The sequence below is a fragment of the Pseudomonas sp. Irchel 3E20 genome (assembly GCF_900187645.1).
GTDB lineage: Bacteria > Pseudomonadota > Gammaproteobacteria > Pseudomonadales > Pseudomonadaceae > Aquipseudomonas.
The window spans coordinates 56,058-111,896 of the sequence record NZ_FYEE01000013.1; the positions used below are offsets into that span (position 1 = coordinate 56,058).

At 62.9% G+C, this 55,839-nt stretch carries 60 protein-coding genes (2 of these 60 running past the window's edge); 14 read left to right on the top strand and 46 right to left on the bottom strand.

Translation table 11 applies throughout. The annotated features are described in order from the left end of the window. The 3 genes in view from sdhA to sdhC are tightly spaced (at most 3 nt apart) and all read right to left on the bottom strand, a layout consistent with a single transcriptional unit that may run on beyond the window. A protein-coding gene (gene sdhA / locus CKW13_RS20690; RefSeq protein WP_095110632.1) for a succinate dehydrogenase flavoprotein subunit crosses the window boundary here: on the bottom strand, positions 1–880 show its start. It extends 893 nt beyond the left edge of the window; 880 of the gene's 1,773 nt are visible here — the first part of the coding sequence; it begins with the start codon at positions 878–880; its stop codon lies beyond the left edge, outside the window. A gap of 3 nt (positions 881–883) precedes the next feature. Further along, positions 884–1,252, bottom strand: a complete 369-nt coding sequence (sdhD, locus tag CKW13_RS20695; protein ID WP_095110633.1) for a succinate dehydrogenase, hydrophobic membrane anchor protein — start codon at positions 1,250–1,252, stop codon at positions 884–886. Then, positions 1,246–1,620, bottom strand: a complete 375-nt coding sequence (sdhC, locus tag CKW13_RS20700; protein ID WP_095110634.1) for a succinate dehydrogenase, cytochrome b556 subunit — start codon at positions 1,618–1,620, stop codon at positions 1,246–1,248. Before sdhC ends, sdhD begins: the two co-directional genes overlap by 7 nt. Before the next feature lie 363 nt (positions 1,621–1,983). On the opposite strand from sdhC, the gene gltA reads away from it, so the two are divergent. Then, positions 1,984–3,273 (top strand): citrate synthase, encoded by a 1,290-nt coding sequence (gene gltA / locus CKW13_RS20705; RefSeq protein WP_095110635.1) that lies wholly within the window; start codon positions 1,984–1,986, stop codon positions 3,271–3,273. A gap of 331 nt (positions 3,274–3,604) precedes the next feature. On the opposite strand, the gene CKW13_RS20710 is transcribed toward gltA, so the two are convergent. The 3 genes from CKW13_RS20710 to CKW13_RS20720 form a co-directional block, all read right to left on the bottom strand. Beyond that, positions 3,605–5,263 carry a cation acetate symporter gene (locus CKW13_RS20710; protein WP_095110636.1) on the bottom strand — a complete coding sequence of 553 codons (1,659 nt, stop codon included), beginning with the start codon at positions 5,261–5,263 and terminating at the stop codon, positions 3,605–3,607. After that, positions 5,260–5,571, bottom strand: a complete 312-nt coding sequence (locus CKW13_RS20715) for a DUF485 domain-containing protein (RefSeq protein WP_095110637.1) — start codon at positions 5,569–5,571, stop codon at positions 5,260–5,262. The genes CKW13_RS20710 and CKW13_RS20715 overlap by 4 nt, the downstream gene beginning before the upstream one ends. Positions 5,572–5,932: 361 nt before the next feature. Next, entirely contained in the window at positions 5,933–6,781 is an 849-nt protein-coding gene (locus tag CKW13_RS20720) for a glycine betaine ABC transporter substrate-binding protein (RefSeq protein WP_095110638.1), read from the bottom strand. A gap of 334 nt (positions 6,782–7,115) precedes the next feature. On the opposite strand from CKW13_RS20720, the gene CKW13_RS20725 reads away from it, so the two are divergent. Beyond that, on the top strand, positions 7,116–8,414 hold the full coding sequence (locus tag CKW13_RS20725; RefSeq protein ID WP_095110639.1) for a serine/threonine protein kinase: 1,299 nt from the start codon (positions 7,116–7,118) through the stop codon (positions 8,412–8,414). Next, positions 8,407–9,195 (top strand): VacJ family lipoprotein, encoded by a 789-nt coding sequence (locus tag CKW13_RS20730; protein ID WP_095110640.1) that lies wholly within the window; start codon positions 8,407–8,409, stop codon positions 9,193–9,195. Before CKW13_RS20725 ends, CKW13_RS20730 begins: the two co-directional genes overlap by 8 nt. 35 nt (positions 9,196–9,230) lie before the next feature. Here the strand turns inward: CKW13_RS20730 and CKW13_RS20735 are convergent, their stop codons facing one another. Then, complete coding sequence (locus CKW13_RS20735) at positions 9,231–10,148, bottom strand: DUF808 domain-containing protein (protein ID WP_095110641.1); 918 nt, start codon at positions 10,146–10,148, stop codon at positions 9,231–9,233. A 133-nt stretch (positions 10,149–10,281) separates the two neighbouring features. Between CKW13_RS20735 and CKW13_RS20740 the strand changes: the two genes are divergently transcribed. Further along, positions 10,282–10,887: a TetR/AcrR family transcriptional regulator gene (locus tag CKW13_RS20740; protein ID WP_095110642.1), complete on the top strand. Its 606-nt coding sequence runs from the start codon at positions 10,282–10,284 to the stop codon at positions 10,885–10,887. Between the two features lie 117 nt (positions 10,888–11,004). Here the strand turns inward: CKW13_RS20740 and CKW13_RS20745 are convergent, their stop codons facing one another. Together CKW13_RS20745 and CKW13_RS20750 are read right to left on the bottom strand one after the other, a co-directional pair. Beyond that, positions 11,005–11,463, bottom strand: coding sequence for a transposase (locus CKW13_RS20745; RefSeq protein WP_095110643.1), 459 nt, complete (start codon positions 11,461–11,463; stop codon positions 11,005–11,007). Positions 11,464–11,643: 180 nt separating this feature from the next. Continuing rightward, positions 11,644–12,084, bottom strand: coding sequence for a heme-binding protein (locus tag CKW13_RS20750; protein WP_095110644.1), 441 nt, complete (start codon positions 12,082–12,084; stop codon positions 11,644–11,646). A 260-nt stretch (positions 12,085–12,344) separates the two neighbouring features. Between CKW13_RS20750 and gcl the strand changes: the two genes are divergently transcribed. The 8 genes from gcl (at position 12,345) to CKW13_RS20790 (ending at position 21,814) form a co-directional block, all read left to right on the top strand. After that, positions 12,345–14,120 carry a glyoxylate carboligase gene (gene gcl / locus CKW13_RS20755; protein ID WP_095110645.1) on the top strand — a complete coding sequence of 592 codons (1,776 nt, stop codon included), beginning with the start codon at positions 12,345–12,347 and terminating at the stop codon, positions 14,118–14,120. Between the two features lie 136 nt (positions 14,121–14,256). Next, on the top strand, positions 14,257–15,039 hold the full coding sequence (gene hyi / locus CKW13_RS20760; RefSeq protein WP_095110646.1) for a hydroxypyruvate isomerase: 783 nt from the start codon (positions 14,257–14,259) through the stop codon (positions 15,037–15,039). Positions 15,040–15,098: 59 nt separating this feature from the next. Next, on the top strand, positions 15,099–15,989 hold the full coding sequence (locus CKW13_RS20765; RefSeq protein WP_095110647.1) for a 2-hydroxy-3-oxopropionate reductase: 891 nt from the start codon (positions 15,099–15,101) through the stop codon (positions 15,987–15,989). Between the two features lie 153 nt (positions 15,990–16,142). Next, positions 16,143–17,423 carry a glycerate kinase gene (locus CKW13_RS20770; RefSeq protein ID WP_095110648.1) on the top strand — a complete coding sequence of 427 codons (1,281 nt, stop codon included), beginning with the start codon at positions 16,143–16,145 and terminating at the stop codon, positions 17,421–17,423. Next, on the top strand, positions 17,413–18,828 hold the full coding sequence (pyk, locus tag CKW13_RS20775) for a pyruvate kinase (protein ID WP_095110649.1): 1,416 nt from the start codon (positions 17,413–17,415) through the stop codon (positions 18,826–18,828). The genes CKW13_RS20770 and pyk overlap by 11 nt, the downstream gene beginning before the upstream one ends. A 120-nt stretch (positions 18,829–18,948) precedes the next feature. Beyond that, entirely contained in the window at positions 18,949–19,863 is a 915-nt protein-coding gene (locus tag CKW13_RS20780) for an urea transporter (protein ID WP_095110650.1), read from the top strand. 21 nt (positions 19,864–19,884) lie between these two features. Beyond that, positions 19,885–20,709: an ion transporter gene (locus CKW13_RS20785; protein ID WP_095110651.1), complete on the top strand. Its 825-nt coding sequence runs from the start codon at positions 19,885–19,887 to the stop codon at positions 20,707–20,709. A gap of 106 nt (positions 20,710–20,815) precedes the next feature. After that, on the top strand, positions 20,816–21,814 hold the full coding sequence (locus CKW13_RS20790; RefSeq protein WP_095110652.1) for a sulfate ABC transporter substrate-binding protein: 999 nt from the start codon (positions 20,816–20,818) through the stop codon (positions 21,812–21,814). Between the two features lie 148 nt (positions 21,815–21,962). On the opposite strand, the gene CKW13_RS20795 is transcribed toward CKW13_RS20790, so the two are convergent. The 10 genes from CKW13_RS20795 to ccmA all read right to left on the bottom strand — a co-directional run bounded on the left by CKW13_RS20795 (position 21,963) and on the right by ccmA (position 29,348). Next, a complete protein-coding gene (locus CKW13_RS20795; protein ID WP_095110653.1) occupies positions 21,963–22,370 on the bottom strand; it encodes a hypothetical protein in 408 nt (135 codons plus the stop codon). 14 nt (positions 22,371–22,384) lie between these two features. Then, positions 22,385–23,590: a c-type cytochrome biogenesis protein CcmI gene (gene ccmI, locus CKW13_RS20800; protein ID WP_095110654.1), complete on the bottom strand. Its 1,206-nt coding sequence runs from the start codon at positions 23,588–23,590 to the stop codon at positions 22,385–22,387. Continuing rightward, positions 23,583–24,056, bottom strand: a complete 474-nt coding sequence (locus CKW13_RS20805) for a cytochrome c-type biogenesis protein (protein ID WP_095110655.1) — start codon at positions 24,054–24,056, stop codon at positions 23,583–23,585. The genes ccmI and CKW13_RS20805 overlap by 8 nt, the downstream gene beginning before the upstream one ends. Further along, entirely contained in the window at positions 24,053–24,589 is a 537-nt protein-coding gene (locus tag CKW13_RS20810) for a DsbE family thiol:disulfide interchange protein (protein ID WP_095110656.1), read from the bottom strand. Before CKW13_RS20810 ends, CKW13_RS20805 begins: the two co-directional genes overlap by 4 nt. After that, entirely contained in the window at positions 24,586–26,574 is a 1,989-nt protein-coding gene (locus CKW13_RS20815; protein WP_095110657.1) for a heme lyase CcmF/NrfE family subunit, read from the bottom strand. The genes CKW13_RS20810 and CKW13_RS20815 overlap by 4 nt, the downstream gene beginning before the upstream one ends. Before the next feature lie 3 nt (positions 26,575–26,577). Next, entirely contained in the window at positions 26,578–27,036 is a 459-nt protein-coding gene (gene ccmE / locus CKW13_RS20820) for a cytochrome c maturation protein CcmE (protein WP_095110658.1), read from the bottom strand. Beyond that, the gene (gene ccmD / locus CKW13_RS20825) at positions 27,033–27,209 is read right to left on the bottom strand and encodes a heme exporter protein CcmD (RefSeq protein ID WP_095110659.1); all 177 of its coding nucleotides are present in this window, start codon (positions 27,207–27,209) and stop codon (positions 27,033–27,035) included. The genes ccmE and ccmD overlap by 4 nt, the downstream gene beginning before the upstream one ends. Beyond that, complete coding sequence (locus tag CKW13_RS20830) at positions 27,206–27,961, bottom strand: heme ABC transporter permease (protein ID WP_095110660.1); 756 nt, start codon at positions 27,959–27,961, stop codon at positions 27,206–27,208. The genes ccmD and CKW13_RS20830 overlap by 4 nt, the downstream gene beginning before the upstream one ends. 77 nt (positions 27,962–28,038) lie before the next feature. Next, on the bottom strand, positions 28,039–28,707 hold the full coding sequence (gene ccmB / locus CKW13_RS20835; RefSeq protein WP_095110661.1) for a heme exporter protein CcmB: 669 nt from the start codon (positions 28,705–28,707) through the stop codon (positions 28,039–28,041). Then, positions 28,704–29,348, bottom strand: a complete 645-nt coding sequence (gene ccmA / locus CKW13_RS20840) for a cytochrome c biogenesis heme-transporting ATPase CcmA (protein WP_095110662.1) — start codon at positions 29,346–29,348, stop codon at positions 28,704–28,706. The genes ccmB and ccmA overlap by 4 nt, the downstream gene beginning before the upstream one ends. Positions 29,349–29,542: 194 nt before the next feature. Here ccmA and CKW13_RS20845 point away from each other — a divergent pair, with 194 nt between their 5' ends. Both CKW13_RS20845 and CKW13_RS20850 read left to right on the top strand, forming a co-directional pair. Beyond that, the gene (locus CKW13_RS20845; RefSeq protein ID WP_095110663.1) at positions 29,543–31,114 is read left to right on the top strand and encodes a flagellar hook-length control protein FliK; all 1,572 of its coding nucleotides are present in this window, start codon (positions 29,543–29,545) and stop codon (positions 31,112–31,114) included. Then, entirely contained in the window at positions 31,111–31,440 is a 330-nt protein-coding gene (locus tag CKW13_RS20850; RefSeq protein WP_095110664.1) for an EscU/YscU/HrcU family type III secretion system export apparatus switch protein, read from the top strand. The genes CKW13_RS20845 and CKW13_RS20850 overlap by 4 nt, the downstream gene beginning before the upstream one ends. Before the next feature lie 18 nt (positions 31,441–31,458). On the opposite strand, the gene CKW13_RS20855 is transcribed toward CKW13_RS20850, so the two are convergent. The 27 genes from CKW13_RS20855 to fliJ all read right to left on the bottom strand — a co-directional run. Beyond that, a complete protein-coding gene (locus CKW13_RS20855) occupies positions 31,459–31,851 on the bottom strand; it encodes a DUF2802 domain-containing protein (protein ID WP_095110665.1) in 393 nt (130 codons plus the stop codon). Beyond that, positions 31,852–32,334: a chemotaxis protein CheW gene (locus CKW13_RS20860; RefSeq protein WP_095110666.1), complete on the bottom strand. Its 483-nt coding sequence runs from the start codon at positions 32,332–32,334 to the stop codon at positions 31,852–31,854. An 80-nt stretch (positions 32,335–32,414) separates the two neighbouring features. After that, positions 32,415–33,257 (bottom strand): CheW domain-containing protein, encoded by an 843-nt coding sequence (locus CKW13_RS20865; RefSeq protein ID WP_095110667.1) that lies wholly within the window; start codon positions 33,255–33,257, stop codon positions 32,415–32,417. Positions 33,258–33,350: 93 nt separating this feature from the next. Further along, a complete protein-coding gene (locus CKW13_RS20870; protein ID WP_095110668.1) occupies positions 33,351–34,139 on the bottom strand; it encodes a ParA family protein in 789 nt (262 codons plus the stop codon). A 48-nt stretch (positions 34,140–34,187) separates the two neighbouring features. Continuing rightward, complete coding sequence (motD, locus tag CKW13_RS20875) at positions 34,188–35,078, bottom strand: flagellar motor protein MotD (protein ID WP_095110669.1); 891 nt, start codon at positions 35,076–35,078, stop codon at positions 34,188–34,190. Positions 35,079–35,093: 15 nt separating this feature from the next. After that, positions 35,094–35,834 (bottom strand): flagellar motor protein, encoded by a 741-nt coding sequence (locus CKW13_RS20880; RefSeq protein WP_095110670.1) that lies wholly within the window; start codon positions 35,832–35,834, stop codon positions 35,094–35,096. Then, entirely contained in the window at positions 35,834–36,958 is a 1,125-nt protein-coding gene (locus CKW13_RS20885) for a chemotaxis response regulator protein-glutamate methylesterase (RefSeq protein ID WP_095110671.1), read from the bottom strand. The genes CKW13_RS20880 and CKW13_RS20885 overlap by 1 nt, the downstream gene beginning before the upstream one ends. A 47-nt stretch (positions 36,959–37,005) precedes the next feature. After that, on the bottom strand, positions 37,006–39,237 hold the full coding sequence (locus CKW13_RS20890; RefSeq protein WP_095110672.1) for a chemotaxis protein CheA: 2,232 nt from the start codon (positions 39,235–39,237) through the stop codon (positions 37,006–37,008). 14 nt (positions 39,238–39,251) lie between these two features. Further along, entirely contained in the window at positions 39,252–40,040 is a 789-nt protein-coding gene (locus CKW13_RS20895; RefSeq protein WP_095110673.1) for a protein phosphatase CheZ, read from the bottom strand. A 30-nt stretch (positions 40,041–40,070) separates the two neighbouring features. Next, the gene (locus CKW13_RS20900; protein ID WP_003183998.1) at positions 40,071–40,442 is read right to left on the bottom strand and encodes a chemotaxis response regulator CheY; all 372 of its coding nucleotides are present in this window, start codon (positions 40,440–40,442) and stop codon (positions 40,071–40,073) included. Positions 40,443–40,609: 167 nt separating this feature from the next. Next, positions 40,610–41,350 carry an RNA polymerase sigma factor FliA gene (gene fliA / locus CKW13_RS20905; protein WP_085716996.1) on the bottom strand — a complete coding sequence of 247 codons (741 nt, stop codon included), beginning with the start codon at positions 41,348–41,350 and terminating at the stop codon, positions 40,610–40,612. After that, entirely contained in the window at positions 41,347–42,177 is an 831-nt protein-coding gene (fleN, locus tag CKW13_RS20910) for a flagellar synthesis regulator FleN (protein WP_095110674.1), read from the bottom strand. The genes fliA and fleN overlap by 4 nt, the downstream gene beginning before the upstream one ends. Positions 42,178–42,295: 118 nt before the next feature. Further along, positions 42,296–43,615, bottom strand: coding sequence for a flagellar biosynthesis protein FlhF (gene flhF / locus CKW13_RS20915; protein ID WP_095110675.1), 1,320 nt, complete (start codon positions 43,613–43,615; stop codon positions 42,296–42,298). A gap of 11 nt (positions 43,616–43,626) precedes the next feature. Continuing rightward, positions 43,627–45,756 carry a flagellar biosynthesis protein FlhA gene (gene flhA, locus CKW13_RS20920; protein ID WP_095110676.1) on the bottom strand — a complete coding sequence of 710 codons (2,130 nt, stop codon included), beginning with the start codon at positions 45,754–45,756 and terminating at the stop codon, positions 43,627–43,629. A 189-nt stretch (positions 45,757–45,945) separates the two neighbouring features. Continuing rightward, positions 45,946–47,082, bottom strand: a complete 1,137-nt coding sequence (gene flhB, locus CKW13_RS20925) for a flagellar biosynthesis protein FlhB (RefSeq protein WP_095110677.1) — start codon at positions 47,080–47,082, stop codon at positions 45,946–45,948. Positions 47,083–47,085: 3 nt separating this feature from the next. Then, positions 47,086–47,868 (bottom strand): flagellar biosynthetic protein FliR, encoded by a 783-nt coding sequence (gene fliR / locus CKW13_RS20930; protein ID WP_095110678.1) that lies wholly within the window; start codon positions 47,866–47,868, stop codon positions 47,086–47,088. A gap of 3 nt (positions 47,869–47,871) precedes the next feature. Then, positions 47,872–48,141 (bottom strand): flagellar biosynthesis protein FliQ, encoded by a 270-nt coding sequence (fliQ, locus tag CKW13_RS20935; protein WP_095110679.1) that lies wholly within the window; start codon positions 48,139–48,141, stop codon positions 47,872–47,874. A 24-nt stretch (positions 48,142–48,165) separates the two neighbouring features. Next, positions 48,166–48,918, bottom strand: coding sequence for a flagellar type III secretion system pore protein FliP (gene fliP / locus CKW13_RS20940; RefSeq protein ID WP_095110680.1), 753 nt, complete (start codon positions 48,916–48,918; stop codon positions 48,166–48,168). After that, on the bottom strand, positions 48,918–49,343 hold the full coding sequence (gene fliO / locus CKW13_RS20945; protein ID WP_095110681.1) for a flagellar biosynthetic protein FliO: 426 nt from the start codon (positions 49,341–49,343) through the stop codon (positions 48,918–48,920). The genes fliP and fliO overlap by 1 nt, the downstream gene beginning before the upstream one ends. Continuing rightward, entirely contained in the window at positions 49,344–49,811 is a 468-nt protein-coding gene (gene fliN / locus CKW13_RS20950; protein WP_095110682.1) for a flagellar motor switch protein FliN, read from the bottom strand. A 57-nt stretch (positions 49,812–49,868) separates the two neighbouring features. Continuing rightward, entirely contained in the window at positions 49,869–50,837 is a 969-nt protein-coding gene (gene fliM / locus CKW13_RS20955) for a flagellar motor switch protein FliM (protein ID WP_095110683.1), read from the bottom strand. A gap of 9 nt (positions 50,838–50,846) precedes the next feature. Then, the gene (fliL, locus tag CKW13_RS20960) at positions 50,847–51,344 is read right to left on the bottom strand and encodes a flagellar basal body-associated protein FliL (protein ID WP_095110684.1); all 498 of its coding nucleotides are present in this window, start codon (positions 51,342–51,344) and stop codon (positions 50,847–50,849) included. Between the two features lie 223 nt (positions 51,345–51,567). Further along, positions 51,568–52,911: a flagellar hook-length control protein FliK gene (locus tag CKW13_RS20965; RefSeq protein ID WP_095110685.1), complete on the bottom strand. Its 1,344-nt coding sequence runs from the start codon at positions 52,909–52,911 to the stop codon at positions 51,568–51,570. Positions 52,912–53,018: 107 nt separating this feature from the next. After that, positions 53,019–53,363: an Hpt domain-containing protein gene (locus tag CKW13_RS20970; protein ID WP_095110686.1), complete on the bottom strand. Its 345-nt coding sequence runs from the start codon at positions 53,361–53,363 to the stop codon at positions 53,019–53,021. Between the two features lie 30 nt (positions 53,364–53,393). Then, the gene (locus CKW13_RS20975) at positions 53,394–55,109 is read right to left on the bottom strand and encodes a fused response regulator/phosphatase (RefSeq protein WP_095110687.1); all 1,716 of its coding nucleotides are present in this window, start codon (positions 55,107–55,109) and stop codon (positions 53,394–53,396) included. Then, entirely contained in the window at positions 55,106–55,411 is a 306-nt protein-coding gene (locus tag CKW13_RS20980) for an STAS domain-containing protein (RefSeq protein ID WP_095110688.1), read from the bottom strand. Before CKW13_RS20980 ends, CKW13_RS20975 begins: the two co-directional genes overlap by 4 nt. A gap of 96 nt (positions 55,412–55,507) precedes the next feature. Continuing rightward, positions 55,508–55,839 carry the 3' portion of a flagellar export protein FliJ gene (gene fliJ, locus CKW13_RS20985; protein ID WP_095110689.1) on the bottom strand. 118 nt of this gene lie beyond the right edge of the window, so only the last 332 of its 450 coding nucleotides appear in the window; its start codon lies beyond the right edge, outside the window; it ends in the stop codon at positions 55,508–55,510.

Here is a 55,839-nt window from a genome sequence, read left to right on the forward strand (position 1 = left end):
GAGCAACCACGTCACGACCGGCAAGGTCCTTCGCGTTCGGAGCATAACGCTCCATGAAACGCTCGCCGTGCTTGTTAATCAGGTAGCCACCTTCACCGCGGCAACCTTCGGTCACCAGTACACCGGCGCCGGCGATGCCGGTCGGGTGGAACTGCCACATTTCGATGTCCTGCACCGGCACGCCAGCACGCAAGGCCATGCCCACGCCGTCGCCGGTGTTAATCAGGGCGTTGGTGGTGGACGCATAGATGCGGCCCGCGCCGCCCGTGGCCAGCACGGTAGCCTTGGCACGGATGTAGGTGGTTTCGCCGGTTTCGATGCAGATTGCGATCACACCGACGAACGCGCCGTCCTGGTTCTTCACCAGGTCAACGGCGTAGTACTCGTTCAGGAACGTGGTACCCGCTTTCAGGTTGCCCTGATAAAGGGTGTGCAACAGCGCGTGACCGGTACGGTCGGAAGCGGCGCACGTACGAGCAGCCTGGCCGCCCTTGCCGTAGTCCTTGGACTGACCGCCGAACGGACGCTGGTAGATACGCCCCTGCTCGGTACGGGAGAACGGCAGACCCATGTGGTCCAGCTCGAAAACCGCGGCAGGGCCTTCCTGGCACATGTATTCGATAGCGTCCTGGTCACCGATGTAGTCGGAACCTTTGACGGTGTCGTACATGTGCCAGCGCCAGTCGTCATTCGGATCGGCGGAAGCGATGGCGCAGGTGATGCCGCCCTGGGCCGACACAGTGTGCGAACGGGTCGGGAACACCTTGGTGATAACGGCAGTCTTGTGACCACCTTGTGCCAGCTGCAGCGCTGCGCGCATGCCGGCGCCGCCGCCGCCAATGATGATGGCGTCGAAGGAAATGGTTGGAATGTTAGCCATGAATCAGATACCCCAAAGAATCTGCACACCCCAGACGAAGTACGCGAACATCGCAACGCCGCAGACTGCCTGGAAGAGGAAACGTACTGCGGTCGCGGACTTGCCCAGCGCCATCGGCGTCAGGTAGTCGGTCGCGATGGTCCACATGCCGACCCAGGCGTGAGCGCCCAGGGCCACCAGGGCCAGCAGACTGAAGATACGCATCCCGTTGTTTGCGAACAGGCCGTGCCATTGGGCGTAGCCAATGCCAGGGTTCGCAATGAGGTATCCGATCAGGAAAATGAAATAAGCCGCGAGAACGACCGCAGACACACGCTGCGCCATCCAGTCATAGAGGCCCGAACGCGAAAGGTTCGTAACGCTGGTTACCATATCCAAACTCCTGCCAGAACGATCAGCACCACGGAAATGGCGATGATGATTTTCGAGCCCAGGCGGCCGCCTTCCAGCGTCTCACCGATGCCCATGTCCATAATCAAGTGGCGCACACCGGCTACCAGGTGATAAAGCAGAGCGGACAGAAGGCCCCATGCTACGAACTTGGCCAGCGGACTGGTCAAGCAAGCCTTCACCTCGGCATAGCCTTCCTCGGAACCCAGGGATTTGCCCAATGCGTAAAGCATGATGCCAAGGCCCAGGAAGAGGATGATGCCGGATACACGGTGAAGAAATGACGTAACGCCGGTGATGGGGAGTTTGATGGTCCTTAGGTCTAGGTTTACAGGTCGTTGGCTATTCACGGCTTTTTTTTCACACTGAAGAGCCCCTAACAATCAGGGCAAAGTTGTTGGGGAGTGCACTGGTCAGGTAACCACCACCCAGGGATGCGACCCCCATCAAAACAGGCCCAAAAGCCCCTGGCGGTCGGAGGCCGAGTATAGACAGTTAGGCTACTAATGACAACGCGCTGTCCTCACCCTAATAGCGCATTGCGCAAGCCGTATAAAAGGCGTAAATGGCGGGTAATTTCGAGGAAAAAGTACGGTTAAAGCCTTCTGGGGCAAGACTTTAGGCAAATTGACATTCGAATTTATATCAATATAGTGGTGCGGGCCCTGCGTGGGGGGTCTGTCTGATGATTTGAAGCATAAATAGGAGGCCACATGGCTGACAAAAAAGCGCAGTTGATCATCGAGGGCGCAGCCCCCGTCGAGCTGCCCATTTTAACCGGCACCGTTGGTCCTGATGTAATCGACGTTCGGGGCTTGACGGCCACGGGCCGCTTCACCTTTGACCCAGGGTTCATGTCGACTGCCTCGTGCGAGTCGAAGATCACCTACATCGACGGCGACAACGGCATCCTGTTGCACCGCGGCTACCCGATCGAACAACTCGCCGAGAAGTCGGACTACCTGGAAACCTGCTACCTGCTGCTTAACGGCGAATTGCCGACCGCAGAACAGAAAGCCCAGTTCGTCAGCACCGTGAAGAACCACACCATGGTCCACGAGCAGTTGAAGACCTTCTTCAACGGCTTTCGCCGCGACGCCCACCCGATGGCCGTCATGTGCGGCGTAGTCGGCGCCCTGTCGGCCTTCTACCACGACTCCCTGGACATCAATAACCCGCAGCATCGCGAAATCTCCGCGATCCGCCTGGTTGCCAAGATGCCCACCCTGGCCGCGATGGTCTACAAGTACTCCATGGGCCAGCCCATGATGTACCCGCGCAACGACCTGACCTACGCCGAAAACTTCCTGCACATGATGTTCAACACCCCGTGCGAGATCAAACCGATCAGCCCGGTACTCGCCAAGGCCATGGACCGGATCTTCATCCTCCACGCCGACCACGAGCAGAACGCGTCGACCTCCACCGTGCGCCTGGCAGGCTCCTCGGGCGCCAACCCGTTCGCCTGCATCGCCGCCGGTATCGCCGCGCTCTGGGGCCCTGCCCACGGCGGTGCGAACGAAGCAGTATTGACCATGCTCGATGAAATCGGCGATGTCTCGAACATCGACAAGTTCATCGCCAAGGCCAAGGACAAGAACGATCCGTTCAAGTTGATGGGCTTCGGGCACCGCGTCTACAAGAACCGTGACCCGCGCGCCACCGTAATGAAGCAGACCTGCGACGAAGTCCTGCGCGAACTGGGGATCAACAACGATCCGCAACTCCAACTGGCCATGCGCCTGGAAGAGATCGCCCTGACCGACCCGTACTTCATCGAACGCTCGCTCTACCCTAACGTTGACTTCTACTCGGGGATCATCCTCAAGGCGATCGGCATTCCAACCAGCATGTTCACCGTGATCTTCGCCCTGGCGCGTACCGTCGGCTGGATCTCGCACTGGAAGGAAATGCTCTCCAGCCCGTACAAGATCGGCCGCCCGCGCCAGTTGTACACCGGCTATGAGTCGCGTGACATCACCAAGCTCGAAGATCGGCACTAACACCCAAGCAAATAGAAACGGCCTCTTGATGAGGCCGTTTTTTTTGCCTGGGGGTTAGGAGCAGCAAGCGGCAAGTCTCAAGCTGTAAGCCCCAAATAAAGGCGTCGGCCGTTGCGCAAGGGACACCTCGCTACACAACGCAGCCTTGAGCTGCAAGCTGAAAGCCTCAGCTAAGCACGCCAGCCTCTACGCAAGTGCACCTCACCCCACAACACCGCTTGCCGCTACAAGCTTTCAGCCACCCAAAAAAATACCCCTGCCTCTGAGCAGGGGTACTTCTTTACAACACCGCTTCTAGCTTGCCGCTTGAAGCTTCAAGCTCGCAGCTGCCTCAATGGCTGACCGCCCCGCTCGCCCCCAGGCCCGTCTGCGAACGCACGAACTGCGGGAAGAACAGTGCCCGCTCGTTATCCGCAGCCTTGGACTTGTCGGTGATGGAGAAGAACCAGATCCCGACGAAGGCAATAATCATCGAGAACAGCGCTGGGTACTCGTAAGGGAAGATCGCTTTTTCGTGGTGCAGGATCTGCACCCAGATGGTCGGGCCAAGCACCATCAGGCCTACCGCACTCACCAGGCCCAGCCAGCCGCCGATCATGGCGCCGCGGGTGGTCAGTTTCTTCCAGTACATCGAGAGCAGCAGTACCGGGAAGTTGCAGCTTGCCGCGATGGAGAACGCCAGGCCTACCATGAACGCGATGTTCTGGCTTTCAAAGAGGATGCCCAGGCCAATCGCCAGCACTGCGAGAGCAATGGTGGTGATTTTCGAGACACGGATTTCATCTTTGTCGTTGGCTTTACCCTTTTTGATGACGCTGGCGTACAGGTCATGGGACACCGCCGAGGCACCTGCCAGGGTCAAGCCGGCCACGACCGCCAGGATGGTGGCGAACGCAACGGCCGAGATGAAGCCCAGGAAGATACTGCCGCCCACAGCATTGGCCAGGTGCACCGCCGCCATGTTGTTGCCGCCGAGCAAGGCGCCCGCTGCATCCTTGAAGTCCGGGTTCGTGCTAACCAGCAGGATCGCGCCGAAACCGATGATAAAGGTCAGGATGTAGAAGTAGCCAATGAAGCCAGTGGCATACAGCACGCTCTTACGCGCTTCTTTCGCATCGCTCACGGTGAAGAAGCGCATCAGGATGTGCGGCAGGCCAGCAGTACCGAACATCAACGCCAGGCCCAGGGAGAAGGCCGAGATCGGGTCCTTCACCAAGCCGCCGGGGCTCATGATGGCCTCACCTTTAGGGTGTACCTTGATCGCCTCGGCAAACAGTGCGTTGAAGTCGAAGTTGACGTGCTTCATTACCATGATGGCCATGAAGCTGGCACCGGACAGCAGCAGCACTGCCTTGATGATCTGTACCCATGTGGTGGCCAGCATGCCGCCGAACAGCACATACAGGCACATCAGGATGCCGACCATAATGACCGCGACATGGTAGTCCAAGCCGAACAGCAGCTGGATCAGCTTGCCGGCACCGACCATTTGCGCGATCAGGTAGAACGCCACCACCACCAGCGAGCCACAGGCCGACAGGGTGCGGATCTGGGTTTGCCCCAAGCGATAGGACGCCACGTCGGCAAAGGTGTACTTGCCCAAGTTGCGCAGGCGCTCGGCGATCAGGAACAGAATGATCGGCCAGCCCACCAAAAAGCCGATCGAGTAGATCAGGCCATCGTAGCCGGAGGTGTACACCAGAGCGGAAATGCCCAGGAAAGACGCCGCCGACATGTAGTCACCGGCAATCGCCAGGCCGTTCTGAAAACCGGTGATCTTGCCGCCGGCCGCATAGTAGTCGGCTGCCGAGTTATTGCGCTTGGAAGCCCAGTAGGTGATGCACAGGGTAGCGCCGACGAACGCGACGAACATCAGGATGGCTGAAACGTTGAGCGGTTGTTTATGCACTTCGCCGGTCAGGGCATCGGCTGCCCAAAGCGCAGGAGCGAAGGCCGCAAGCCCGAGTGCCGCAAATAGACGCCGGATCATTGTGCAGCCTCCTTGAGAATGGCGTTGTTCAGGTCATCGAACTCGCCATTGGCGCGGCGAACGTAGATGCCTGTCAGGACAAAGGCCGAGAGAATCAGCCCGACACCGATGGGGATGCCCCAGGTAATCGATGATTCAGGACTGATCTTGGCTCCCAGTACCTGGGGTCCGTACGCAATCAACAGGATGAAGCCCGAGTAAAGCCCAAGCATGATCGCCGAGAGAATCCAGGCGAACCGCTCTCTTTTGCTCACCAGCTCCTTGAAACGCGGGCTGTTTTGAATCGAGAGGTAAATGCTGTCGTTCATTGTTTTTATCCTCGCAGCACAGATTATTGTTAGAACGTACCCACTCTATGCGGCTGTAGAACTGGTTCCAGACGACCTTAGTCTTAGAACCATCCGCCGAAGCAAGCAGGCTCCCCAGGCCAGAAGCTGTCGCCCACTGGCAATGGGCGCAAGAACGCCAACAGAGCATAGAAGAAACAGCCCTTGCCCACGGCAGAAGAGCCTTGGCAAGCAAGGGGCTGGGAGGAAGGTTTGGATCAGCCCTGGAGGGGCTATGGCAGGAAGGTTTCTGCTGGCTGGCAACACGGTGCCAGGAATGCACCTGCAACCGCAGCCCGGTGGCATCTAGGCACACCGGGGCGGTCAGGCGGAGACGGGCGGGTTACTTCAACCACTCGGCGACGCGTTCAGGGTGCTTGGCGACCCACGCCTTGGCCGCCACGTCCGGCTTGGTGCCTTCCTGGATGGCCAGCATGACTTCGCCGATTTCATCCTTGGACGCCCACTGGAACTTCTTCAGAAACGCCGCCACTTCCGGGGCTTTCTTCTCCAGGCCTTTACTGCCAATGCTGTTGACGGTTTCGGCGGCGCCGTAAACGCCTTTAGGATCTTCGAGAAAGCGCAGCTTCCACTTGGCGAACATCCAGTGGGGCACCCAACCGGTCACGGCGATGGACTCTTTCTTGTCCTCGGCGCGGGTCAGTTCGGCGATCATCGCCGCGCCGGAGCTGGCTTGCAGCTTGTACCCCAGGCCGTAATCCTTGATTGCCTGATCGGTCTTGAGCATCACGCCTGAGCCAGCGTCGATGCCGACGATCTTGTTCTTGAAGCTGGTGTCGTCCTTAAGGTCGGCAATCGACTTGGCCTTGACGTACTCGGGCACGATCAGGCCGATTTTCGCGTCTTTGAAGTTGGGGCCGTAGTCGACCACCTTGTCCTTGTTTTTGGTCCAGTATTCGCCGTGGGTCACCGGCAGCCAGGCCGAGAGCATGGCGTCGAGCTTACCGGTGGCCACGCCCTGCCACATGATCCCGGTCGCGACCGCTTGCAGCTTGACGTCATAGCCGAGTTTTTCCTTGATGACCTGCGCCGCCACATGGGTAGTGGCCACGCTGTCGGACCAGCCATCGACGTAGCCGATGCTCAGGGTATTGCCGTCCGCGCTGGCCAGGGTGGAGCTCATCGCAAGCGCCAGTGCGGCACCTGCGCTTAAGAGTCGTCGCATCTTCATCGTTGCTTCCCCGAAAGTTGCGCCCGACGGATGCCGGGCGGCGTGCTGCCCCTTGGATCATCAACCCAGTGCCGGGGCAGACCTGCTCTGGCAGCGACCCTGAGGCAGCGAGAAACGACATCACTACGCCAGTAACGACACCCGGAAACCACCTCCGACATGGCCAGGCGCCACGATTACAGATAATTACCACCCGCCACCCTTGCAACCTGTATCGTCCAGCTACTATTAGCCCCGATTGTGCCTGTTTAGCTGCCCTCATGGCACTTTGGCACAACTGCGGCGGTCATAGCCTGCGAACACCATTCGGTACTTTCCTCTAAGGGATCTCGTCATGCTCCGATGCTTGCGCTGCGCCGCCCTGTTTGGCGGCCTATTCTTGAGTGCGTCCGCACTGGCGGTGGACATTGATGCCGCTAGCTATGGCTACCCGCTGACCAACCCTTTTGAAGCCACCATTGCCACCACCCCGCCGGACCTGCGCCCGCAATTGCCGTTGGACGAAGACATCGACCAAGCCGACTACAGCCTGACCCTGCGCCCGGAACGTGAATTCATCCTGCCGGACAACTTCTGGGCAGTGAAGAAACTCACCTACCGCATGGCCAAGCAGGACCACGCCGCGCCGCTGATCTTCCTTATCGCCGGCACCGGCGCGCCGTACCACAGCAGCCTCAACGAGTACCTGAAAAAGCTCTACTACCAGGCCGGTTACCACGTGGTGCAGCTGTCCTCACCCACCAGTTTCGACTTCATCAGCGCCGCCTCGCGCTTCGCCACCCCCGGGGTGAGCAAGGAAGACGCCGAAGACCTCTACCGCGTGATGCAAGCGGTGCGCGCCCAGCACCCGAAACTGCCGGTTACCGACTACTACCTCACCGGCTACAGCCTCGGCGCGCTGAATGCGGCGTTCGTCGCCCACTTGGACGAAACCCGGCGCAGCTTCAACTTCAAGAAGGTTTTGCTGCTCAACCCGCCAGTCAATCTCTACACCTCCATCAGCAACCTAGACAAACTGGTGCAGACCGAGGTCAAGGGCATCAATAACAACACCACTTTCTATGAACTGGTGCTCAACAAGCTGACCCGCTATTTCCAGCAAAAAGGCTACATCGACCTCAACGATGCCCTGCTCTACGACTTCCAGCAGTCCAAGCAGCACCTGACCAACGAACAGATGGCCATGCTGATCGGCACCTCGTTCCGCTTTTCGGCGGCCGACATCGCCTTCACCTCCGACCTCATCAACCGCCGCGGCCTGATTACCCCGCCCAAATACCCCATCAGCGAAGGCACCAGCCTCACGCCGTTCCTCAAGCGCGCCCTGCAATGCGACTTCGACTGCTACCTGACCGAACAAGTGATCCCCATGTGGCGCGCCCGCACCGACGGCGGCAGCCTGCTGCAACTGATCGACCAGGTCAGCCTCTACGCCCTCAAGGATTACCTGCAAACCAGCCCGAAAATCGCCGTGATGCACAACGCCGATGACGTGATCCTGGGCCCGGGCGACCTGGGTTTTCTGCGCACCACATTCGGTGACCGCTTGACGGTCTACCCCCACGGCGGCCATTGCGGCAACCTGAACTATCGCGTCAACAGCGACGCCATGCTGGAGTTTTTCCGTGGCTAAACACTTCCTGCTTATTGCCGCTTTACTGAGCGCAGGCGTCGCCCAAGCCGACAACAGCAAGGCCAATGCGCCGACCGTGGTCGCCCCGGACGGTTTCACCGAGCCCTTGACCAAACTCAAGTTCAACCCGGGCCTGGACCAGCGCGAATTCGAGCGCTCCACCCTCAATGCCCTGAACGTGTATGACCCGCTGGAGTCGTGGAACCGGCGCGTCTACCACTTCAACTACCGTTTCGACCAGTGGGTGTTCCTGCCGGTGATCGACGGCTACCGCTACATCACCCCCAGCTTTTTGCGCAGCGGCGTGAGCAATTTCTTCAACAACCTGGGGGACGTGCCGAACCTGCTCAACAGCCTGTTGCAGTTCAAGGGCCAGCGCTCCATGGAAACCACCGCGCGGCTGCTGCTCAACACCACCCTCGGCGTCGCCGGCCTGTGGGACCCGGCCACCAAAATGGGCCTGCCGCGCCAAAGCGAAGACTTCGGCCAGACCCTAGGCTTCTACGGCGTACCGGGCGGCGCCTACGTGATCCTGCCGATCCTCGGCCCTTCCAACCTGCGCGACACCGGCGGGCTGGTGTTCGACTACAGCGCCGAATCCACGGTCAACTTCCTCAACGTCGCCGAAGTCAGCAGCAACCACCCAGAAGTCTGGGTTTTGCGCGGCGTAGACAAGCGCTACCAGACCAGCTTCCGCTACGGCCAACTGAACACACCGTTCGAGTACGAAAAAGTGCGCTACGTCTACACCGAAGCGCGCAAGCTGCAAATTGCGGAATAGATAGGAGCTGCAAGCCTCAAGCTTGCAGCTTGTAGCTAGCGACTGCTAAACGCCTTCCAAATCTTCGTCGCCGCCATCACGCCGGCCAGCACCACGGCGCCGGCCACGATCCCGGCCACGCCGTTGAGCAGGATCGGCACGATAAACCCCGCTCCGCCCGCCGCCGCGCCCACGCCTTCGATCCAGTGATGGATCGCCGGCACACCGTGGGTGAGGATGCCACCGCCCACCAGGAACATCGCCGCCGTACCGATCACCGACAGGCCCTTCATCATGTAAGGCGCCGCCCGCAGGATTGCCGCGCCGACACCTTGAGCGAGCTGCCCGCTTTTCTGCGTCAGCCACAGGCCCAGGTCGTCGAGTTTGACGATGCCCGCCACCAGGCCATACACCCCCACCGTCATCACCAGGGCGATGCCCGACAACACAATGACCTGCTGGGTCAGCGGCGCGTCGGCCACGGTGCCCAAGGTGATGGCGATGATTTCCGCCGAGAGAATGAAGTCGGTGCGGATCGCACCCTTGATCTTGCCGCGCTCGAACGCCACCAGGTCGGTGGCCGGGTCCGCCACTGCCTGCACGAGTTTGGCGTGCTCGGCCTGGTCCTCGGCGGGGCTGTGCAGGAACTTGTGGGCCAGTTTCTCAAAGCCCTCGAAACACAAGTACGCGCCGCCGACCATCAGCAGCGGCGTCACCAGCCAGGGCACGAACGCACTGATGGCCAGGGCCGAAGGCACCAGAATCAGCTTGTTCACGAACGACCCCTTGGCCACCGCCCACACCACCGGAATCTCCCGCTCGGCACGCACGCCGCTCACCTGCTGGGCGTTGAGCGCCAGGTCGTCGCCCAGCACCCCGGCGGTCTTCTTCGCCGCCATTTTGGTCATCAGCGCCACGTCATCGAGCACCGCGGCGATGTCATCGATCAATAACAACAAGCTGCTGCCAGCCATGGAAGGTCGTCCTGTCACAAGAAATGTGATGGAGCATAGCGCGGCAATAGGCCCTATGGGGCATTCTTGAGCCTCGCGCAAACGCGGTGCTACCATGCGCCACCGCCCGTACCGGCAAGGAATCACCTGGTTTATGAGCACCATCCGCGAGCGTAATAAAGAACTGATCCTGCGGGCCGCCAGCGAAGAGTTCGCCGACAAGGGCTTCGCCGCGACCAAGACCAGTGACATCGCCGCCAAGGCCGGGCTGCCCAAACCCAACGTCTACTACTACTTCAAATCCAAGGACAACCTCTACCGCGAGGTGCTCGAAAGCATCATCGAGCCGATCCTGCAAGCCTCCACCCCCTTCAACGCCGACGGCGTGCCGGGCGAAGTGCTGAGCGCGTACATCCGCTCGAAAATCCGCATCTCCCGTGACCTGCCCTTTGCCTCCAAGGTGTTCGCCAGCGAAATCATGCACGGCGCCCCCCACCTGAGCGCTGACCAGGTGCAGCAGCTCAACGCCCAGGCCAAGCACAACATCGACTGCATCCAGACCTGGATCGACCGCGGCCAGATCGCCCCCCTCGACCCCCACCACCTGATGTTCAGCATCTGGGCCGCGACCCAGACCTACGCCGACTTCGACTGGCAGATCTCGGTGGTCACCGGCAAAGCCAAACTCGACGAAACCGACTACGAAGCCGCCGCCCAGACCATTATCCGGTTGGTGCTCAAAGGGTGTGCGCCGGATTAAGGCACTGCGGCGCGGCTATCGCGAGCAGGCTCGCTCCCACAGGCGATTTGTTGGGGCCGATACCCAGCCCCCCTGTGGGAGCGAGCCTGCTCGCGATAAAGGCACCTCTCATTGCGCTCAAACCCAGATCGCATCCCACAGCGGATAGTCGCCCAGGCGCCCCACCAACCCCGCACGCAACGGATTGGCCACCACATAGCGGGCCAGCTTGACCAAATCCTCGTCCCGGCGCAGCGCACGATCATGAACCCCCGGCTGCCAGAGGCGCACTTGGCGGCCAACTGCTCGATTCACGGCTTTGCTCGCCAGCGATTTGGTCTTTTGCATCAACTCACCTAAATTTCCCTGCCGCAACTCGATCAGCCAGTGAAAGTGGTCAGGCATCACCACCCAAGCCAAAAAGCAAACGCAGCCGCGCTCCTGGGCGTAACGAAACTGCGCGACGACCAATCTACCCAAGGCAACGTCGCTGAAAACAGGCTCTCTGACTCGCGTGTTGGTGGTCAGCAGATAAATCCGCCCGGCCTCGCTAAAGCGTCCGAGCCTTAAGCGTTTTGATGCAGGGTTTGCAGGCATTCCATTGCCCCTGTGCAGAATGGGTTCTGCAAGGTTAGGGCTGCAGAAGGCTTGGGGCGGTGAATCTGCTTGGCAGGATGTTTCATGGAGGACCTCATCGCGAGCAGGCTGGCACACAGAAGGTCGTGCCCCCAACAGGAGCGAGCCTGCTCGCGATGGCGGTGTATCAGCCCACCACAGTCAAGCCCCCACCCCCGCATCCGCCCGCAAACCCTGGGCTTCTATCGCGCTGATGGCGCATTGCTCGTCAATGTCCGAGGTGTCGCCACTGATGCCGATGGCGCCGATGACGGTGCCTTGTGGGTCGCGGATCAGTACACCGCCAGGGGCAGGGACGACGCTGCCCTGGCCCAGGCTGTTGAGGGCGGCGATGAAGGCTGGGCGTTGCTGGGCGTCCAGGGCCAGCAAGCGTGAGCCCTTGCCCAGGGCAATCGCCCCCCAGGCCTTGCCGATGGCGATTTGCGGGCGCAACAGGCTGGCGCCGTCTTCGCGTTGCAGGCTCAACAGGTGCCCGCCCGCGTCCAGGACCGCGACGGTCAGGGGCGCAGCGGCGATCTGCCGCCCGGCATGGATGGCCTGGCCGGTCAGGCTGACTGCGACTTTCAAGGTTAAAGCGCTCATGGGTGCCGTCCTTATCTTGTTAGGGAAAAGCCTGGGGGCTTGATGAAAAACAGACACTACAAATAGAACACAATAGAATCTATTTTTGTATACAATAATTCTCGCAAATTACCCGAAGCGACGAAAAGTCACAGTGTTCAAAGCCCTCAACAATTGAAACAGGCGCTTGAGAAAAGGGATTGACCTTCTCAGCCGGCCATGAATACACTCGCCGCAAAAACCACTTGTATACAATTACAAAACGCAAGAGGCACAAAACCATGAGCAAAATGAGAGCAATCGAAGCCGCCGTTCTGGTGATGCGCCGTGAAGGTGTGGACACTGCCTTCGGTATCCCGGGCGCCGCCATCAACCCGCTGTACTCGGCCCTGCAAAAGGTCGGTGGCATCGATCACGTCCTTGCTCGCCACGTGGAAGGCGCCTCGCACATGGCCGAGGGTTACACCCGCACCAAGGCCGGCAATATCGGCGTGTGCATCGGCACGTCGGGCCCGGCCGGCACCGACATGGTCACCGGGCTCTACAGCGCCTGGGCCGACTCGATCCCGATCCTGTGCATCACCGGCCAGGCCCCGCGGGCGCGGATGCACAAGGAAGACTTCCAGGCCGTGGACATCACCAGCATCGTCAAACCCGTCACCAAGTGGGCGACCACCGTGCTGGAACCGGGCCAGGTGCCCTACGCCTTCCAGAAAGCCTTTTATGAAATGCGCTCCGGGCGCCCCGGCCCCGTGCTGATCGACCTGCCGTTCGACGTGCAAATGGCCGAAATCGAATTCGACATCGACGCCTACCAGCCCCTGCCCCTGGCCAAGCCTTCGGCCACCCGCCTCCAGGTGGAAAAAGCCCTGGCCCTGCTGGACCAGGCCGAACGCCCACTGCTCGTAGCCGGCGGCGGCATCATCAACGCCGACGCCAGCGAGCTGCTGGTGGAATTCACCGAGCTGACCGGCATCCCGGTCATTCCCACCCTGATGGGCTGGGGCACCATCCCCGACGATCACCCGCAAATGGTGGGCATGGTCGGCCTGCAAACCTCGCACCGCTACGGCAACGCGACGATGCTCAAATCCGACGCGGTGCTGGGCATCGGCAACCGCTGGGCCAACCGCCACACCGGTTCGGTGGAGGTCTACACCCAAGGGCGCACATTCATCCACGTTGACATCGAGCCCACGCAGATCGGCCGCGTATTCACCCCGGACCTGGGCATCGTCTCCGACGCCGCCTCGGCCCTGACCGTGTTCATCGAAGTGGCCCGTGAATGGCAAGCCGCCGGCAAGCTGAAAAACCGCAGCGCCTGGTTGCAGGACTGCCAGCAGCGCAAGGCCAGCCTGCACCGCAAGACCCACTTCGATAATGTGCCGGTCAAGCCCCAGCGCGTGTACGAAGAGATGAACCAGGTATTCGGCAAAGACACCTGCTACGTCAGCACCATTGGTTTGTCGCAGATTGCTGGCGCGCAATTCCTACACGTCTATAAGCCACGGCACTGGATCAACTGCGGCCAGGCCGGCCCGTTGGGCTGGACCATCCCCGCCGCCCTGGGCGTGGTCAAGGCTGACCCAAGCCGCAAAGTGGTGGCCTTGTCCGGCGACTACGACTTCCAGTTCATGATCGAAGAACTGGCCGTGGGCGCGCAGTTCAAGCTGCCGTACATACACGTAGTGGTGAACAATTCCTACCTGGGGTTGATCCGCCAGGCCCAGCGCGGGTTTGAAATGGACTACTGCGTGCAGTTGTCTTTCGACAACCTCAACGCCCCGGAACTCAACGGCTATGGCGTTGACCACGTGGCCGTCGCCGAAGGCCTGGGCTGCAAGGCGCTGCGGGTGTTCGAGCCGGCGCAGATCCAACCGGCCCTGCGCCGCGCCCAGGAAATGATCGAAGAATTCAAGGTGCCGGTGATCGTTGAGATTATTCTGGAGCGCGTGACCAACATTTCCATGGGCACCGAGATCAACGCCGTCAACGAATTCGAAGACCTGGCGCTGGTGGGCAACGATGCGCCCACGGCGATTTCGCTGCTCGATTAACCCTTGCTCGCCCCCCGGTGGGAGCGAGCCTGCTCGCGATAAGGCCGGCACATTCAGCGTTGTTGTTGACTGACCGACGGCTATCGCCAGCAGGCTGGCTCCCACACGGAACATGCACAACTTTCAGGAGACCACCATGCCGCGTTTTGCCGCCAACCTGTCCATGCTGTTTACCGAGCAGGACTTCCTCGCCCGCTTCGAAGCCGCCGCCAAGGCCGGTTTCAGTGGTGTTGAGTACCTGTTCCCCTACGACTTCAGCTCGGCCCAGATCAAGGCTCAGCTCGATGCCCACGGCCTGACCCAAGTGCTGTTCAACCTGCCGGCCGGCGACTGGGCCAAGGGTGAACGAGGCATCGCCTGCCACCCGGACCGGGTCGAGGAGTTCCGCGCCGGTGTCGATTTGGCCATCGCCTACGCCCAGGTGCTGGGCAACCGCCAGGTCAACTGCCTGGCCGGCATCCGCCCCCAGGGCCTGGACTGCGCCACGGTGCAGCAGACCTTCGTCGACAACCTCAAGTACGCCGCCGACAAGCTGCACGCGGCGGGCATCAAACTGGTGATGGAAGCGATCAACACCCGCGACATTCCGGGTTTCTACCTCAACACCACGGCCCAGGCCCTGGCGATCCGCGAGCAGGTGGGCAGTGCCAACCTGTACTTGCAATACGACATCTACCACATGCAAATCATGGAAGGTGACCTGGCCCGCACCATGGCCACGCATCTGGACGACATCAACCACATCCAACTGGCCGACAACCCCGGGCGCAACGAGCCGGGCACCGGCGAAATCAACTACCGCTTCCTGTTTGAACACCTGGACCGCATCGGTTACCAGGGCTGGGTCGGCTGCGAGTACAAGCCGCTGACCACCACTGAAGCGGGGCTGGGTTGGCTCAAGAGCCACAACGCGATCTGACTGCGCCCCTGCCCCCTGCGGGAAGCGCGCAAGACCTATAAAAACAAGAGGATTTCTCCATGGCTAAAATCGGATTCATCGGCACCGGCATCATGGGCCGCCCAATGGCGCAGAACCTGCAAAAGGCCGGCCACACGCTGCTCCTGTCCGAGCACCACGACAAAGCCCCGGCCGACCTGGTCGCCGCCGGCGCCATCGCCCTGGCCAACCCGAAAGAAGTGGCCCAGGAAGCTGAATTCATCATCGTCATGGTGCCCGATACGCCCCAGGTCGAAGACGTGCTGTTCAGTGCCAACGGCGTCGCCGAAGGCGTGGGCCCGGGCAAGGTTGTCATCGACATGAGTTCCATCTCGCCCACCGCGACCAAGGCCTTCGCCGCGCGGATCAACGAAAAAGGCGCGCAGTACCTGGACGCCCCGGTGTCCGGCGGCGAAGTTGGGGCCAAGGCCGCGACCCTGAGCATCATGGTCGGCGGCGACAACCAGGCCTTCGCCCGCGCCCTGCCGCTGTTGCAGAGCATGGGCAAGAACATCACCCTGGTCGGCGGCAACGGCGACGGGCAAACCGCGAAAGTGGCCAACCAGATCATCGTCGCCCTCAACATCCAAGCCGTGGCCGAGGCGCTGTTGTTCGCCGCCAAAAATGGCGCCGACCCGGCCAAGGTGCGTGAAGCGCTGATGGGGGGGTTCGCCTCCTCGAAGATCCTCGAAGTGCACGGCGAGCGCATGATTAAGGGCACCTTCGACCCGGGTTTCCGCATCAGCCTGCACCAGAAAGACCTCAACCTGGCCCTGGCCGGCGCCCGCGAACTGGGGATCAACCTGCCCAACACCGCCAACGCCCAGCAAGTGTTCAGCACCTGCAACGCCCTCGGCGGCGCCAACTGGGACCACTCGGCGCTTATCAAGGGCCTGGAGCACATGGCGAACTTCTCGATTCGGGAGAAGTAAGCAGCACACACCCCATGGGAGCGAGCCTGCTCGCGATGAGGCCGCTACAGTCAACCTTCGGCGGGCCTGACGAATCGCTATCGCGAGTAGGCTCGCGCCCACAGGGGCTGTCCATGCGTTCCAAGCCGAACCACAAAAAACCGGGAGCCCGCCATGTCGGTCGATCCACAACAATTGCTCCGTGAGCTGTTCGCCACAGCCATCGACGCCGCCCATCCCCGCCAGGTGCTGCAAGCTCATCTGCCCGCCGACCGTAGCGGGCGGGTGATTGTCATCGGCGCCGGCAAGGCCGCTGCCGCCATGGCCCAGGAGGTCGAGCGCTGCTGGCAGGGCGAAATCTCGGGCCTGGTGGTCACCCGCTACGGCCACGGTGCGCCGTGCAGCAAAATCGAAGTGGTCGAGGCCGCCCACCCGGTGCCCGACACCGCGGGCCTGGCGGTGGCTCGCCGGGTGCTGGAGTTGGTGAGCCACCTGAATGAAGACGACCGGGTGATTTTCCTCCTCTCCGGCGGCGGCTCGGCGTTGCTGGCCTTGCCCGCCGCCGGCATTACCCTGGCCGATAAACAGTCGATCAACAAAGCCCTGCTCAAGTCCGGCGCCACCATTGGCGAGATGAACTGCGTGCGCAAGCACCTCTCGGCCATCAAGGGCGGGCGCTTGGGCAAAGCCTGCTGGCCGGCGACGGTGTACACCTACGCGATTTCCGACGTGCCGGGCGACCTGGCCACCGTGATCGCCTCCGGCCCCACCGTGGCCGACCCGAGCACCTCGGCGCAGGCCCTGGCGATCCTCGCCCGCTATGGCATCGAGGTGCCCGCCAGCGTGCGCGCCTGGCTGCAAAACCCCGCGTCGGAGACGGTCAAACCCGGCGACCCGAGCCTGGCCCGCAGCCATTTCCAATTGATCGCCCGCCCGCAGCAATCCCTGGAAGCGGCGGCGGTCAAGGCGCGCCAGGCCGGGTTCAGCCCACTGATCCTCGGTGACCTGGAGGGCGAGTCGCGGGAGGTGGCCAAAGTCCACGCCGGCATCGCCCGCCAGATCGTGCTCCACGGCCAGCCGTTGGCGGCGCCCTGCGTGATCCTCTCGGGCGGCGAAACCACCGTCACCGTGCGCGGCAATGGCCGGGGCGGGCGCAACGCCGAGTTCCTCCTGAGCCTGACCGACAGCCTCAAGGGCCTGCCTGGGGTGTACGCCTTGGCCGGCGACACCGACGGCATCGACGGCTCCGAGGACAACGCCGGCGCCCTCATGACCCCCGCCAGCTACGCCCGCGCCGAAGCCCTGGGCCTGAGCGCCAGCGCGGAACTGGACAACAACAATGGCTACGGCTACTTCCAGGCGCTGGACGCCTTGATCGTCACCGAGCCGACGCGCACCAACGTCAATGACTTTCGCGCCATCCTGATCCTTGAGAGCCCCGCCCATGACGCCTGACAAGAAGGTCAAAATCCTCGCCACCCTGGGCCCCGCCACAGACGGCATCGACGATATCCGCGAACTGGTGGAGGCCGGGGTGAACATTTTTCGCCTCAACTTCAGCCACGGCGACCACGCCGACCACGCCCAGCGCTACCAGTGGATCCGCGAGGTGGAGCGCCAGCTCAACTACCCTTTGGGCATCCTGATGGACCTGCAAGGGCCGAAACTGCGGGTTGGCCGGTTCGCCGACGGCAAGGTGCAACTGCTGCGCGGCCAGGCCCTGCGCCTGGACCTGGACCCCACGCCGGGCGACCAGCGCCGGGTCAACCTGCCCCACCCCGAGATCATCGCGGCCCTGGAGCCGGGCATGGACCTGCTCCTCGACGACGGCAAACTGCGCCTGCGGGTGACCGCCAAACACGCCGACGCCATCGACACCACGGTGCTCAATGGCGGCGAACTGTCGGACCGCAAAGGCGTCAACGTACCCGAAGCGGTGCTGGACTTAAGCCCCCTGACCGCCAAGGACCGCCGCGACCTGAGTTTCGGCTTGGAGCTGGGGGTGGACTGGGTGGCGCTGTCGTTCGTGCAACGCCCGCAGGATATCCACGAAGCCCGCGCGTTGATCGGCGACAAGGCGTTCCTGATGGCCAAGATCGAGAAGCCGTCGGCCGTGGCCCAACTGTGGGAAATCGCCGAATTGAGCGACGCCATCATGGTCGCCCGCGGTGACCTGGGGGTGGAAGTGCCGGCCGAGAGCGTGCCGCAAATCCAGAAGGACATCATCCGCACCTGCCGCCAATTGGGTAAACCGGTGGTGGTGGCCACGCAGATGCTCGAATCCATGCGCTTCTCCCCGGCGCCCACCCGCGCCGAGGTCACCGATGTCGCCAACGCGGTGGCCGAAGGGGCGGACGCGGTGATGCTGTCGGCGGAAACCGCCTCGGGCGAGTACCCCCTCGAAGCGGTGCAGATGATGAGCAAGATCATCCGCCAGGTCGAAGGCGGCCCGGACTACCAGACCCAACTGGACGTGAGCCGGCCCAAGGCCGAAGCGACCACCTCGGACGCCATCAGCTGCGCGATCCGGCGCATCAGCAACATCCTGCCGGTGGCAGTGCTGGTCAACTACAGCGAATCCGGCGCATCCAGCCTGCGGGCGGCGCGGGAGCGGCCCGGGTTGCCGATCCTCAACCTCACGCCCAACCTCTCCACGGCCCGACGCCTGAGCGTGGCCTGGGGCGTGCATTCGGTGGTCAACGACCGTTTGCGCCAGGTCGATGAGGTGTGCTCCACGGCCCTGGAAATCGCCCAGGCCCAAGGCATGGCCCGGCGCGGCGACACCCTGCTGATAACCGCCGGCGTGCCGTTCGGGCGCCCCGGGTCGACCAACTCATTGCGTATCGAGACGTTGATCTAGCGTCGGTAGCGGCCCTATCGCGAGCAGGCTCGCTCCCACAAAAGGTGCGTATGGACCTGGGGCGAGCGAGCCTGCGCGCGATTAAGGCCACCTCGGTCCCCCTCTCTGTGCCCAACCCCCATGACCCCGAACTCCACCCACTGCCCCGACTGGGCCACCGCCCTGCTCCACGGTTTCAGCCAGATTTTCCTGCAACGCCATGCGCTGTGCGGCGTGCTCTGCCTGCTGGCAGTTCTGTGCAGCGCCCCGGCCCTGCTCGGCGGCGCGTTACTGGGCGGCGTCGCCGGGTTGCTCACCGCCCAGCGCCGCGGCTACCCCAAAGCCGAACGCGAGGCCGGGCTCTATAGCTACAACGGCGTGCTGCTCGGCCTGCTGCTGCCCCAGGTATTGCCCTGGTCGGTGCTACTGGTGCCGCTGATAATTGCCGGCGGCGGCCTCAGTGCGATGCTGGTGCGCCAGTGGCTCAAACGCGCGCCCAACCCCACTTGCCTGCCCGCCTACACGGCGCCGTTCATCGCCCTGGGCTGGCTGCTGCTAAGCACGGCCGAGCTGCCCGCCGCCGCGCCCCTGGCGGCCCTGCCCGCGAACGGGATGAGCCTGTTGCTGGCACTGTTCAAGGGCCTGGGCCAGGTCATGCTGCTGGAGGCGCCCTTGGCCGGCGTGCTGATCGGCGCGGGGCTGTTGCTCGCCAATCGCCACGCGGCAGCCTGGGCCTTGCTCGGCGCGGCACTGGGCCTGGGCGCCGGGTTGCTGCTCGACGCCCCCAACCAGGCCTTGCAGGGCCTGTACAGCTACAACCCGGCCCTGGCCGCCCTGGCGCTGAGCCAGCAACGGCGCCAGCCCTGGTTGCCCCTGCTGGGCATTGCCCTGGCGATCGTCCTCGCTCCGGGCTTTGCCGCCATCGGCCTGGCCGCCCTGACGGCGCCTTTCGTCCTCGCCTGCTGGCTGGTGCGCGCCGCCACCCGAGTGCTGCAACAGGCCGCCCGCGATTGCGCGCCTTGCGCAACCCCGGGCAATCCACCTAGGCTGCGTTGACCTTCGTTTCAGGCGTAACCCATGGACAGCAACAAGCACTGGCGTGAACGGCTCTACGTCATGATTTTCCAGACCGACACCCAGGCCGGGCGGCGCTTCGACCAGAGCTTGCTGCTTATCATCCTGGCCAGCTTGGTGGTGGTGATCCTCGACAGCATCGACAGCATCCACCAGCACTACGCCGGGCTGTTGCAGGCCATCGAGTGGGGCTTCACCCTGGTTTTTGCCATCGAGTACGGCCTGCGCCTGTACTGCTCGCCCAAGCCGCTGCGCTATGCGTTCAGTTTCTATGGCCTGGTGGACCTGCTGGCCATCGTCCCCGGCATCCTCGCGCTGTACTACAGCGACGCCCAATACCTGCTGATAATCCGCATCATCCGCATGCTGCGTATCTTTCGCGTGCTCAAGCTCAGCCCTTACCTCAAGCAGGCCAACTACCTGCTCTCGGCCCTGCGCGGCAGCAAGCAGAAAATCATCGTGTTCCTGCTCAGTGTGTGCACCCTGGTGACCGTGTTCGGCACACTGATGTACGTGATCGAAGGCCCCGAGCACGGTTTCACCAGCATCCCCACCGGCATCTACTGGGCCATCGTCACCCTCACCACCGTGGGCTTTGGCGATATCGTGCCCAAGACCACCCTGGGCCAGATTATTTCGTCCCTGGTGATGATTACCGGTTACTCGATCATCGCCGTGCCCACCGGCATCTTCACCGCCGAACTGGCCAACGCCATGCGCGGTGAACAGCTGCAACACGACTGCCCGGTGTGCAAAAAGAACAGCCACGAACACGGCGCCGCATTTTGCTCGCGCTGCGGCAATGCACTGTTTAAGAAAATCGAATAAGCAAAGTTCTTTTTAATCTTTAAAGAGATATACCGCGCCGGCTATAGTCGATGGCAAAAGGCCCTTACCCCACCTCGAACACCCTGAATACAACAAGGAATGCGCAGTGAAAAAACTCTTTGGCGCCTCACTTCTGGCCGCTGGCCTGGCCCTGGGCAGCGTCGCCCAGGCCGCCCCTACCCTGCTCAACGTGTCCTATGACGTCATGCGCGACTTCTACAAGGACTACAACGCCGCCTTCCAGAAACACTGGAAAGCCGAGCACAACGAGAACATCACCCTGCAAATGTCCTTCGGCGGCTCCAGCAAACAAGCGCGCTCGGTGATCGACGGCCTGCCCGCCGACGTCATCACCATGAACATGGCCACCGACATCAACGCCCTGGCCTACAACGGCAAACTGGTTCCGGACAACTGGGTCACGCGCCTGCCAGACAACAGCGCGCCGTTCACCTCGGCCACCGTGTTCATCGTGCGCAAAGGCAACCCCAAAGCCCTCAAAGACTGGCCCGACCTGCTCAAGGACGGCGTGCAGGTGATCGTGCCCAACCCGAAAACCTCGGGTAACGGCCGCTACACCTACCTGTCCGCGTGGGGCTACGTGCTGAAAAACGGCGGCGACGAAAACAAGGCCAAGGACTTCGTCGGCAAACTGTTCAAGCAAGCGCCCGTGCTGGACACCGGCGGCCGCGCGGCCACCACCACCTTCATGACCAACCAGATCGGCGACGTCCTGGTGACCTTCGAGAACGAAGCCGAGATGATCGCCCGCGAATTCGGCCGCGACCAATTCGAGGTCGTCTACCCGAGCGTCTCCGCCGAAGCCGAGCCACCGGTGTCGGTCGTCGATAAAGTCGTCGACAAAAAAGGCACCCGCGCCGCTGCCGAGGAGTACCTCAAGTACCTGTGGTCCCCCGAAGGCCAGGAAATCGCCGCCAACAACTACCTGCGCCCACGGGACCCGAAAGTGCTGGCCAAGTACACCGACCGCTTCCCGAAAGTGGACTTCCTCTCCGTGGAAAAAACCTTCGGCGACTGGCGCACCGTGCAAAAGACCCACTTCAATGACGGTGGCGTGTTCGACCAGATCTATAGCGGCCAGTAACGCCACAGGCACGTAGCAAACGGGCTCGCCCGCGCTGGAGTGCGAAGCGCTCCCAAAATCGTCATCCACTCAAACATACGGACGACGGCTTTGGGGGCGGCTACGCCTCCCAGCGCGGGCGAGCCCGCTTGCTACAGGGGTTTTGAACTTACTGCGGATGCAACCGCCCCAACCCCGAGGGCACGCCGTGGACGTCGGTTTCTTCCCATGGGCCGTTGGGGCTGATGGCGCGGCTCCAGCCGTTGTTCCAGCGGTAGTAGGTGCGCTGGCGGTAGTAGGTGCCGGGTTGGTTGTCGAGGGCATAGACGCCGAGTTTGGCGTCCCAGTGGCTGTTGCCGCCCGGTGGCGGGGCGAAGCTGGCGGAGGTGCGCGGCACGGGTTTGGCAGGCGGGATGGGGGTCACGGGTTTGCCGGGGACTTTGGCCGGGGGCACCGGTTGGGTCGTGGGGCCGGCGGGTGGGATCGGCGGCAAGGGGCCCGGCGTGGGCCGCTGGACCGCACATGCGCTTAACCCTAAAACCAGACTGAGCAGGGTGAGGCGAGCGATGGCGGTCATGGGCGGCTTCTCTGTTATTGGTCCGGGCTGTCGATAGTCAGGTGTTGCGGCGCGGTGGTGCTGCTGGCCAGGGGCTTGCTGCGACCGATCCATTCGCCGGCAGTCGGTTGGCCGGCGCGGGAGACGCGCGCAACCAGTTGGACTTCAGGGAAGTTCGACAGTTTCAATTGCGGCATCATGGCGTCCGCGTCGCCCAGTTCGACGGTAACCGGCAGGTCGGCCACGGTCACCCGTTTGGCCGCCAGGGGCGCCGGAGGGCCGGAAGCGGCACGGGCGAAGATGAACACGCTGTCGCCCGGTTGCACCTTGGCCTTGAGTGCCGGCGCCAGGTCGACGCGGACCTTGAGCAACGCCCCGCCTACCGCTGCCGCAGGCGCCTTGGCAACCGTGCCGCCGTTGGCCTGCAACTTCTCGGTGGCACGCTCGATACCGCCCTGCAATGCCGCGCGCGAAGCGTCTTCGGCCGGCAGTTGGGCTTGCAGGCGCGTCCAGTAGTCGATGGCGTCCTGATAGCGTTCTGCTTCAAACGCGGCGATACCCAACAGGCCCAGGCTGGTGACTTCCTTAGGGTCGGCCTTCAGGGCTTCGTCGGTCAGGGCTTGCACCTTGTCCGACCATTTCTTGTTGTCGGCAAAATACTGCGCCTGCGCCCACTGCCCGAGCAGTTCCGGTTGGCGCCCGGCCACGGCCACGGTGCGCTCGAAGATCTTCGCCGCGTCGGCGGGACGGTCCTGGGCCATGTAGGTACGACCGAGGAAGTACAGGCCTTCGGCCGAATCCGGTTGCGCCGCCACGGCACGCTCCAGGCGCTGGGTCATGTCTTCCATGGACTGCGGCGCCTGGGCGAACTCGCGGGTCAATTCGACCTTGTCGGCGGCACCGAAATGCAGATAGAGGCCCAGGCCCAGCACGGGCACGAGGATGGCGGCGATCAGCGGTGCGGTCTTGCCCAGGCGCGACACCCGCGCCGTGTCGGCGCCCTCGGTGTCGGCCAGCAACTCACGGGCCGCTTCGGCGCGGCCGCTGGCCATTTGCGCGACGTCGAGCACGCCTTCCTCTTGTTGGCTGTGCAGTTCAGCCACGCGCTCTTGGTAAAGCGCCACGTTCAGCGCGGTACGATCCTCTTCACGTTGGGCACGACGGCCGCGTAGAACCGGGATCAGCAGAAAACTCAGGGCTACCAGTAGGAGCAGACCCGCAGCCAGCCAGAAATCAATCATTCGTGGTTTTATCCAAGAGGTGGTCGAGGCGCTTGCGCTCATCAGGGGAAAGGGTTTCGGGGGCACCGGGGCCCGCGCCGCGGCGGCGGCGCACGATCACGCCGATAATCACCAGCCCGCCCAGCAGCAACGCGGCGGGGCCGAACCAGAGCAGCGCGGTCTTGCCGGTCAACGGCGGGCGATAGCGCACGAAATCACCGTAGCGATCGACCATGAAGTCGATGATCTGCTGGTTGTCCTTGCCCTCGCCGAGCATGCGGAAAATTTCTTTGCGCAGGTCGGCGGCAATCGGCGCGTTGGAGTCGGCGATGTCCTGGTTCTGACACTTGGGGCAACGCAACTCCTTGGTCAGCTGGTGGAAGCGCTCACGCTCGCCGTCGTTGGCGAACTCGTAGGTGTCGATGGCGGCATGGGCGACGCTGGCGATGCCCAGGGCCAGCACGGCGGCGGTTAACCACGACTTCATGGCTTGGCCTCATCGACCAGGGCCTGGTACTTGGCGGCCAGTTGCTCACGCCAGATCACTTCGTCGATCACCCCCACGAACTTGTCGCGGATGATGCCCTTGGCGTCGATGAAGAAGGTTTCCGGTGCGCCGTAGACGCCCAGGTTCAGGCCCAGGTTGCCGTCTTCGTCGCGGATGTCCAGTTGGTAGGGGTTGTGGAATTCCTTGAGCCACTTCAAGGCGTCGGCGTTGACGTCCTTGTAGTTGACGCCGTAGATCACCACGCCCTGTTCGGCCAGTTTGTTCAGCACCGGGTGCTCGACCCGGCAGGAAATGCACCAGGTCGCCCAGACGTTGACCAGCGCCGGCTTGCCCTTGAGGTCGGCCTCGGTCAATTGGCGGTCACCCTGCACGTTGGGCAGGTTGAACGCCGGGAACGGCTTGCCGATCATGGCCGAGGGCAGCTCGGCCGGGTTCAAGTACAGGCCGCGGTAGAGGAACACTGCCACCACCAGGAACACTGCCAGGGGCAGCACCATCATCCAACGTCTCATGCCGCCGCTCCCGTCATGCCCAGGGCTTCGCGCACCTGGCTTTTGACCTTGACCCGATAACGCCGGTCCAGCGCCGCCAATACACCGCCCAGGCCGGTGAGCAGGCCACCGAACCAGATCCAGCGCACGAATGGTTTGACGTGGACCCGCACGGCCCAAGCGCCCTCGCCCAGGGGTTCACCGAGGGCGACGTAGATGTCGCGAGTGAAGCCTGCGTCGATGCCGGCCTCGGTCATGACCGAGTTCTGCACGGTGTACAGGCGTTTTTCCGGGTGCAGCACGGCAATTTCCTTACCGTTGCGCACCACGCGTACGGTGCCTTTGTCGGAGGTGAAATTCGGCCCTTCGTAGTGCTTGGCGCCGTCGAAAATGAAGTGATAACCGGCCAGGTCCATGGACTCGCCCGGCTCCAGGCGCAGGTCGCGCTCGGCGCTGTTCTGGCTCGACAACACCACGCCTAGGGCGCACACGGCGATGCCGATGTGGGCGATCTGCATGCCCCAGTAGCTGCGGGTCAGGCTCGGCAGGCCTTTGATAAGGCCTTTGTGGCGGGTCTTGTCGACAATATCGCGCACCCCGGCCAGCAGCACCCAGGCGGCGAGCATGAAGGTGGCCAGCACGGCCCAGTTGAAGTCGCCATAAGCCACGCCCGCCACCACCGCCAGCGCGGCGCTGCCCAGCAGCACCGGGGCGAGCATGCGCAGCAACCACTTGAGCGGAGTGTCTTTCCAACGCACCAGCACACCCACGGCCATGACCACCATCAGCAGGGCCATCAGCGGGATGAACAGCGCGTTGAAGTACGGCGGACCGACGGACATCTTGGCCCCGGTCAAAGCATCGAGCACCAGCGGGTACAGGGTGCCCAGCAGGATCATCGAAGCCGCCACCACGAGCACCAGGTTATTGCCCAGCAACAGCGTCTCGCGGGACCACAGGTTGAAGCCCACGTGGCTCTTGACCACGGGCGCGCGCAGGGCGAACAGGGTCAGCGAACCGCCGACCACAAACAGCAGGAACATCAGGATGAACACGCCCCGCTCCGGGTCGGAGGCAAAGGCATGCACCGAGGTCAGCACGCCGGAGCGCACCAGGAAGGTACCCAGCAGGCTCAGGGAGAACGCGGCGATGGCCAGCAACACGGTCCAGCTCTTGAACACACCACGTTTTTCGGTGACGGCCAGGGAATGGATCAGCGCCGTGCCCACCAGCCATGGCATGAAGGAGGCGTTTTCCACCGGGTCCCAGAACCACCAGCCGCCCCAGCCGAGTTCGTAGTAGGCCCACCACGAACCCAGGGTGATGCCGACGCCGAGGAAAGCCCAGGCCACGATCGTCCACGGCCGCGACCAACGGGCCCACGCCGCGTCCAGGCGCCCACCGAGCAAGGCGGCGATGGCGAAGGCGAAGGCCACGGAAAAGCCCACGTAGCCCATGTACAGCATCGGCGGGTGAACGATCAGGCCGATGTCCTGCAACAGTGGGTTGAGATCGCGGCCGTTGGCGGGGATCTGCGGCAGGATGCGCGCAAAGGGGTTGGAGGTGAGGATCAGGAAGCTGAGGAACCCGGTGCTAATCATCCCCATCACTGCCAGCACCCGAGCCAGCATCACCTGCGGCAACTGCCGGGAGAACACCGAGACCGCGAAAGTCCAGCCGCCGAGGATCAACGCCCACAGCAGCAGCGAGCCTTCGTGGGCGCCCCACACGGCGCTGAACTTGTAGTACCAGGGCAATGCGGTGTTGGAGTTACTGGCGACATACGCGACGGAAAAGTCGTCGGCCATGAAGGCATAGGTCAGGCAGCCAAACGAGAACGCCAGGAACGCGAACTGGCCCCACGCCGCCGGTTGGGCCAGGCCCATCCACATGCGGTCGCCGCGCCAGGCGCCGAGCAGCGGCACGATGGCCTGGACGATGGAAAAACACAGGGCCAGGATCATCGCCAAATGGCCCAGCTCAGGGATGTAGAGTGACGGGGTCATGGGTTAACCCTCCTTCTTCGCGGGAGCCGGTGCCGACTGGCCGCTGTCGTTGAGGGCCTTGGTGACTTCCGGGGGCATGTACTTCTCGTCGTGCTTGGCCAGCACTTCGTCGGCCACCACCACGCCTTGGGCGTTGAGCTTGCCCAGGGCGACGATGCCCTGGCCTTCGCGGAACAGGTCGGGGAGGATGCCGCGGTAGGTGATGGTCACGGATTTATTGAAGTCGGTGACGACAAAGCGCACGTCCAGCGAGTCGCCGGAGCGTTGCAGCGAACCTTCCTGCACCATGCCGCCGGCGCGGATGCGGGTGTCCTGCGGCGCTTCGCCATTGGCGATCTGGGTCGGGGTGTAGAACAGGTTGATGTTCTGTTGCAGGGCGCTCAAGGCCAGGCCGACGGCAGCGCCAACGCCCACCAGGATTGCGAGGATTATCAACAGACGCTTTTTACGCAGCGGATTCACTTACCGTTCTCCCGGCGCAGACGACGCGCCTCTTGTTGCAGATAACGCTTGCGGGCCAGGATCGGCGCCGCGACGTTGAGAGCCAGCACGGCAAAACAGATGCCGTAGGCCGACCAGACATACAGGCCGTGATGGCCCATGGCGAGAAAATCAGCGAAGGATGCAAAGTTCATCGCGCGCCCCCCAGGGTATCGAGCACATGGGCCTTGACCCAACTGGCGCGGGCTTCGCGCTTGAGCACTTCCAGGCGCATGCGCAGCAACAGCACGGCCCCGAAGAAGCAATAGAAACCCAGCACGGTCAACAGCAGCGGCGCCCACATTTCCACGGGCATGGCCGGTTTTTCGGTGAGGCTGAAGGTGGCGCCCTGGTGCAGGGTGTTCCACCACTCCACCGAGTACTTGATGATCGGGATGTTGATGACCCCGACAATCGCCAGCACCGCGCAGGCCTTGGCCGCGCTGTCACGATTGCTGATGGCGTTGCCCAGGGCAATCAGACCGAAGTACAGAAACAGCAGAATCAGCATGGACGTTAGTCGCGCATCCCACACCCACCACGAGCCCCAGGTCGGCTTGCCCCAGATGGCACCGGTGACCAGCGCCACGGCGGTCATCCACGCGCCGATGGGCGCGGCGCTTTGCAGGGCCACGTCCGCCAGCTTCATCTTCCACACCAGGCCGACAATGCCGCACACGGCGAGCATCACGTAGCAGGACTGGGCCAGCAAGGCGGCGGGCACATGGATGTAGATGATGCGAAAGCTGTTGCCCTGCTGGTAGTCCTGGGGCGCGAACGCCAGGCCCCAGACCGCACCAGCGCCAATCAGCAGCACCGCGGCCACGCTCAGCCAAGGCAGCATTTTGCCGCTGATGCCATAAAACCACTTGGGCGAGCCGAGCTTATGAAACCAAGTCCAGTTCATTACTGTTTCCATCACGGGTGCTCTTCGTCAGAGCGAGGAGCCAGGGTCTTTACTGGTCAAAAACTGACCAGACCTCATTATTCGCCGACACTGATCTTCAGGCCAGCGGCTATTGCAAAGGGTGTCAGGGTTACCGCCAGGGCGGTCAGGCTGCCAAGCCACAGCAGGTAACCCGTGGCCGGCATGCCTTGCAACGCCGCCTGCAAGGCGCCGCTGCCCAGGATCAACACCGGGATGTACAACGGCAGGATCAACAGCGCCAGCAGCAAGCCGCCGCGCTTCAAACCCACCGTCAGCGCCGCCCCCACCGCGCCGAGCAGGCTCAGCACCGGGGTGCCCAGCAGCAACGACAACAACAGGACCGGCAGGCACGCGGTCGGTAAACCGAGCATCAAGGCCAGCAAGGGCGCGAGCAAAACCAGTGCCAACCCGGAAAACGCCCAGTGTGCCAGTACCTTGGCTAAAACCAGAAGAGGTAGGGGGTGCGACGAAAGGACCCACTGTTCAAGGGAACCATCCTCGAAATCACTGCGAAAAAGCCCGTCCAGCGAGAGCAGGACGGACAAAAGGGCCGCTACCCAGACCAGCCCCGGAGACAAGGTTTGCAACAATTGAGTCTCGGGGCCGACCGCCAATGGGAACAGCGCCACCACAATGGCGAAAAACACCAGGGGGTTGGCCAGGTCCGCCGGGCGACGGAACAGCAACTGCGCTTCACGGGCCAACAACAGGCCAAAGACACTCATGGCCGACCTCCCAGGTAAACGCCCAGGTCGAGGTCGCGGTAACCCCGGGGCATGCGGCTGAGCGTGTGGTGGGTGGTGAGGATAACCATGCCACCCTGCTCGCAATGGCCGGCCAGGTGTTCTTCGAGCTGGGCCACGCCTTGCTTGTCGAGGGCGGTGAAGGGTTCGTCGAGAATCCACAACGGCGGGCCGTCCAGGTACAGCCGCGCCAGAGCCACGCGGCGCTTCTGCCCGGCGGACAGGGTGTGGCACGGCACATCCTCGAACCCACGCAGGCCCACCGCCGCCAACGCCTGCCAGATCGCCTCGCGGCCAACCGGTTGGTGCAGGGCACAGAGCCAACTGAGGTTTTCTTCGGCGCTGAGCAAGTCCTTGATGCCGGCGGCGTGGCCGATCCACAACAGGTTCTGCGCCAGTTCCGTGCGCTGGGCATTGAGGGGCTGGCCGTTGAGCAGGATCTGCCCGGCGGTAGGCTGCATCAACCCGGCCAGCAGGCGCAGCAGGCTGGTCTTGCCGCTGCCGTTGGGGCCGCTGATCTGCAACATATCGCCGCTGGCCAGACGCAGTTCGAGCTGTTCGAACAACATCCGCAAGTCGCGCTCACAGGCGAGCGCTACGGCTTCAAGGAAAGGGCTGGTCAAGAGATCACGGGCCTTTACGGTTCAAGTCGGCAGGGGAGCGGCCGTTAAAGTGCTACAGGATAAATGCAACGGCGGGCTGTTCTAGAGAGCTGCGTCAAAGTTTTGCGATGTTTTCGCCATGCCCTCCAAGACGGCCGGCATTATACATGCAGCGCCCTACACTAAAGAGGGCTATTTCCACAGGTTGCGACCCGATGACAGGCGACATGAACATCCTCCCGCTGCCCGCACCCGCCCCGGCCACCCCCCGGCCGGCGCTGATAAGTGGCGAATTGCTCAAGCTGTTGCAGCCGCTCGAAGGGCTGATTGCCCCCGGGCAGACCGCCAAGGCCGAGGTGCTGTCCCTCAAGCCGACCGACCAGAACTTCCAGTTGCTGCTCAAGGTCACCCTCGACGGCGGCCGCCAAACCACCGTACAAGCCACCAGCACCCAGCCGTTACCCCAAGGCACCCGCCTGGCGGTAAGCCAGCCGTCGGCGGGCAACCTGGCCATCACCGTGCAACAGGTGCAAGCGGCCAACGTTGCCACCCTCACCCGCCTCGACACCGCCCAACTGCCGGTGGGCACCCTGCTGCAAGGCAAGGTGCTGACCACCCAAGCACTGCCCCAGGCAGCGGGGCAACCGGCGGTGTTCCGCTCCATGGTCAGCCTGCTCAACAGTGCCCTGAGCGGCAGCACCCTGAGCATCGACAGCCCGCAGCCGCTACGCATCGGCAGCTTGCTCAGCGCACTGGTCCAGGGCAGCCAGACGCTGAGCTTCGTGCCCACCGCCGGGCGCCAGGAACAAATGGCCGTGGCCCAGCAGTTGCAAACCCAATTCAGCCGCCAGGCGTCCCTTGAAGGTGTGCTCACGGCACTGAAGAACCTGCCCGCCACCGCCACCGCTTCGGCCGAACTGCGCAGCGCCGCGCAAACCCTGCTGGCCGGCCTGCCCGACATCCAGCAACTGAGCAGCCCCAAAGGCCTGGCCCTGGCCCTGGCCAACAGCGGCGTGTTCCTGGAAGCCAAGCTGCTGGGCGGGCAAACCCCGGGCCTGGCCCCCGACCTCAAGGCCAACCTGCTGCGCCTGATCGGCCAGGCCCTGCCGCAACTGCCGGCCAGCACCAATTTCAACGCGATCATTGCTGGCAACACCCTGGCCCTGGCCTTGCCGAGCATGATCCGCGGGGCCCTAGGCACCCTCGGCCAGGTCAGCGCCAAGCCCCAGCCCAGCGGCTTCCCGCTGCCGTCGCGGCTGCTCGGTGGCGGTGAAGGCGAGGAAGACCTGGAACAACTGCTGCGCCTGGCCGCCGCCGCCGTCTCGCGCCTGCAAAGCCATCAACTGGCCAGCCTGGAACAGAGCCGCACCCTTCCCGACGGCACCGTGCTCAGCACCTGGCAACTGGAAATCCCCATGCGCACCTTGCAAGACATCGTGCCGCTACAGGTCAAGTTCCAGCGCGAAGACACCCCGGAAAAAGCCCCCGACGAGCACCGCCGCGAAGCCGAGCCCAAGCAACTGTTGTGGCGGGTGGACCTGGCTTTCGACATGGAGCCTCTAGGCCCGCTGCAAGTGCAGGCGCAGTTGAGCCAGGGCCGTTTGTCCAGCCAGTTGTGGGCCGAGCGGCCCTACACAGCGCAGCTGATTGAAAGCCACTTGGGCGGTTTGCGGGAGAAACTGCTGGCATCGGGGCTTAACGTCGGCGATCTGGATTGCCACCTCGGTGTGCCGCCCCAAGGCGCGCAAACCCGTCTCGAACAACGCTGGGTCGATGAAACCGCATGAGCCATCCCACTGAACCGCGCCAGGCCATCGCCCTCAAGTACGACGGCCAGCAAGCCCCGACCCTGACCGCCAAGGGCGACGACGCCTTGGCCGAAGCCATCATCAAGCTCGCCCAAGACTGCAACGTGCCGATCTATGAAAACGCCGAATTGGTGAAATTGCTCGCCCGCATGGAGTTAGGCGACAGCATCCCGGAGGAGCTGTACCGCACCATCGCCGAGATCATCGCCTTCGCCTGGGCCCTCAAAGGCAAGTTCCCGGCCGGCTACGACCCCGACGCCCCGCCCGTGGAGCGGGACGTGACAGCCCGAGGCGAGGACTACTGACGCTTGCTACAGCAGGCATCAGCTTTTGTGCAATTTGCTCATCAGCTCGGCCTCGGCCTGGGTCAAACCGCAGGACTGGGTGAGTTCATCGACGCTGGCGCCCATGCCCACCAGGCGCGCGGCCTGGGCAAAAGACAGGCTGGACGGGTCGCGCTGCTCCAGTTGGGTCAGCTTGTCGGGCAGCGGTGCCACTACCGCCCGCAACTCGTGCAGTGCCTCGCCCATGCGCACACTACCGTTCTGATAGTCGTCGACACGCTTGGCCAACTCCTTGATGCGCTGGTCGCGCAGCGCATCGCCCTGGGCCTGTTGCGCGGCGATGCCACGCTGGCTGCGGATGTACGCCACAAACATCGCCAGCGTGCCTGCCCAAAAGAGGAACAGGACAATCACAGCCACCTCAAGAATCAATCAGATGTTCTCCAGTTCCGACCATTCTTCTTCGCTCATCATTTTGTCCAGCTCAACCAGGATCAGCAGTTCGTTGTTCTTGTTGCACACGCCCTGAATGAACTTGGCCGACTCTTCGTTACCGACATTGGGTGCGGTCTCGATTTCCGACTGCCGCAGGTAAACCACTTCAGCCACGCTATCGACCATGATCCCGACCACTTGCTTGTCGGCTTCGATAATCACGATGCGCGTGTTGTCGCTGATCTCGGCGTTCATCAGGCCAAAGCGCTGGCGGGTGTCGATTACCGTGACCACGTTACCGCGCAGGTTGATGATGCCCAGCACATAGCTGGGCGCGCCCGGCACCGGGGCGATCTCGGTGTAACGCAGCACTTCTTGCACGCGCATCACGTTGATGCCGTACGTTTCGTTGTCCAGCTTGAAGGTCACCCATTGCAGGATCGGATCTTCGGAACTCTGTAGAGACGACGACTTATTCATACCCCTGACCCCTTAAAAAACCGTTGGTAACGGTGTGTGTTCTGTGCGGCCGCACCGGGGCGCGGCCTATTGTTTGTCGGTTATTTCGATTTGACGACCTGCATGTGCCTAGCCCCGCCGCTGGCGATCAACTCTGCCAGTTCGGCGACGTCGAGCAACGCGCACATGTGTTCGATCACGGTGCCCGCCAGCCACGGCCGTTGGCCACGGTGGGTGCGCCACTTGATTTCATTAGGGTTCAAGCGCAGCGAACGGCTGACCTGATGCACCGCCAGCCCCCATTCATAGCCCTGAACCGAGATCACGTATTGCAGGCCCTGGCGAAAGTCGTCGCGATAGCGATCAGGCATCACCCAGCGCGCGGTGTCCAGCACCTTCAGATTGCCGGCCTGGCTGGGCAGGATGCCGAGGAACCATTCCGGCTGGCCGAACAGCGGTGTCAGCTCTTGCCCGGCCAGGGAGTAGATCGAACCCAGGCACACCAACGGCACCGCCAGGGTCAGCCCGGCCACGTCAAACAGCAGGCACTCGAACGGCTCGGCGGCCCACGCCGGGCGCCCGTCGCCTTCCGTCGGCGGCGGGGTCTGGCTGGGCGGCAGGTGCACTTCGGCCACCGGCACCACCAGGTTCTGCAACAGCGGCGCCACCGGCGATACCGAGGCCAACACCGGCGCGGGCGCTTCCCGTACGGCCACGGCCACCGGCGCCGCAACGGCTGGCGCGCGGGCCTTTTCGGCGTCGCGGGCCTGTTCTTCGAGCACGGCGGCCTGGAACTCATCCAGAGCGGCCTCGACCTCGACGACGGTTTCCAGCACCACGGCCGCCGGCGTCAGTTCTTCCTCGGTGGCGTCTTGCAGCAACGCGTCCAGGTAGGATTGCAGCGCCAGTTGCGGGCGGGTCTTGAGCTCGACAGGACGATTCATGTGTATGCCCATGGGCCAAGCCTGTCACTGATAGATGTAAAGGTTATCGGCCGGATAGCGCTGGGGCTTGAATGGACGGCTGCGTGCTTCATCTCACGCCACCTGCGCCACAAGTTGTTGGGCCAGCAAATGCTTGAGCAGCGCCCGGTAGGCCAGCACGCCACGGCTTTTGCCGTCGAATTGCGAAGGCGTGACCCCGGCCCGGCTAGCGTCGCGCAGGCGCGTGTCCACCGGGATGTAGCCTTGCCAGATATCGTCGGGGTACAGGTCGCGCAACACCCGCAATGTACCCAGGGATGCCTGGGTGCGGCGGTCGAACAAGGTTGGCACGATGCTGAACGGCAACGCTTGTTTGCGCGAGCGGTTAATCATCGCCAGGGTGTTGACCATGCGCTCCAGGCCCTTGACCGCCAGGTGTTCGGTTTGCACCGGGATCACCAGTTGCTGGCTTGCCGCCAGGGCGTTGACCATCAGCACCCCGAGCAACGGCGGGCTGTCGATGATCGCGTAATCGAAATCCTGCCACAGCTGCGCCAGGCTCTTGGCGATCACCAGGCCCAGGCCGCTCTGCCCCGGCGATTGGCGCTCAAGGGTGGCCAGCGCCGTGCTGGAGGGCAACAGCGAGATGCGCTCGTCGCTGGTGGACAGCAGCAACTGCCCCGGCAAGCCGTCGGGCACACTGCCTTTGTGCAGGAACAGGTCGTAGCAACTGTGCTCCAACTGGTCGGGGTCGTAACCGAAGTAACTGGTCATCGACCCGTGGGGGTCGAGATCGACCACGACCACGCGCTTGCCGGCTTCGGCCAGCAACCCGGCCAAGGCGATGGAACTGGTGGTTTTACCAACACCACCCTTTTGATTGGCGACTGCCCAGACTCTCATTCAGATGGTTCCTCCCGGTCGAATAGGCTCAACCGAGACATAGCGCATTTATAGGGCGGGTGACGGAGAATTGACGGCGCTCTCGCGTCCCGGCGACTTAACAGGCGGCGGTGCAGTTTGTGTGCCAGCACGCTTGAGCGCGGCGTCCGGTTGCGCCTTGGCGGTTCCGGTGCCGGTCAGGCTGCGGCGTACATCCAGGTTGCGCGACACCACCAGCACCGCGCGGCGGTTGCGGGCGCGGCCTTCGGCGGTGGCGTTGTTGGCCACGGGCTGGAACTCGCCATAGCCCACCGACGCCATGCGCCCGGGGTTTACACCCTGCATGGCGAGCATGCGCACGATGCTCGACGAGCGGGCCGAGGACAGTTCCCAGTTGGAGGGATAGAGCGCGGTGTGGATCGGCTGGTCATCGGTGAAGCCTTCGACGTGGATCGGGTTATCGAAGGGTTTGAGGATGGCCGCCACCTTGTCGATGATGGTGAACGCCACATCGCTGGGCATGGCGTCGCCGCTGCCGAACAACAGGCTGGAACTCAATTCGATTTCTACCCACAACTCGTTGCCGCGCACCGTCATCTGGTTGCTACTAATCAGGTCGCCAAACGCGGCGCTGATGTCATCGGCAATGGACTTGAGCGGATCGTTGCTGCCCTGGCCGATGCCGGCGTCGAGCTGGTCGCTGTCTTTGACCAGGGGCTGGGCCGGGGTCACGGTCTTGGCCCGTTCGTCGCCGATCTGGATCGGCCGCAGGGCACGGTCCGAGTCGGTGAACACCCCCACCAGCGCTTCGGAAATGACCTTGTACTTGCCTTCGTTGATCGACGAAATGGAGTACATCACCACGAAAAACGCGAACAGCAAGGTGATGAAGTCCGCGTAGGACACCAGCCAGCGTTCGTGGTTGACGTGTTCTTCAGGTTGGCGGCGACGACGGCTCACGGTGCATTCCCCCCATCAGTCCATGAAGCCTTGCAGCTTCAGCTCAATGGAGCGCGGGTTCTCGCCCTCGGCAATCGAGAGGATGCCTTCGAGCAGCATTTCCCGGTAACGGGACTGGCGCAGGGCTATCGACTTGAGCTTGCTGGCGATCGGCAGTAGCACCAGGTTGGCACTGGCCACGCCGTAGATGGTGGCGACGAAGGCCACGGCAATACCGCTGCCCAGTTGGGTCGGGTCGGCCAGGTTGCCCATCACGTGGATCAGGCCCATCACCGCGCCGATGATGCCGATGGTCGGCGCGTAGCCGCCCATGCTTTCAAAGAACCGCGCCGCTTCGATGTCGCGGCTTTCCTGGGTGTAGAAATCCACTTCCAAAATGCTGCGGATGGCCTCTGGCTCGGCGCCGTCGACCAGCAGTTGCAGGCCTTTGCGCGAGTAGTCATCGGGTTCGGCGTCGGCCACCCCTTCAAGCCCCAGCAAACCTTCCTTGCGCGCGGTCAGGCTCCAGTTGACGACACGGTCGATGCCGCCGGCCAGGTCAACCCGCGGCGGAAAGAGGATCCAGCCGACAATCTGCATGGCGCGCTTGAACGCGCTCATGGGCGATTGCAGCAACGCCGCGCCAATGGTCCCGCCCAGCACGATCAGCGCCGCCGGGCCGTTGGCCAACGCACTCAGGTGGCCACCTTCGAGGTAGTTGCCACCGATGATGGCGATAAACGCCATGATGATCCCGATTAGGCTCAGTACATCCATCAGATACACGCCTCGACCAGATGCCTGCCGATGTCGTCCAGGCCATACACCGCGTCAGCCAGGTCCGCTTTGACGATGGCCATCGGCATGCCGTAGATCACACAACTGGCCTCGTCCTGGGCCCAGACCGAACTGCCGCCCTGCTTGAGCAGGCGCGCGCCTTCGCGGCCGTCCGCGCCCATGCCGGTGAGCACCACCGCCAGAACTTTGTCGCCGTAGGACTTGGCCGCCGAACCAAAGGTGATATCCACGCACGGCTTGTAGTTCAAGCGCTCGTCACCCGGCAGGATTTTCACCGTGCCACGGCCATCGACCATCATCTGCTTGCCGCCCGGGGCCAGCAGCGCCAGGCCCGGACGCAGGATGTCGCCATCCTCGGCTTCCTTGACGCTGATGCGGCACAGCTTGTCCAGGCGCTCGGCGAAAGCCTTGGTGAAGGCCGCCGGCATGTGCTGGATCAGCACGATGGGCGCCGGGAAGTTGCCCGGCAGTTGGGTCAACACCCGCTGCAAGGCAACCGGCCCGCCGGTGGAGGTACCAATGGCCACCAACTTGTAGGCTTTGCGCTTGGGCGCCGGCGAACTCGGCGCGGCGGCCGGCGCAACACGGGCCGGCACGGGTGCCGGGGCGCTGCGCACGGGCGCGCTGGCGCCGTAGCTGCTGGGCGCGGGGGCCGCAGCGGCAACTGGCTGGGGCGCGGGTGCGCTGTAAGCGCTAAAACGGCGGTTACTGCGCGAGATGGTATGGACCTTCTCGCACAGCATCTGCTTGACCTTCTCGGGGTTGCGCGAGATGTCTTCGAAATTTTTGGGCAGGAAGTCCACCGCGCCGGCATCCAGCGCATCCAGGGTCACCCGGGCGCCTTCGTGGGTCAGCGAGGAAAACATCAAGACCGGTGTAGGGCAGCGCTGCATGATGTGCCGCACTGCGGTGATGCCATCCATCATCGGCATCTCGTAGTCCATGGTGATGACGTCTGGCTTGAGGGCCAGCGCCTGATCGATCGCCTCTTTGCCGTTGGTCGCCGTGCCGACGACCTGGATATTGGAATCCGCTGAAAGAATTTCCGAGACGCGGCGGCGGAAGAAACCCGAATCATCCACCACCAGGACCTTGACTACCATAAACACTCCGTTAGGCGGGGCGAGGCAATCGCCCGGCCCCACCAGAATCAAATACGCCGTGCGGCGTAACGCTTGAGCATGCTCGGAACATCGAGAATCAGGGCGATGCGGCCGTCACCGGTAATGGTGGCGCCGGACATGCCCGGGGTGCCCTGGAGCATCTTGCCCAAAGGCTTGATGACCACTTCTTCCTGGCCCACCAATTGATCGACCACAAAGCCGATGCGCTGGGTGCCCACCGACAGGATCACCACGTGGCCCTCGCGCTGCTCTTCATGGGCGGCGGACGCCACCAACCAGCGCTTGAGGTAGAACAGCGGCAACGCCTTGTCGCGCACGATCACCACTTCCTGGCCATCGACCACGTTGGTGCGCGACAGGTCCAGGTGGAAGATCTCGTTGACGTTGACCAGAGGGAAGGCGAATGCCTGGTTGCCCAGCATGACCATCAGGGTCGGCATGATCGCCAGGGTCAACGGCACCTTGATGACGATCTTCGAGCCCTGGCCCTTGGTCGAGTAGATGTTGATGGAGCCGTTGAGCTGGGAAATCTTGGTTTTCACCACATCCATGCCCACGCCACGGCCCGACACGTCGGAAATCTCGGTCTTGGTCGAGAAGCCCGGAGCGAAGATCAGGTTGTAGCACTCGGTATCGCTCAGGCGATCGGCTGCGTCCTTGTCCATCACCCCCCGCTTGACCGCGATGCCCCGCAGGATGTTCGCGTCCATGCCTTTGCCGTCATCGGAAATCGACAGCAGGATATGGTCGCCTTCCTGTTCGGCGGCCAGGATCACCCGGCCCAGGCGTGCCTTGCCCGACTCTTCGCGCTCCTGGGGCGACTCGATACCGTGGTCGACCGCGTTGCGCACCAAGTGGACCAGCGGGTCGGCCAGGGCTTCGACGAGGTTTTTGTCCAGGTCGGTTTCTTCGCCCACCAGCTCCAGGCTGATCTCTTTCTTGAGCTGGCGCGCCAGGTCACGAACCAGGCGCGGGAAGCGCCCGAAGACCTTCTTGATCGGCTGCATGCGGGTTTTCATCACCGCGGTCTGCAGGTCGGCGGTCACCACGTCCAGGTTGGAAACGGCCTTGGACATGGCTTCGTCGCCGCTGTTCAGGCCCAGGCGCACCAGGCGGTTACGCACCAACACCAGTTCGCCCACCATGTTCATGATTTCGTCCAGGCGCGCGGTATCGACGCGCACCGTGGTTTCCGCTTCGCTGGCCTGTTTTTCCGCCGGCGCGGCAGCGGCGGCACGGGCCGGCGCGGGGGCTGCAGCCCTGGCCGCCGGGGCTGGGGCTGGCGCCGCTGCTGCTGCAGGTGCGGGCGCCGGGGCGGCCTTGGCCACGGGGGCCGCGACAGCCGCCGCAACCGCTGGGGTCTCGGCGCTGAACTTGCCTTTGCCGTGCAGCTCGTCGAGCAGGGATTCGAATTCGTGATCGGAAATCAGATCGCCGCCCACCGCAGCGGCCGTCGCCGCAGGCGCAGGTTTGGCGTCGGCGATAGCACTTTCCAGGGCATCGACGGCAAAGTTGCCCTTGCCATGCAACTGGTCGAGCAGTGCTTCGAACTCGTCGTCGGTGATGTCGGTGCTGGCCGCCGCTGGTGCAGCGGCGGCAGGTTCGGCGGCGGGCGCCACGGCGTCCACGGCGAACTGGCCCTTGCCATGCAGTTGGTCAAGCAGGGACTCGAACTCGGCATCGGTAATGTCATCGCTGCCACCCGCCGCCACGGCGGCGGGCGCCGGCGCTTCGGCCTGGGCCTTGACCGCATTGAGCGAGTCCAGCAGTTGCTCGAATTCGTTGTCGGTAATGTCGCCGCCGGCGCTTTCAGGCTCGGCCGCAGCCGGGGCCGGGGCCGGTTCAGCCGCAGGCGCAGGCTGGTCGGTGGCTGGCAGCGCCAGGCGTGCCAGGGCTGCCAGCAGTTCCGGCGTAGCAGCGGTGATCGCAGAGCGCTCACGCACTTGGCTGAACATGCCGTTGACCGCGTCCAGGGCTTCGAGAACCACGTCCATCAGTTCCGAGTCGACGCGCCGTTCACCCTTGCGCAGGATGTCGAACACGTTCTCGGCGATGTGACAGCACTCCACCAGCTCATTGAGCTGGAGGAAGCCGGCGCCCCCTTTTACAGTGTGAAAACCGCGAAAAATTGCATTGAGCAAGTCCGCATCATCCGGTCGGCTTTCCAGCTCGACCAGTTGTTCGGACAGCAACTCAAGAATCTCGCCGGCCTCAACCAGGAAATCCTGAAGGATCTCTTCATCGGCGCCGAAGCTCATTTTTGTGGGTGCTCCTAGAATCCAAGACTGGAAAGCAAATCGTCTACATCGTCCTGACCGGACATAACGTCTTCACGTTTATCGGCATGAATCTGCGGACCTTCACCCTGCGCCAGGTGTTTTTGTGGATCTTTTTGCGCCAGGATCTCGTCGCGGTCATGCTCGATGCCCGCAAACCGGTCGACCTGGCTGGCCATCAGCACCAGCTTGAGCAAGTTGCTTTCGACTTCCGTGACCAGTTGTGTCACCCGCTTGATGACCTGGCCGGTGAGGTCCTGGTAATCCTGGGCCAGCAGAATGTCGTTGAGGTTGCCCGACACCACGCGTGTTTCTTTCTCGCTGCGGGCCAAAAAAACCTCGACCCGGCGCGCCAGATCGCGAAACTCTTCGGCACCCACTTCGCGGCGCATGAAACGTGCCCAGTCCGCGCTCAGGGCCTGGGCGTCGTGGCCCAAGCCGTTGACCAGCGGCGTGCTGTTTTCCACCAGGTCCATGGTGCGATTGGCCGCAGCCTCGGTCAGCCTGACAACATAACCCAGGCGTTCAGTGGCATCCGTGATCTGGGACACTTCTTCGGCTTGCGGCATGTGCGGGTCGATCTGGAAGTTGACGATGGCGCTGTGCAATTCGCGCGTCAGCTTGCCGACTTCCTGGTACAGGCCGCGGTCACGGGTCTGGTTGAGCTCATGGATCAGTTGCACCGCGTCGCCGAACTTGCCTTTTTCAAGGCTTTCGACCAATTCGTGGGCATGTTTTTTCAGAGTCGATTCAAAATCGCCCTGCGATGATTCGTTATGCTCCATAGCGCCCCCGTGGCGGACTGGCTTCGCGCATCAACCGATGCGTTCGAAGATTTTTTCAATCTTTTCTTTCAACGCCTGGGCCGTGAAGGGTTTGACTACATAGCCGTTCACCCCGGCCTGGGCTGCTTCGATGATCTGTTCGCGCTTGGCTTCAGCGGTGACCATCAACACCGGCAGGTGCTTGAGTTTTTCGTCGGCGCGCACATGGCGCAGCAAGTCGATACCGGTCATGCCAGGCATGTTCCAGTCCGTCACCAGAAAGTCGATGCTGCCGCTGTTGAGCACAGGGATGGCGGTAGTGCCGTCGTCTGCCTCGACCGTGTTGGTGAACCCAAGGTCACGCAACAGGTTTTTTATGATCCGCCGCATCGTTGAGAAGTCATCAACGATGAGGATTTTCATGTTCTTGTCCAATTCGACCTCCAAGCAGTCTTAAACGCATCCAGCACCTGGACACGCCATTTCATCAATCAGGCTGGGCACTCACCGGCGACATGGAGCAAAACGAGCCGAGACCGGTACGGCGCTACGCCGTACCGGCCCCGTTCGCAGAGCCCCCACACTGCCTGTCAGCGCGCTCGCCACTCCCCCAAACGCCCCCGCAAGCGGGCCGCGCACTGGCTGTGTAACTGGCTGACCCGCGATTCGCTGACCCCCAGGACCTCACCGATTTCCTTGAGGTTCAGCTCTTCGTCGTAGTACAGCGCCAAGACCAGTCGCTCACGCTCCGGCAAATTGGCAATCGCGTCCGCCAGCGCAGCCTGGAAGCGCTCGTCTTCCAGGTCGCGCGACGGCTCCAGATGAGCACTCGCGCCATCCTCGTGCAGCCCTTCATGCTCGCCGTCCTGCAAGAGGTCGTCGAAGCTGAACAGGCGACTGCCCAAGGTGTCGTTCAAAATCCCGTAATAATCATCGAGGCTCAATTGGAGTTCGGCCGCAACCTCGTGATCTTTAGCGTCACGACCGGTTTTAGCTTCAATTGAGCGAATGGCATCACTGACCATCCGGGTGTTGCGGTGTACCGAACGGGGGGCCCAGTCGCCTTTACGCACCTCATCGAGCATCGCGCCGCGGATACGAATCCCCGCGTAGGTCTCGAAGCTGGCGCCCTTGCTGGCGTCGTACTTGGTCGAGACTTCAAGCAAACCGATCATCCCGGCCTGGATCAGGTCTTCGACCTGGACGCTGGCGGGCAGGCGTGCCAGCAGGTGGTAAGCAATGCGCTTGACCAAGGGCGCGTAGCGCTCGATCAATTCGTATTGGCTGTCACGCGCCGACTTCTTGTAAAGGTTGTAGCCGCTGGCTGTCATAGCACAGGTCCCGCCGTTTGATGCACAAGCCGCTCGACAAAAAACTCCAGATGCCCGCGCGGGTTAGCGGGCAGTGGCCAGGTATCGACCTTCTGGGCGATGGCTTTGAACGCCAGTGCGCACTTGGAACGAGGGAACGCTTCGTAGACTGCACGCTGCTTTTGCACAGCCTTGCGTACGCACTCGTCGTAGGGAACCGCACCGACGTATTGTAAGGCGACGTCCAGGAAGCGATCAGTGACCTTGGTCAACTTAGCGAACAGGTTGCGCCCTTCCTGCGGGCTCTGGGCCATGTTGGCCAGTACGCGGAAGCGGTTCATGCCGTAGTCGCGGTTGAGCAGTTTGATAAGGGCGTAGGCGTCGGTGATGGAGGTGGGTTCGTCGCACACCACCAGCAGCACTTCCTGGGCCGCGCGCACGAAACTGACCACCGACTCGCCGATCCCGGCGGCCGTGTCGATCACCAGCACGTCGAGGTTGTCGCCGATGTCGCTGAACGCCTGGATCAGGCCGGCATGCTGGGCCGGGCTCAGGTGCACCATGCTCTGGGTGCCCGAGGCGGCCGGCACGATGCGGATCCCGCCGGGGCCCTGGAGCAGCACGTCGCGCAGCTCACAGCGCCCCTCGATCACATCGGCCAGGGTGTGTTTGGGGGTCAGCCCCAGTAGAACGTCGACGTTCGCCAGGCCCAGGTCGGCGTCCAGCAGCATGACGCGTCGGCCAAGCTCCGCCAGAGCCAGGGACAAGTTCACTGACACGTTAGTCTTCCCGACGCCACCTTTGCCGCCGGTCACCGCGATCACCTGTACGGGATGCATGCTGCCCATGTTCTTTCTATACCTTGTCTTACTTAGACGGAGGCCACATAACTGGCTGCGCGTTCACCGTTGGAACAATGCGTGGCAGGCCATCGATGTAGGTTCACTGCAATCTATTCATTAAACCTCAGCCGACCTGCTTGGCCGGGCTGTGGTAAAGGTCAGCGAACATGTCAGCCATGGCTTCTTCGCTGGGTTCTTCCTGCATTTGCACACTTACGGCACGGCTGACCAATTGGTGGCGGCGCGGCAAGTGCAAGTCATCGGGAATACGCGGCCCATCGGTCAGATAGGCCACCGGTAATTCATGGCTGATAGCCAGGCTCAACACCTCGCCCAGGCTCGCCGTCTCGTCCAGCTTAGTCAGAATGCAGCCAGCCAGCCCGCAACGCTTGTAACTGTGGTACGCGGCGGTCAGCACTTGCTTCTGGCTGGTGGTGGCCAGCACCAGGTAGTTCTTGGAGCGGATGCCGCGCCCGGCCAGGCTTTCCAACTGCATGCGCAGGGCCGGGTCGCTGGCCTGCAGGCCGGCGGTGTCGATCAGCACCACGCGCTTGCGCAGCAGCGGGTCGAGGGCTTGCGCCAGGGACTGGCCCGGATCGACATGGGTCACCGAGACGTTGAGGATGCGGCCCAAAGTCTTGAGCTGCTCCTGGGCGCCGATGCGGTAGCTGTCCATGCTCACCAGGGCGATGTTCTGCGCGCCGTACTTGAGCACGTAACGGGCCGCCAATTTGGCCAGGGTGGTGGTCTTGCCCATGCCGGCGGGGCCGACCATAGCAATCACCCCCCCCTCTTCCAGGGGTTCGATTTCCGGCGTGGCGATCATGCGCGCCAAGTGCGCCAACAGCATGCGCCAGGCCTGGCGAGGTTCGTCGAATTCGGTAATCAGGGCCAGCAAGTCACGCGACAGCGGCCCGGACAAGCCGATGCGCTGCAGGCGCCGCCACAGGTTGGCCTGCTGCGGGCGGCTGCCTTGCAACTGGTTCCAGGCCAGGGAGCCGAGCTGCACTTCCAGCAGTTCGCGCAGGCCATTGAGTTCAAAGCGCATGGAGTCGAACGCGCGCTGGTCCACCGACTGCGAGGCCGGGGCCACCGGCGCCGGGCGTGGCGGCTCGACGAAGGTCGGTTCGATCAGCGGTTCGGCGGCAGTCAGCGGCAGGCCGGCGAACAACTGGCGATTGGTGCTCGGGTCGCCGTCGCCACGCAGGCTCAATTCGGCCTGGGCGGTCACGATGCGCGACTGGGTCTTGCGCAGTTCGTCTTCGAGCTCGATGTTCGGCACGCGCGGGGCCAGGGCCGACAGTTTGTAATCCAGGGCAGCCGTCAGCTCGACACCGCCAGCGATCCGCCGGTTGCCGATGATGGCCGCATCCGCGCCCAGCTCATCACGCACCAGTTTCATGGCCTGACGCATATCGGCGGCGAAAAAACGCTTCACTTGCATAACCCACTACCTCAGCCGTTGGGCCCTACTGTCGCAACGATGGTCACTTGCTTGTTGTCAGGAATTTCCTGATACGCCAACACGTGCAAACCCGGGACCGCCAGGCGTCCGAACCGCGAGAGCATCGCGCGAACGGGGCCGGCTACCAGCAGAATCACCGGTTGACCTTGCATTTCCTGGCGCTGAGCGGCGTCGATCAACGAACGCTGCAGCTTCTCGGCCATGCTTGGCTCCAGCAGAACGCCTTCATCGGCGCCTTGCCCTGCCTTCTGCAGACTATTGAGCAATATTTGTTCCAACCTTGGTTCCAAGGTGATGACAGGCAGCTCAGACTCAGTGCCTACAATGCTTTGCACGATAGCGCGGGACAATCCGACGCGCACCGCGGCAACCAAAGCGGCAGTATCTTGACTCTTGGCTGCATTATTGGCGATGGCTTCGGCAATGCTACGAATGTCGCGTACCGGCACCTGTTCGGCGAGCAAGGCTTGCAGCACTTTGAGCAACTGCGACAGCGACAGCACCCCCGGCACCAGCTCTTCAGCTAGCTTCGGCGAGCCCTTGGCCAGCAATTGCATCAGTTGCTGGACCTCTTCGTGGCCCAGCAGTTCGCTGGAGTGCTTGTAGAGAATCTGGTTCAAGTGGGTCGCCACCACTGTGCTGGCGTCCACCACCGTGTAGCCCAGCGATTGCGCCTGGGAACGCTGACTGATTTCGATCCACACCGCGTCCAGGCCGAAGGCCGGGTCTTTGGCGGTGATGCCGTTGAGGGTGCCGAACACTTGGCCGGGGTTGATTGCCAGTTCGCGGTCCGGGTAGATCTCCGCTTCGGCCAGGATCACGCCCATCAGGGTCAGGCGATAGGCGCTGGGCGCCAGGTCGAGGTTGTCGCGGATATGCACCGTGGGCATGAGAAAGCCCAGGTCCTGGGACAGCTTCTTGCGCACGCCCTTGATCCGCGCCAGCAACTGACCACCCTGGTTGCGATCCACCAGCGGGATCAAGCGGTAGCCCACTTCCAGGCCGATCATGTCGATGGGGGTCACGTCGTCCCAGCCCAACTCCTTGGTTTCCTGGGCGCGGGCCGGCGACGGCAGCAGCTCCTGCTGGCGCTGCACCTCTTCCAGGGCCTGGACCTTGACGGTGTTCTGTTTTTTCCAGAACAGGTACGCGGCGCCACCGGCCACCGCTGCCATGCTCAGGAACGAGAAGTGCGGCATGCCCGGCACCAGGCCCATCACCGCCATCAGCCCGGCGGACACCGCCAGGGCCTTGGGCGAAGCGAACATCTGCCGGTTGATCTGCTTGCCCATGTCTTCGGAACCCGAAGCCCGGGTCACCATGATCGCGGCAGCGGTGGACAACAGCAGTGATGGCAATTGCGCCACCAAACCGTCACCGATGGTCAGCAAGGCGTACACCTTGCCCGCATCGCCGAAGGTCATGCCGTGCTGGAAGATACCCACGGCCATGCCGCCGATCAGGTTGATGAACAGAATCAGCAGGCCGGCGATGGCATCGCCGCGCACGAATTTGCTGGCACCGTCCATGGAGCCGTAGAACTCGGCTTCCTGGGCCACTTCCGTGCGGCGCATCTTGGCTTGGTTCTGATCGATCAGGCCGGCGTTGAGGTCGGCGTCGATGGCCATTTGTTTGCCGGGCATGGCGTCGAGGGTAAAGCGGGCGCTGACCTCGGAAATCCGCCCGGCACCCTTGGTTACCACGACGAAGTTGATAATCATCAAAATCGCGAACACCACGATACCGACTACGTAGTTACCGCCGATCACCACCTCACCGAAGGCCTGGATCACCTTGCCCGCAGCGGCGTGGCCGTCCTGGCCGTGGAGCATTACCACCCGTGTGGACGCCACGTTGAGCGCCAGGCGCAGCAGCGTCGCCACCAGCAAAATGGTGGGGAACACGGCGAAATCCAGTGGGCGCAAGGCGTACACGCACACCAGCAGGACCACGATGGACAGGGCAATGTTGAAGGTAAAGAACACGTCCAGCAGGAACGGTGGGATCGGCAACATCATCATTGCCAGCATGACCAACAGCAACAACGGCACGCCCAGATTGCCCCGCGACAGGTCAGTCAGGTTGTTGCGCGCCGTGCTGAGTAAGTTAGAGCGATCCACCGGAAATTCACCGTTCCTTTTAAAGCAATCTTTTGACGCCAGAGGCAGGCGCAGGGCGGCTACTGCAAGAAGCCTTCCAACTTTTGCACAGGGGGATGCGGGCGGGCGTTTTAGGTGGGTTTGAGGGCGTTATCGCGGCCGAGCCCACCCCCATAGGGGCCGACTTGGGCCAGGCTGGCTAGCAATACATCAGGAATCGCGGCGCAAATCCGGCGGTATCGGCAGGTCTTTGAGGGGGTCGGGGCGCTTGCCCTTGCCCGCCCGGTGCTGGCGGATCTGATAGACATAGGCCAGCACCTGGGCCACGGCCAGGTACAGCCCCGCGGGGATTTCCTGCTCAAGCTCGGTGGAGTAGAAAATCGAGCGCGCCAGGGCCGGCGACTCCAGCAGGAGGATGTCGTTGGCCACGGCTATTTCGCGGATCTTCAACGCCGTGAAGTCGCTGCCCTTGGCCAACAGCATGGGCGCGGCGCCCTTCTCCGGGTCGTACTTGAGGGCCACGGCGTAGTGGGTCGGGTTGGTGATAATTACGTCGGCGTCGGGCACCGAGGCCATCATCCGGCGCTGGGACATTTCGTACTGCACCTGACGAATCCGCTGCTTGACCTCCGGGCGCCCTTCCTGGTCCTTGTGCTCGTCGCGAATCTCCTGCTTGGTCATCAACAGCTTCTTGTGGCTTTCCCACAACTGCACGGGCACGTCCACCGCAACGATCAGCAGCAAGCCGCAAGCCATCCACAGAGCGCTCCAGCCCACCACTTGGGCGCTGTGGATAATCGCTTGGTCCAGCGGTTCGTGAGCGATGCGCACCAGGTCGTCGATATCGGCAGACAACACCGCCAACGCCACGAACAGGATGATGAAGAACTTGGCCAGGGCCTTGAGTAGCTCGATCACGGCCTTGGCCGAGAACATGCGCTTGATCCCCGCCCCCGGGTTCATGCGGCTGAATTTCGGCGCCAGGGTGCCGGCAGCGAACAACCAGCCGCCCAGGGCAATAGGCCCGATGATCGCGGCCAGCAACAAGGTAATCAGCACCGGCTGCAAGGCGAGGATGGCGATTTTGCCGGAGTGCAGCAGGTAGCTGGCCATGGCGCCGGTGTCCATCAGCACTTCCCGGGGCAGGGAGAAATTCAGGCGCATCAGCTCCAGCAGGTCCTGGGCCAGACCGGCGCCGTAGATCAGCAGCGCACTGGCGCCAGCGAGCATGATGGCCAGGGTGTTGAGCTCTTTGGAGCGGGCGATCTCGCCCTTTTCCCGGGAGTCCTTTTTGCGTTTCTCCGTGGGGTCTTCTGTTTTGTCCTGACCGCTTTCACTCTCTGCCATGGCTTAGCGCGCCCGTGCCAGTTCGCGTAAAAACTGCAAGGCCTCGACGGCCAGCGGCTGATACTGATTGAGAATGTCCGCCAGGCCGAACCAGAAAATCACCAGGCCCAGCACCATGGTCAGGGGAAAACCGATGGAGAAGATGTTCAGTTGCGGCGCGGCACGGGTCATCACACCGAAAGCGACGTTAACCACCAGCAACGCGGTGATGGCCGGCAGTACCAGCATCAGCGCCGCGCCCAGCACCCAGCCGAGCTTGCCGGCCACTTCCCAGAAACTGTTGACGAGGATGCCACCGCCCACCGGCAGCGTGGTGAAGCTCTCGGTCAGCACCTCGAACACCACCAAGTGGCCGTTCATGGCCAGAAACAGCAGGGTCACCAGCATGGTCAGGAACTGCCCGATCACCGCCACCGACACACCGTTGGTGGGGTCAACCATGGAGGCGAAGCCCATGCCCATCTGGATCGCGACGATTTGCCCGGCCACCACGAATGCCTGGAAAAACAACTGCAACGAAAAGCCCAGCAAGGCGCCGATGATGACCTGCTCGGCCACCAGCAGCAGCGCACTGAGATCCAGGGCATTGACCTCGGGCATGGGCGGCAGCCCCGGTACCACGACCACGGTAATGGCCAGGGCGAAATACAGGCGGATGCGCGTCGACACCAAGGTGGTGCCGATGATGGGCATGGTCATCAACACGGCGGCGATACGGAACAACGGCAGCATGAAGGTCGCCACCCAGGTGCCGATTTGCGCGTCCGTCAGCGCCAGCAAAGACATGGCCTAGCCAATCAACTGCGGAATACTGCCGTACAACTGCAGGATGTATTCCATAAAGGACTGCACCAGCCAGGGGCCGGCGACGATCAGCGTCACCAGCATCACCAGCAGGCGCGGCAGAAAGCTCAGGGTTTGTTCGTTGATCTGGGTCGCGGCCTGGAACATCGCCACCAACAGGCCCACCAACAGGCTGGGCACCACCAGCACCGCCACCATCATGGTGGTCAGCCACAGCGCTTCGCGAAACAGGTCAACCGCTACTTCAGGCGTCATGACAGGCTACCCGCCAGTAAAAAGCTAAACACCACCGAAACTGCCCGCCAGGGTGCCAATTATCAGCGCCCAGCCATCCACCAGGACGAACAGCATGATCTTGAACGGCAAGGAAATAATCAGCGGCGACAGCATCATCATGCCCATGGCCATCAGCACACTGGCCACCACCAGGTCGATGATGAGAAACGGAATGAAGATCATGAAGCCGATCTGGAACGCGGTTTTCAGCTCCGAGGTGACAAAGGCCGGCACCAGGATAGTCAGCGGCGCCTGATCCGGCGTGGCGATGTCCGTGCGCTTGGACAGGCGCACGAACAGCTCCAGGTCGCTGCTGCGGGTCTGGGCCAGCATGAAATCCTTGAGGGGCACCTGGGCCTTGGCCACGGCGTCCTGGGCGCTGAGTTTTTCCGCCAGATACGGTTGCAGGGCGTCCTGGTTCACCCGGTCGAACACCGGGGCCATGATGAACATGGTCAGAAACAGCGCCATGCCGGTGAGGATCTGGTTCGACGGCGTCTGCTGCAGGCCCAGGGCCTGACGCAGGATGGAAAAGACGATGATGATCCGGGTGAAACTGGTCATCAGCATGACGAACGCCGGGATAAAGCTCAGCGCCGTCATTATCAGCAGGATTTGCAGGCTGACCGAATACTCTTGCTGGCCATCGGCCCCGGTGCCCAGGGTAATCGCCGGGATCGACAGCGGGTCGGCCGCCCACACCAGAGGCGTGGCCAGCATCAGGGCCAGCGCCAGCATCACGCGCAACGCAACCATCACTTCTTATCCTTGCCTAGAATTTCCATCAACCGCTGGGCGAACTCCGGGGTGGCCGGCTCGCTGCTGGGCACCTGCACCGGCTCCTTGAGCACATGCAGCGCCGTGATGGTGCCCGGGGTCAGGCCCAGCAGGATCTGCTCGTTGCCCACTTGCACCAGCACCAGACGATCGCGCGGGCCCAGGGCGCGGGAACCGATCAACTCGATCACCTGGCCCTTGCCTGCCGGCCCGGCCTGCTGCACCCGGCGCAGCAGCCAGGCGAGGAAGAAAATCAACCCCAGCACCAGCAGCAGGCCCAGCACCAATTGCGTCAATTGCCCGGCCACACCACTGCTGGCCACCGGCTTGGCCACCGCCGCCACAGGCTCGGCCGCCAGCACGCTGAACGGCAGCGCCAGAAGAACGCCCAGGAGCCGTTTCACTTAGCGCAGCTTCTTGATGCGTTCGCTGGGGCTAATCACGTCAGTCAGGCGGATGCCGAACTTTTCGTTGACCACCACCACTTCGCCGTGGGCGATCAGCGTGCCGTTGACCAGCACGTCCAGCGGCTCGCCTGCCAGGCGATCGAGTTCGATCACCGAGCCCTGGTTGAGCTGCAACAGGTTGCGGATGTTGATATCGGTGCTGCCCACTTCCATGGAGATCGACACCGGAATATCCAGGATCACATCCAGGTTCGGGCCTTCCAGGCTCACCGGCTCATGGCTTTTAGGCACGCTGCCGAATTCTTCCATCGGCAAGCGGTTGGAGCTGGGCGCCGTGCCCGCGTCCGCCGCCAGCAAGGCGTCGATATCGTCCTGCCCGGCATCGCCGGATTCGCCCAGTGCCGCAGCCCATTCATCGGCCAGGGCCTGGTCTTCGGCGCTAATCATGTCGTGTTCGTCAGCCATCAGTTGTCCTCGGCGGGCAGTCAATCAATTAACAACGCTAATTCGTATCGGGGCCGCCTAGCGGCGCTCGATGGGTTCAATCACTTGCAGCGCCAGGTTGCCCTTGTGGGAACCGAGCTTGACCTTGAACGCCGGTACGCCGTTGGCGCGCATGACCATTTCGTCCGGCAACTCCACCGGGATCACATCCCCCGGCTGCATGTGCAGGATGTCGCGCAGGCGCAACTGGCGACGGGCCACGGTGGCGCTCAGGGGCACGTCCACGTCCAGCACGTCCTCGCGCAGGGCCTTGACCCAGCGCTCGTCCTGGTCGTCCAGGTCGGACTGGAAGCCCGCGTCGAGCATCTCGCGCACCGGCTCGATCATCGAGTACGGCATGGTCACGTGCAGGTCGCCGCCACCGCCATCGAGTTCGATATGGAAGGTCGAAACCACCACCGCCTCGCTGGGGCCGACGATGTTGGCCATGGCCGGGTTCACTTCCGAGTTGATGTACTCGAAGTTGACTTCCATGATCGCCTGCCAGGCCTCCTTCAAGTCGGTGAAGGCCTGTTCCAGCACCATGCGCACCACCCGCAGTTCGGTGGGCGTGAATTCACGGCCCTCGATCTTGGCGTGGCGGCCATCGCCGCCGAAGAAGTTGTCCACCAACTTGAACACCAACTTGGCGTCGAGGATGAACAGCGCGGTGCCGCGCAGCGGCTTGATCTTCACCAGGTTGAGGCTGGTGGGCACGTACAGCGAATGCACGTACTCGCCGAACTTCATCACCTGCACGCCGCCCACCGCCACGTCCGCCGAACGGCGCAGCATGTTGAACATGCTGATGCGGGTATAGCGGGCAAAGCGTTCGTTAATCATCTCCAGGGTCGGCATGCGCCCGCGCACGATGCGATCCTGGCTGGTCAGGTCGTAGCTTTTGACGCTGCCGGGCTCAGCGGCGTTATCGGTCTGTACCAGACCGTCATCGACGCCATGCAGCAGCGCATCGATCTCATCCTGGGACAGCAGGTCTTGCACGGCCATGTCGTGTTCCTACTGCAGTACGAAGTTAGTAAAGAGCAACTGCTCGACCACCACTTTGCCCACTTCTTTCTGCGCCACTTCCTGCACGCTGGCGGTTGCCTTCTGGCGCAGCATTTCCTGGCCGACCGGGGTGGCCAGGGCGTCGAAGCTTTGCGCGGAAAACAGCATGACCAGGTTGTTGCGGATCACCGGCATATGCACTTTCAGGGCATCCAGGTCAGCCTGGTTGCGCGCCAGCAGGGTGATGCTCACCTGCATATAGCGTTGGCGGCCGTTCTGGTTGAAATTGGCGACAAAGGCCGGGGCCATGGGCTCGTAGATCGCCACCGGCTTAAGGTTGCTCGCCGCCTCGGGCGCCACCTCGGGGGTGCTTTTGGCGCTGTGCATGAAATACCAGGTCGCCCCCACGGACAGGCCGATGGCCAGCAGCACTGCCGCCACAATCACCAGGATCAGCTTGAGCTTGCCTTTCCCGGCGGGTTCTTTCACTGCTTCGCTATTCGCCATGCCAATAATCCGTCGCTTTTCGGGTTTTCACAGTCGCACGGCAAGGCAAGAGCAAGTGTTATGCCAGAGTTGTCAGGGAATTTGAGAACGGCTGTGCAAGCAGGCTCACAGTCAAATCGGCGGCTGATGCCGCGCTATCGCGAGCAGGCTCGCTCCCACAAGGTCCGGCTTGAGTGGGAGCGAGCTCGCTTGCGATGGCGGCCTGCCCGGGGCGGCCCAGGCATCAGGCGTAGTAATCCACCGCGCTGGAGCCGATCACCTGGCTCAGGCCGCTGGCGGGCGCCGCTTCGGCGGCGATGCTCAGGTCATCTTCCACGCCAGCATCACGGCGGGCGCCGCTGGGACTGGTGTGGTTCTGGCCTTGATGGGCCTGTTCCTGGCCGCGGTTCTGGTCCGAGACGTTGACGTCCACCTGGCCCATGCCCTGCTGGGTAAACATCTCCCGCAGGCGGAACATCTGGCCTTCCAAGGCTTCGCGCACGCCAGCGTGGCCGCTCATGAAGCTAACCTGCGTCGGCTGGTCGGTGGCCATATTCACGCGGATATCCAGGCGCCCCAGTTCGGCCGGCTCCAACTGGATGTCGGCAGACTTGAGGTTGACGCTGGACAGGTACATCACCCGATTGACCACTTCTTCGGTCCAGCCACTCTGGTGCATGGCCAGCGGCTGGTTGACCGGCACCGCGTTGGCGGTCTTGGCGGTGGTGGCCTGGGTCAGGTTGGCCAAACGGCTGGCGAAATCGTCGACGCGGGTGTCACTGGCAGCGCCCTTGAGGTCCTTAAGGCCATCATCGAGCAAAGCCGTGAAAGTTTTTTCGCCGCCCTGCCCGGAACTGTCGGTGGCCGCCTGCTGGTCGAGCATCGAGGCCATGCCGTTGGCGAAGTTCTGCGCCGGGGTCAGTGGCGCCTGTTCAGGCGCCGCCTTGGCCGGGCCTTGGCTGGAAGCCGAGACATGGCCGCTTTGCTCCATGGCCAGGCGCACAACGGGCAAGGCATCCAACGGGTCGGCTTCGGGGTCAAATTCAGTCTCGGCAACGGTGGACTGGGCCGCCACGGCCGCCGCCAACGGCGCCTCGATCCGCGCCTGCGCCTCAGTGGCCGCAGCGCTGGCCGAGGGCGCCGGCACAGGTGCCGGGGCAACCGGCAGCACCGCTTGCATCAAGGCCGGATCAAGCGCGGGGTCCAGTGCCGGGTCGGCGGGCGGGGTCATCACCACAGGTGCCTGTTCGGCGCTGTCGGCATCGGCATCGGTGTTGTCTGGGGCCACCGGCTCGACAGGCAAGGTATTGCCGCTATCGGCAACCGTCAGTTCAGGGGTGGCCGCCTTATCGGCGCCAGCATCCTGCTTGGATGGCTTGTCGTGCTTATGGGTGACGGTTTCGCGCCCACCCTTGTGTGCCCCTTCACTCACCGGCGCCGGTGTGTTCACAGCCTCCTTGGCGTACACGCTGGAGAAGCTCGACCCGCTGTCCTCGGGCTTTGCCGCCGCCGTCAGGGAATTGGCGCTGGCCGACTGAGCCTTGGCTGCCGGGGCGCTCTGCAAAAGGGAATTGGGGGTCAGGGGCATAACAGGTTCTCCACTGCACTGGGCTCGTAGGTACAGGTGGAGAACTGCATTGCAAGGCGCGGGCCAGGTTGCCCGGTTCGCGCTGTTTTTGTCCGCAGCGGTGCTGTTCAACCGCGAAACGCATCGGCCTCTTGCCGATACAACTGGCTCACGATGGCAAATTCACGGTCGATCTGCGCCACCAGTGCGTCGACGTCCTGCGGCGCCAGGTCGGCCGCGCTCTGTTCCAGGCGATGGCACAGGGCCGCCAGGTGCACCGCGCCCATATTGCTGCTACTGCCCTTGAAGCTGTGGGCGGTAGCGGCCAGTTGCCGGCGGTCACTGGCTTTGTGCAGTTGCTGCAAACGCTGGTGCGAGTCGCTGATGAAGGTCTCGAGCAGCGCACCGAACTCCCCTTCCATCACCTCCTGCAGCGCACTCAATACGTCGCGGTCCAGATGAATCTCAGCCACTTGTTCGCTCCCTGCTCAAGAATGGGCGGATTATGCCTGAGCCGCCCAGGAAAACTCCACGCGGGCACAGCGCCCGTTGTCCGACCAACTGGCGTTGCGGCTCAGTTGGCGTATCAGATTCACACCGCGCCCGGACAAGCGCCCCACCTCCGTCGGCGCGGCCATGACGTGCCCCACATCAAACCCCAGGCCACTGTCCTCGACCCGGATCACCAGGCTGCCGCCCTCCTCTTGCGGCGCCACCTGCAGATGCACGCGCACATAGCCTTCGACCAAGGCGCCGAGGCGCTCCGCGCGCGCTTGGTAATAGCTGGCAAACCCCCGGGCATCGCGCTTGATGGCTGAGTCCAGGCCCAGCACGCCGTGTTCTAGGGCGTTGGAGTAAAGCTCGGCCAGCACGCTGTAGAGTGCCGCGCTCTGGGCCCGCAGGCCGTGCACCTCCAACAGCAGTTGCAGCAAGTAGGGCAAGGGGTTGAAGCGTTTGAGGGTGGCGGCGCGGAATTCAAAACTCACCGACCAGTCCAGCGGGCACAGCTGGCCGCTGTCGGAGTAGACCATGGTCGGCGCGACCCACTCCTGAGCCTGGCCCTGGGTGACCTCGACCATGCTCACGTCATCCCGGGCGCGGCCGCCGAAGCGTTGCAGCGCCACTTCGATTTCCTCGAACAGGTGCTCGGGCTGGCGGTTGGCGGCGAATACCTGCTGCAAACGCTCGGCGCCGAACAGTTGCTCGTGGGCGTCGCAGGTGTCGATCACCCCGTCCGAGAGCAGGAACACCCGATCCCCCGGCGCCATCGGCCAAACGTGGGTGCGGTCATCGAACGCCTCGGCGCCCAATACCCCCAGGGGCAGGTGCTCGGACAGCAGCGGCGTGCGCACCCCGGTTACCGCGCAATGCAGGTAGCCGTCGGGCATGCCGCCGTTCCACACCTCCACCGAGCAGCGCTGGGCGCTGAGGCACAACAGCGTGGCGCAGCAGAACATGTCCACCGGCAGGATGCGTTTGAGCTTGGCGTTCATCTCCCGCAGCGTCTCGGCCAGGCCATAGCCCTTGGCCGTCATGCCATAGAACACCTCCGCCAACGGCATGGCGCCCACGGCGGCGGGCAAGCCATGGCCAGTGAAATCCCCCAGCAACACGTGCATGTCCCCGGCGGGTGTGAAGGCGGCGAGCAGCAAATCGCCATTGAACAAGGCATAGGGCGATTGCAGGTAGCGGATATTGGCAGCGCTCAGGCAGCCGGAATGGGCGACTTTGTCGAACACAGCCTTGGCCACCCGCTGCTCGTTGAGCAGGTAGTCGTGGTGGCTGGCGATCTGGTCGCGCTGTTGCAGCACCGTGGCCTGCAGGCGACGCAAGCGGTCCATGGCCTTGATCTTGGCGGCGAGGATCACCGGGTTGTAGGGCTTGGCCAGGAAGTCATCGCCGCCCGCCTCCAGGCACCGCGCCAAGGCGTGGCTCTCGCTCAGGGAGGTGAGGAAGATGATCGGCACCAGTGCCTCGCCGGCCAGCGCCTTGATTTGGCGCGCAGCCTCGAAGCCGTCCATCACCGGCATCATCGCGTCCATCAACACCAGGTGCGGGCGCTGCTGGCTAAACAGCGCCACCGCCTCGGCGCCATCGCGGGCGGCGAGCACGGCGTGGCCCTGGCGGCGCACGATGTTCGACAGGAGCATGCGGTCGGCGGCGCTGTCTTCGGCAATCAGGATCGTCAGGCCTTCGCTCGTCGGTGCGAGGCCGCTCAACTGATGTCGAACAGCTTGTCGAAATTGGAAATCGCCAGGATCTTGCGCACGTCCGAGCTGCTGTTGATAACCCGCACGTCGGCATCGTCGCCGCCGGCGTGGTCGCGCAGCAAGAGCAGCATGCCCAAGGCAGAGCTGTCGAGGTAGGTGGCTTCTTTCAAGTCCACCACAAAAGACTCAGGTATTCGGTTGAGCCGTTCATAGGCCTCGCGAAATTCCTGGTGCCTGCCGAAATCGAACCGTCCTTTGATCGATATCGTCAGTTTTTGCCCATCCGGGGAAACTTCAGTAACAACCGACATGATGAATACGTCCTTGTCATTGGCAACCTGTACAAGGTGTAGCAGCCTGTAGAGATACGGGCAACCGCAGACACTGGCCAATGGCCAAATAAATCCTCAATAGACGTCGTGGCGCGGCAGGCGCTGGGACAGTTCATCCAACAGCTTTTGCTCGCGCTTGTCTTCCAGCGCCCGCGCCTCGTCAACGTAGCGCTGCACCAGTTTGCGCAGGCCCTCGACCCGAGCGTAGGCCTGTTGCCAAGCTTCACGGGCCTTGTTGAGGTTGTTTTCGTGCCAGGCCAGGCTCTGGCGCTGCTGGCCGACGGCGGTTTCCAGTTGGTTGAGGAAGTGCTGGTAATTCATCAGCCACTGCCCAGACACCCCGTGGCTGCCGCGCTCGATCCACTGCTGCTGGTATTCGGCGCGAAAGCGTTCCAGGTCGCCGAGCT

What these genes read in the sequence shown, in the direction of transcription:
- sdhD (WP_095110633.1), bottom strand. Translation starts at nt 1,252, where the DNA reads ATGGTAACCAGCGTTACGAACCTTTCGCGTTCGGGCCTCTATGACTGG.
- gltA (WP_095110635.1), top strand. Translation starts at nt 1,984, where the DNA reads ATGGCTGACAAAAAAGCGCAGTTGATCATCGAGGGCGCAGCCCCCGTC.
- CKW13_RS20710 (WP_095110636.1), bottom strand. Translation starts at nt 5,263, where the DNA reads ATGATCCGGCGTCTATTTGCGGCACTCGGGCTTGCGGCCTTCGCTCCT.
- CKW13_RS20715 (WP_095110637.1), bottom strand. Translation starts at nt 5,571, where the DNA reads ATGAACGACAGCATTTACCTCTCGATTCAAAACAGCCCGCGTTTCAAG.
- CKW13_RS20720 (WP_095110638.1), bottom strand. Translation starts at nt 6,781, where the DNA reads ATGAAGATGCGACGACTCTTAAGCGCAGGTGCCGCACTGGCGCTTGCG.
- CKW13_RS20725 (WP_095110639.1), top strand. Translation starts at nt 7,116, where the DNA reads ATGCTCCGATGCTTGCGCTGCGCCGCCCTGTTTGGCGGCCTATTCTTG.
- CKW13_RS20735 (WP_095110641.1), bottom strand. Translation starts at nt 10,148, where the DNA reads ATGGCTGGCAGCAGCTTGTTGTTATTGATCGATGACATCGCCGCGGTG.
- CKW13_RS20740 (WP_095110642.1), top strand. Translation starts at nt 10,282, where the DNA reads ATGAGCACCATCCGCGAGCGTAATAAAGAACTGATCCTGCGGGCCGCC.
- CKW13_RS20745 (WP_095110643.1), bottom strand. Translation starts at nt 11,463, where the DNA reads ATGCCTGCAAACCCTGCATCAAAACGCTTAAGGCTCGGACGCTTTAGC.
- CKW13_RS20750 (WP_095110644.1), bottom strand. Translation starts at nt 12,084, where the DNA reads ATGAGCGCTTTAACCTTGAAAGTCGCAGTCAGCCTGACCGGCCAGGCC.
- gcl (WP_095110645.1), top strand. Translation starts at nt 12,345, where the DNA reads ATGAGCAAAATGAGAGCAATCGAAGCCGCCGTTCTGGTGATGCGCCGT.
- hyi (WP_095110646.1), top strand. Translation starts at nt 14,257, where the DNA reads ATGCCGCGTTTTGCCGCCAACCTGTCCATGCTGTTTACCGAGCAGGAC.
- CKW13_RS20765 (WP_095110647.1), top strand. Translation starts at nt 15,099, where the DNA reads ATGGCTAAAATCGGATTCATCGGCACCGGCATCATGGGCCGCCCAATG.
- CKW13_RS20770 (WP_095110648.1), top strand. Translation starts at nt 16,143, where the DNA reads ATGTCGGTCGATCCACAACAATTGCTCCGTGAGCTGTTCGCCACAGCC.
- pyk (WP_095110649.1), top strand. Translation starts at nt 17,413, where the DNA reads ATGACGCCTGACAAGAAGGTCAAAATCCTCGCCACCCTGGGCCCCGCC.
- CKW13_RS20780 (WP_095110650.1), top strand. Translation starts at nt 18,949, where the DNA reads ATGACCCCGAACTCCACCCACTGCCCCGACTGGGCCACCGCCCTGCTC.
- CKW13_RS20785 (WP_095110651.1), top strand. Translation starts at nt 19,885, where the DNA reads ATGGACAGCAACAAGCACTGGCGTGAACGGCTCTACGTCATGATTTTC.
- CKW13_RS20795 (WP_095110653.1), bottom strand. Translation starts at nt 22,370, where the DNA reads ATGACCGCCATCGCTCGCCTCACCCTGCTCAGTCTGGTTTTAGGGTTA.
- ccmI (WP_095110654.1), bottom strand. Translation starts at nt 23,590, where the DNA reads ATGATTGATTTCTGGCTGGCTGCGGGTCTGCTCCTACTGGTAGCCCTG.
- CKW13_RS20805 (WP_095110655.1), bottom strand. Translation starts at nt 24,056, where the DNA reads ATGAAGTCGTGGTTAACCGCCGCCGTGCTGGCCCTGGGCATCGCCAGC.
- CKW13_RS20810 (WP_095110656.1), bottom strand. Translation starts at nt 24,589, where the DNA reads ATGAGACGTTGGATGATGGTGCTGCCCCTGGCAGTGTTCCTGGTGGTG.
- CKW13_RS20815 (WP_095110657.1), bottom strand. Translation starts at nt 26,574, where the DNA reads ATGACCCCGTCACTCTACATCCCTGAGCTGGGCCATTTGGCGATGATC.
- ccmD (WP_095110659.1), bottom strand. Translation starts at nt 27,209, where the DNA reads ATGAACTTTGCATCCTTCGCTGATTTTCTCGCCATGGGCCATCACGGC.
- CKW13_RS20830 (WP_095110660.1), bottom strand. Translation starts at nt 27,961, where the DNA reads ATGAACTGGACTTGGTTTCATAAGCTCGGCTCGCCCAAGTGGTTTTAT.
- ccmB (WP_095110661.1), bottom strand. Translation starts at nt 28,707, where the DNA reads ATGAGTGTCTTTGGCCTGTTGTTGGCCCGTGAAGCGCAGTTGCTGTTC.
- CKW13_RS20845 (WP_095110663.1), top strand. Translation starts at nt 29,543, where the DNA reads ATGACAGGCGACATGAACATCCTCCCGCTGCCCGCACCCGCCCCGGCC.
- CKW13_RS20850 (WP_095110664.1), top strand. Translation starts at nt 31,111, where the DNA reads ATGAGCCATCCCACTGAACCGCGCCAGGCCATCGCCCTCAAGTACGAC.
- CKW13_RS20860 (WP_095110666.1), bottom strand. Translation starts at nt 32,334, where the DNA reads ATGAATAAGTCGTCGTCTCTACAGAGTTCCGAAGATCCGATCCTGCAA.
- CKW13_RS20865 (WP_095110667.1), bottom strand. Translation starts at nt 33,257, where the DNA reads ATGAATCGTCCTGTCGAGCTCAAGACCCGCCCGCAACTGGCGCTGCAA.
- CKW13_RS20870 (WP_095110668.1), bottom strand. Translation starts at nt 34,139, where the DNA reads ATGAGAGTCTGGGCAGTCGCCAATCAAAAGGGTGGTGTTGGTAAAACC.
- CKW13_RS20880 (WP_095110670.1), bottom strand. Translation starts at nt 35,834, where the DNA reads ATGGATGTACTGAGCCTAATCGGGATCATCATGGCGTTTATCGCCATC.
- CKW13_RS20885 (WP_095110671.1), bottom strand. Translation starts at nt 36,958, where the DNA reads ATGGTAGTCAAGGTCCTGGTGGTGGATGATTCGGGTTTCTTCCGCCGC.
- CKW13_RS20890 (WP_095110672.1), bottom strand. Translation starts at nt 39,237, where the DNA reads ATGAGCTTCGGCGCCGATGAAGAGATCCTTCAGGATTTCCTGGTTGAG.
- CKW13_RS20895 (WP_095110673.1), bottom strand. Translation starts at nt 40,040, where the DNA reads ATGGAGCATAACGAATCATCGCAGGGCGATTTTGAATCGACTCTGAAA.
- CKW13_RS20900 (WP_003183998.1), bottom strand. Translation starts at nt 40,442, where the DNA reads ATGAAAATCCTCATCGTTGATGACTTCTCAACGATGCGGCGGATCATA.
- fliA (WP_085716996.1), bottom strand. Translation starts at nt 41,350, where the DNA reads ATGACAGCCAGCGGCTACAACCTTTACAAGAAGTCGGCGCGTGACAGC.
- fleN (WP_095110674.1), bottom strand. Translation starts at nt 42,177, where the DNA reads ATGGGCAGCATGCATCCCGTACAGGTGATCGCGGTGACCGGCGGCAAA.
- flhF (WP_095110675.1), bottom strand. Translation starts at nt 43,615, where the DNA reads ATGCAAGTGAAGCGTTTTTTCGCCGCCGATATGCGTCAGGCCATGAAA.
- flhB (WP_095110677.1), bottom strand. Translation starts at nt 47,082, where the DNA reads ATGGCAGAGAGTGAAAGCGGTCAGGACAAAACAGAAGACCCCACGGAG.
- fliR (WP_095110678.1), bottom strand. Translation starts at nt 47,868, where the DNA reads ATGTCTTTGCTGGCGCTGACGGACGCGCAAATCGGCACCTGGGTGGCG.
- fliQ (WP_095110679.1), bottom strand. Translation starts at nt 48,141, where the DNA reads ATGACGCCTGAAGTAGCGGTTGACCTGTTTCGCGAAGCGCTGTGGCTG.
- fliP (WP_095110680.1), bottom strand. Translation starts at nt 48,918, where the DNA reads ATGGTTGCGTTGCGCGTGATGCTGGCGCTGGCCCTGATGCTGGCCACG.
- fliN (WP_095110682.1), bottom strand. Translation starts at nt 49,811, where the DNA reads ATGGCTGACGAACACGACATGATTAGCGCCGAAGACCAGGCCCTGGCC.
- fliM (WP_095110683.1), bottom strand. Translation starts at nt 50,837, where the DNA reads ATGGCCGTGCAAGACCTGCTGTCCCAGGATGAGATCGATGCGCTGCTG.
- fliL (WP_095110684.1), bottom strand. Translation starts at nt 51,344, where the DNA reads ATGGCGAATAGCGAAGCAGTGAAAGAACCCGCCGGGAAAGGCAAGCTC.
- CKW13_RS20965 (WP_095110685.1), bottom strand. Translation starts at nt 52,911, where the DNA reads ATGCCCCTGACCCCCAATTCCCTTTTGCAGAGCGCCCCGGCAGCCAAG.
- CKW13_RS20980 (WP_095110688.1), bottom strand. Translation starts at nt 55,411, where the DNA reads ATGTCGGTTGTTACTGAAGTTTCCCCGGATGGGCAAAAACTGACGATA.